The organism is bacterium (assembly GCA_036382775.1).
GTDB lineage: Bacteria > Hydrothermota > Tepidihabitantia > SM23-42 > JAOAFX01 > DASVHD01.
This window is the reverse complement of the sequence record DASVHD010000041.1, coordinates 57672-115342: the sequence shown is the minus strand read 5'-3', so window position 1 is coordinate 115342 and position 57671 is coordinate 57672. Positions and strand designations below refer to the sequence as shown.

Genomic DNA, 57671 nt, shown 5'->3' with positions numbered 1-57671 from the left:
TGCTGGCCGAGGACCTTGATGGTCATGGCAAGAGCATCGTCATTTCCCATGGCCAGGGTATCCACACGGTTTACCTGCATCTAAACAAGATCCTGGTAGAGAAAGGGGATCGCGTGCTGAAAGGGCAGATCATCGGCGAGATGGGCAGCACTGGGATTTGCACAGGATCTAATCTGCACTGGCAGATCATGCTTAACCGCGTGCCCACCGATCCGCGCTGCTGGATAAAAGACGGTATTTTGAACAAAAAGGGTAGTTATGTGCATACTGAATCGGTAAAGGATGAGTAACCAATTTTTTGTAATAAACGGGGGATCGTGTCAGCTACATGCTTTTTCGTTTCGTTGAATTTTTCATATAACACTACGTTATTTGCATAGCCCAGAACTCTCGATGCAGTTCCCAGAGCGTCAGCCACGATCGCATCACTTGCCCCCGCAGTCAACCTGTAAATATCCCTTAAACCATTTAAAAAGATGAACGCTTCTGATAGCGTCTCAAGATCACCGCGCAATACAGGTTGAATGCCCGCAATATTTTCAAACAATTTTGTGTTAACGGGTTCTTTAATACCGTAATATGCTTTAAAAATAAGCATCATCATTTCGATATCCCTCAATCCCCCCATTCCTTCTTTGATATCGCTGTCCGCAGTTGATATTTCTTTTTCGGTAACATGCCGGGCCTGGATTTCCTGGATCATCTGTGCTATATAATGTTCTTTTTTGTCAAATATTTTAGGTTTTACGATGCGCTCGACAAATTCATTTTCCAGCCGGCGTGATCCGACGATTAGCCGGGCACCAAGAATCTGCGATTTTTCAATGAAAATTTCCGGCGCCATGCGGTCCAGGAGTTTTTCCATTTCCTGGAATAACACCACGTATCTTCCAAAATAATCGGCAAAACGATGGTGCGGTATGGTGCCGCGTTGAATAATCTCGGCGTTTATCCGGCTGACAATTTTGTTGCAGTATGCGGTGATGTCCGGGTCTTCAGAATTAAGCAGTACTATGATGTCATAATCGTCGTCATAGGCTTGTTCTCTCGCATGACCACCGGCGGCAAAAATGGCTAAAACGTCTTCCGTGATGATTCGTTTATTGTATTCGGCATCAACCTCTTGCCGGCAGATATCAACCAGAGAGTGGATGTACCGGTCCGAAAATTCGATGAAATCAGCACTTGTTGTTGCGACCGACGCGCCATGAAGGGTATTTATGCCCACGCGCATCATTTCAAAATCATAATACTCACCAAGTTTTTGTTTTTTTTGCCGGAATGTTCTCATTGAACCCACATCATTATGCAGCCATTCGCCGAATTCTTTCAAACGGGGCGGCCTCCTTAATATTTGTATGCATTCAGGGTATTTGTTGATTACAATATGAAAGTAGCGCTTATAAAACTTGCTGCCATAAAAGTGGATGTTCAAAATATATTCTAAATCGCTCACAACGCTGGCGATGTCTTCTTCATAAATTTGTCCCTTCATGGTTTTTTGATATCGTTTCAACTGTTGTTCTTCATTCAGCGAAAAGTAATTGTTGATAAGATGAGGGAAACGATAAAAAACAAAAGTGAGTTTTCTCGTTAAATCAGTGATTTTATCTACTTTTTGCAGCAAATAATCGTTCATGTTTTTAAATAACGAAAATCCATATTTACTGCTCCCCAGTATGGTTAGAAACTTGATCAGGGTGTAGAAATCGTATTTAGCCCATTCGATGTACTTTCTGATTATTCGCGTTTGTTCAATCACGGATAGTGAACTAATATCGTTTACGAAACGCTTAAGGACATTCTCGGCTTTCAGACGGTCGATGATATCGTCCCAGTATGATGTTCCTCGATAAAATTTAAATTTTTCAACAAAATCTTTGGCGCTATTTCCTTTATAATCCAGGTTGAACATTGCGGCAAAATCAGAATGTTCGGCAAGATGGCTTTTTAGATCATCGAGCAAAACCGGTACGATTTTCCGAATGTTCTGGACATGTTCGTAGTAATGGACTAATAGATGTTCTTCGGCGAGGCACTGTCCAATATCCGAATAACCGAGCACTCGCGCGATTTTTCTGATGTTGGGCATCGAAGTATTGTCTAAAATCACCTCTTCGTCCTGGGTAACGAACAGCTGGTAAAGGTATCTGAATATTTCAAAAAATGTCAATGACCGGTCGAGAGCTTCGTACTCATTCAAACGCCGCTCATTTTTTATCTTCAGTTCTTTAATAATGTCCCACGCATTGACCTGGTCAATGCGATAAACTGTTTTTTGAGCCGATACAATGCTTTTGATGATACGCAAACCATCTTCCTTAAAATTAATATGCATGGAACTAATCGGCCGGGCGATCAACGAGTGGATTTCACCGAGGATGCCACGCAAGTAACCTTCATGGTACTTGTTATCGATGCCCGGTTTAAAAAAATACCGGCCTGTTATATCAGTGCGATATTGGTCGAAAAGTTGCCCGCTGCCGGTTATTACCGCAGCACTGAGCATTTCATTAATGATTACAAAGTCTCTTATTTCGTGTTTTAAAACCCGCTTATATTCGTTAATGGATGCTGAATAGTGTTGGGTGCCGACATGTTCTGACAGGTGGAAATGGAATGATGTCGCATATTTCATGAACTCATGACTTATTTGAGCAACCGCCCGGTTGAAATTATCGCGTTCGCTGCCGCCATCGTCGATTATTCCCACGTCAATATCATCCTGGTCAGACTTGGTGCCCACACCGAGTATTACAAATTCCGTTGACTGCTGCCGATCGAGAAAGACACTCAGAAGCTCATTGATGTAGGCGGTTGTCAGTGTCCGAAACCAATCGCCGACATTGCGCATGAATTTTCTGTAGACAGCCACTTTGTTCGTTTCCGCAGCGATAATGTCCATACGCAGGGTATCGATTGTCTGCCGATTTATCAGCAATAGTTGCAGAGCAAAAAATGTGCCCATGAAAGATAGTCGTTCTTCGGTGTTTTCGGCGACATTGGCCACGATTTTTAACTCCCGGCCGAAATCACCTGTTGAGTGCATCAAGTGTACCTGATCGCGTTTCTTTTGGTTTTCCAGCTGTCGAACAATGGACTCGAAATTCTTTAAGACAGCTTGCAGCTGCTTGCGGTAGTGATTTCCGAATTCGCTGGATTGCTCAGCGAGACTGGATAAGAAATCCCTCATTAACCGAGATATTTCAAAGCCAGGGGCGAAAAGGCGACATCGTTATACCCTATTTCCTGGGCGATTGAGAGAATTGCCTTCAGGCGCGATTTCAGAGCCTTCCTCTTTCTGATGGCAGATGATTTTTCCATAATGTACTCCCAAAAAACATGGTTGTCTTGCTCCTTGTTATATACGGAATAAATATGCCTGATATCAACGCTCATGTCGACCTTCAATTCCAGTTCTTTACCGGTGCGGGGCGACAGAATTTTGTCTATTACCACGTCCCAGGGATGGGCCAGACAAAGATTAATAGAACACAGTTGATTTTGAATCGTCATGGTTTCTTGATGTTGTTTCAGGACCGTGTTTTTTGTATAGTGCTGGAAAATGCTTTTCTTTAATATGTAATCGACGTTAAACCAGGTCTTGCCAAAAGACCACACGGTATGAAGACTTGATATCGTTTCATTGTTTACGAGTTCATTATCAATATTGAAAATCTTTAGCGATGGTGTTTTTGGTTTATCCATGAAATTTTTTAACTGATTAATATTTTTAAAAAGGAGGTCGATATCCCATAAAACTACATAGTGTAAATAACCCTGGATCAAAAGCGACAGGGCACCAATGATGATAAAATTGAGGTCAGGGAATTCCTGAAGCCAAGATAGTTCCTGCAGGATCTGAACCATGTTTGCTCGTCTTTTTTCATCCACAAAATCCAACCAACTTGTGGTTTTATTGTCGTTCACGTAAGCCATAATCATCGCCTATTATGCGTAGAAAACCGAGTTCTTGTTTGGTGTTTATTATTAGTGCTTAATTTGCTGAGCAGCTTTTATTCCGGCGCGGAAAGCCTTGATATTCAGATCCTCAGTGCCTTTTGGAACACGCGATAGTATCGCTGATTCCATAGATTCCGGTGAAATAACCTTGGTTAATTCAATAATTACGCCGAGGGATAGGATGTTGGCGACAAGAGATTTTCCCGTCTCCTTTTCTGCGAGTTCGGTGATGGGGAGCGATACAATCTTGTATTTTCCTTGAGGAACTTTTAATACATAGTTCGAATCAACCAGTAAAATACCACTATCTTTCAGATCTTTGGCATATTTATCGCATGCTTCCTGCGTAAAAGCAAGAAGCAAATCAATATTGACCGCTTTCGGATAATCGATTTCTTCGTCGCTTACGATAACCTCAGAACGGCTTGACCCGCCCCGTGCTTCCGGTCCATATGATTGACTCTGCGTTGCATTTTTGCCATCGTAAATCGCCGCTGCCTCAGCCATAATCTTACCAGCAAGAATCAGCCCCTGACCTCCTGAACCGCTTAAACGAAACTCATACCGTAATGCCAATTTTACCCCCTTGCCTGATCAATTAACTTCTGATATTCCGCGCAGAACTCCGGTCTTTCAATATCATGGAGGACGCCGATGGTGATCTTACCTTGTTTTTCTTCAGGCGTCATTTTCCGAGCGGTTTCGATCGGGACACTGTTTTCTTTGAAAAAAGTGAGCATGTCGACCGCGGTGCCCAGACGGTTAGGTCTGCCATAATATGTGGGGCAGGGAGTCATTATCTCGATCACTGAAAACCCTTTCTTATTGAGCGCTTTCTCAATCAGCTTATCCAGCTGGGTTGCGTGATAACAGGTGCCCCGCGCGACAAACGAAGCACCGGCAGCGATGGCTAATCCTGATATATCAAAAGCCGGTTCGGTATTACCGTAGGGAGCGGTGCTCGCTCTTTTGCCAAAGGGCGTGGTCGGAGAAACCTGGCCGCCCGTCATTCCATATATGTAATTATTATAAATAAGGACTGTCATGTCTACGTTTCGTCGCGCTGCGTGTATGAAATGGTTTCCGCCGATCGCGGTTGCATCTCCGTCACCCGAGATAACGATTACTTTAAGCTTTGGTTTAGCAAGCTTTAGTCCGGTAGCAAAAGCGATGGCTCTGCCATGATGAGTGTGCAGGGTGTTGAAATCCAAATAACCGGGTGTTCTGGATGAACAACCGATGCCGGATACGATCGCCATGTCGTCTTTTTGAATTTTAATTCTGTCAATTGCTCTAAGCATCGCCTTTACAATAATGCCGCACCCACAGCCCGTGCACCAGATGTGCGGGAATTTTTCCTTTCTCAGGTATTTCTCATACGGAAACATCTTTTATTCCTTTTAATATCTCATCCGGCGTTATAAGCGTACCATCGACCCGATTGACCAGTACCGGCTCGATCTTCGTGGCGCATGCGACTTCATGCGCCATCTGGCCAAGGTTCATCTCCGGTACGACAAAATGCTTGATCGTGGAGGCGATGCGGCCCAGAACCTCGTAAGGGAAGGGCCAGAGAACATAGAGCTGAAAGAGTCCGGCTTTGATACCCTGTTCGCGGGCGAGACGTATCGCGCGCCGCGCCGAACGCGCGCTGGAGCCGTAAGCGACCACGCAGATCTTGGCGTCATCCAGGTATTCCTGCTTGTAATCGATGATCTGATTCTTGTAACGTTCTATCTTCCGGTTGATCCTGCGATAGAGCACATCGATCTTTGCCGGGTCATTCGTCGGGAACCCGGTTTCATCATGACTCAGTCCTGTGACGTTGAAGCGGTATCCGGATCCATAATCGGCCATCGGCGGAATATCGGATTCGGTCATCCGGTATGGGATGTATTTATCCGGAGGTTCGTGCGTTTTTTCCCGTTCGATGATCTGGATCTCATCTTTTTGCGGAATGATGATCTTTTCGTTGATGTGGCCGATGATCTCGTCCATCATGAGCATTACCGGAACCCGGTATTTTTCCGAAAGGTTGAACGCTTTGATCGTCCAGTCATACGTTTCCCGTACGGTGGATGGGCACACGGCAATGACCGGATGGTCGCCGTGAGTACCCCACCGCGCCTGCATGACATCGGCTTGGGCAGGCAGGGTCGGCAAACCAGTGCTCGGCCCGCCGCGCTGGACATTGACCACGACCACGGGAACTTCAGCCATCGACGCATAGCCGATATTCTCCTGCATGAGCGAAAATCCCGGTCCGCTGGTCGCGGTCATTGATTTGACCCCAGCCAGGGAGGCGCCAATGATCGCGCCCATCGAAGCGATCTCGTCTTCCATCTGGATGAAAGTGCCGCCGACCCGCGGCAGCATGCGGGAGAGGACTTCAGCGATTTCGGACGACGGTGTGATAGGATAACCGGCGAAGAACCGCAAACCAGCTGTGAGTGCGGCTTCAGCGCAGGCTTCATTACCGGTCATTACTTTGATGTTGGCGGGTCGGTTAATGGGATTCATGTTTTTTAGATCACGTCGCCGGTTTCGGCGGTTCGCTTCTATTAACAACTATCGCAAAATCAGGACAATAGATTTCACAAAGCTGGCATCCAGTGCAGGCATCGGGGCTGATGACAAAAGCTTTATCCCTTTCCATCGCCAGCACTTTTTTAGGGCAAAAGGCGACGCAGATCTCACAACCTTTGCACCATTTAGTGTTTATAACCAGATCGAATTTTCTTGTGGTTGTCTGCATTCCAAGAGGAAGTATATACATTTATCGAAGAAAGTCAACAAGCATATATAATGATATAGTTATTATGTAATTATGTTATTGAGTAATTAAGTAATTGGGTAATCACATGTATTCGACCAGCAGTTTCTTCTTTGAATGAAGGCTGAAGTACGCTGCTGGCAGGTCGAGCATGGTGAAGGCGCCGTAATTTTTTGCCTGGTTCATGCGAAAACAAGCCCGGCTGCAAGCCGTGAGGATATTACCGGTCGCTTCGGCATTGCTTCCCCATTCGCACCGGTATTCAAGCAGCGCCCGGCTGCCGATACCTTTTTGATTGGTCGCTACAACAAAACCACCGTGAGGATATTGAGAATGTTTCTTCGCCATCTCTGATTCCGTGATAAAGACCACCCTGGTGCGGTACTCGGAAAAATAATGCGGCATGAGTTTGATCTCTTTTTCGATTTTCTTCCTGTCGGCGCCCTTATGTGCGACCACATAGACCAGGCGCGTGTGTTTGTCACACGCCCGCAGCCGCGGGTTAGCGCAATCTCGAACTTTTTGGATCGCGGCATCGACCGGTAGCGTATATTGCCTCGCATCGAGGACGCCCTGGATCGAGCGGACCGCATCAGAATGCCCCTGGCTTACGCCCGGTCCCCAAAAAGTATAATGCCTTGCCCCCGGAATAAAAGCATCGGCTAGAACACGTTCCCACGAAAAAGTACCGGGATCCCAGCCGGCCGAGATGATCGCCGTGTGCTTATTTCTCGCCGCGTAATGATCCATGGCGGTGTGGTAGGCCGGAATACGTGCGTGCGTGTCAAAGCTATCGACCGTGTTGAAGTACTGGGCGAAAAACGGTCCCTGACCATGAACATCAGGATCATCGATGCGTTTTTTCAGGGATTTTATGCCTGATGCCGCGCCAAAGATATCATCCTTCGAGCCGCTGCACAGGATCGCGACATCGGCGGTTTTTTTAAAATCGCCGATCGCGTATACCGGGATCTTTTTAACGTGCTTTTTGACCCGGTCAGGATCGCGCGTGATGATCTGGACGAGTTCCATGTCGGGATTGCGATCGACTGCGCAGTGCACGCCTCTGCCGATGTTGCCATACCCGACGATAGCCACTTTTATCTTTTTCATGATCGATGTCTTATAAGTTACTAACGAGCAAGTATATTCGGGAGCCTGTTCGAGTCAAGCGGGATCGCGCGGTCGTAAAAAAAAAGGTCCTGTGTCATGCGGACACAGGACCTCGGATTTATTGGTTGACGCCCGCGATCAACGCAGGATCACCGCCTTTTTTATCGCTACGTCATCGCCGGTCTCCAGCCTGACAAAATAGATTCCGTTGGGAAGCTCGTTGCCAGTATTGTCGCAGCCGTCCCATACCGCGCGTCCGGACTGCGCGCCTGTGGCGATTATGCCAAACTGTTTTACCAGCCGTCCCATCGCATCGTAAATGCCCAATCTCGAACCGTCGCTTTTATCGGCGATCGTATAGGCGATGTCAAGATGGTTTTTCACGATGGAGGGACTGATGCAAAGAGATGTTTTTGCATCGACTGTCCCTGGATTGTAGTCGGCAATGCCAATGTAGTTCGTAAAATTTCCGGCTTCCCAGTCAAGGAGGGCGGGATTATTGGGCGATTTTGTCCCGATTTTATACAGGAGACCTACCATTCGGATCGTCTTGTAGGTTGTCGTGTCTAATGCGCTGAGATCGATGGTGTCGGCGACAATGGTGGAGAAAAATCCCGCGGCATTGCCCGGCAGCGCGCTATTGGGAATAGCCTGCCATGAACTGCCGTTGTAATATTCGAACTTCATCCCGATCGAATCGCCGGCAGTCGCTTTCCGCCAAACCGCGCCGCCCCAATGAGGCCGGCTGTACATTGTTGAGAGATCATGATAATTAATAGTGGTGGATGTTACAGTCCCCTGGGTGCCGCTCGTAGAGAATGTGTAGCGCAGGACCACGTTGTCGCAAGCGCTGGCATAACCCCAGTGCGAGGTTGCAGTGCTGTCGCTGAAGAACCATTGGAACTGAACGGAATCGCAGGGCAAATATGCCGTGAGGTTGTGGGCCGCCGTGCCGCTGCCGCTTGCCGTGTATACGGCAAGGTCAGTCCAGGCGGTCCACGAGGCGCCGGTCTTGCGCCGCGTTTTGAAACGCAGTTTTTCGCCGGTCTCATAGACCTGAAATCCGTATCCGTACAGGACTTCAAGCGTCAGTGCGCCGACCGGCACGCGGATAGCAGGCGTGAGGATCGCTTCGTTGTTATTTATCACGCCGCTGCCGGCATCGTCATCCGAATAATATGCGTAGTATACGCCGTAAGCCGGCGGCGTGTAAGCCCCAATATCCCCGGTCGTACCGACTGACCACTGGTAAGTATCACCGTTGCCATTGACCACGGTCCAGCCGGCCGGCACAGCACCCGCTTCAAATGTTTCGAAAAAGACGGTGTCGGTGATCGAAGAACCGGCGCTTACCAGAACGATGCTATCGCCCTGGATGACTGTCTGGTCGTAAATGTTGGCAAGGAACTGCGCGTTCGTGGTTTGGTACCAGCTGCATGTATTGGCGGGCAGGCTGGTGCCAATGGAGAAGGATTGGTTTGCCGAATATCCCGACCACATGCCGCTGCCGCCGGGATCCGTGCATTTCACTTTCCACCAGTAGGTCATTCCATTGACCAGCGCATAAGGGAGCGTGAAATTGACCGTCGCGCCGCTCGCGTAAAAGCCCGTGGTTGAACTGTCCGGCGATGCGAAATTGGGATCGTCATCCCATAAAATCCGGTACCGGAGCTGGTCGCCGTTCTGGTCCGTCGAATAGAATGCCAGCGTGGGCTGCACAACGGGCAGACGCGCGCAGTGGAACGGTTTCACGATCGTGGGCGTCGCCGGTACGGCGCCAAGGTCGCCAAGATGCCTGATGCATGCTTGGTAATTTTCTTTTTGCCCGGCGGTTTGCTGTACCCAGGCATAGATATCGATCTTGTTCTCGTTCCAGCTGGCCCCGATCGAAAAAGACTGACTCTGGATCACGGAGTCGCCGGCCGCGATCGTGACTGCCTGGCCTACTTCGGTCGGCAGGTAATCGCGCGCGACGTGGTTGTGCCATACGTCGCCGTTGGGACCCGCATAATAAAGCGAATCTTCCACGACGACGAAATAGAAATTGCCGCTGATGCTGGAGCTGCCGGTGTTCTTGAATTTCGCGTAAACGGTTCCGGTGCGCGTGCTGGGGCTATACGTACCCCACATCGTGGGAACAAGGTCCGAGGGCTGATTCATGCGGTTGACAATATCCGTTTCGTAACTTGTGCTCTGCGCGCCATCGACATAGGCATCCGGAGTAAAGGAGACATTGTAAAAATTGAATGCCCGGTTGGCTGCTTCGGCGCAGTACAGGGGATAGGAACTAGCAAGATGGATCTCAACGAGAGCAACGCGTCCCGGATAGTTAAGCGCTATTTGTGCCAGTTGACCACTGACAGCGGTACAGCTGCCTCAGCCTTCCTGGTACATCTCTTCGACCAGCACGATGCGGTCGGCAGCGAATGCTGAACTGGATATGCCAAATAAAAGACTTAAACCTATCATTGAAAACTTATTCATACAACCTCCTTTTTTTAATTTTATATAGCATTATAATACAAATGTCCTTCTTGTCAAGTAGATATCTCCCGGCTATTCTTTCAGAACTATAATCAATGCCATTGACGGTTGACAAGGACTGCTTATTTGTTATAGTATTCCAATGATCTTGATTCTTTTTTTTCTGCCGGTACAGGTTAATGTTGACCTTGCTGCCGACGTGAACATGCGTTATGCGTACCCGACGTCGGATTTGTACTTCACGCACCCGGGGTTTGCCAATCCCGCTTTGTCCGAGGGGCTTATCGGTTTTATGCTGAACCCGGCAGCCTTGGCGCGCGTTGGGGGAATGGAAGCGATGATCTGTCTGGCTCCGAACATGAAAACGGTCATCAGCACGGAGTTCGTGATACCGCTGGACAGCGTTGAGACTATTCTAGACTCGATCAAAGTTCCGACCGATCTGGGCATTGAACAAACCGGCGGAATTGACTTTGCCGGTCTGGCGGTTACTTTCAAAGGTTGGCGGCTGGCTGCAGGCAGCCAGAGGGGTGACTGCATGGAACTGAGCTGCCATGCGTCGGTCCGTCCCTCGGCCGGATATGAAATGGATTATCAGGATACGCTTACTCATGATCTCCTCCCGGATCTAGGGCTTTATGATTCGATCCCGGTCCGTTTTGTATTGAGTGCAGCCGGAGACCTGATGCTGAACGCGGACGGGGATGGTAAATATTTAACGAAGTCAATGAACGTGGCGGTCAGCCGCAGATTACTGGGCATAGATATGGGCATTGGTTTGCAGGCTACGCCGGTCACCATCGACGGCAGTTTTGCGTCCGCGCTCAGCGGCGCATTGGGCAGCGGTGTGGCGCTGGCGGTGGAGCCGTACAATGATTGGACGATCGATGCTTCTTTTGATGTGGAAGTCGACGCTGATTCCGTGCTCAGATGTAATGGCAATGCGTCTTTGAATTTTTGCATGACATCTCTCACCTGGGGTATGAAGAAAGATTGGCGTTATCTGAGCCTTGGAATATGCGGCGAGATAAGTCGCCCGACGTTTATCAACGGCGACTGGGACCTTTACACGTCTCTGCCCACTGAAATACCGCGCATCAGGTTCGATGATGATAGCCTGGTGATCGACACCGTGAATAAAGTCATTTCCGGGCATGCGACCATGGTCATATACGATTTTGAAACCGAAGACACGACCCGATATGGATTGGGCGAAATCCCCTTTCTAGGCACGGCTGGGGCGACCGCCGGGTTTGAAGCCAGGGTCTGGCGTTTTCAGCTGGGTTTTTTTGGCGGTCTTAGTTCAAGCGAAGATGGAACATATACAAGGATCAGGACCGGCTTGAACCTCGGATTCAGGACTTTTATCCCATTGCGGTTTGGTTTGATCGCTCATTTCCAGTATTTCAACGTCGCCGGCATACCAATGTCGGCATTGCCGGTGATCGCCTTCGGCGGCGGCACGGATTTCCACATTATAAAGAATTTGACTTTATTCATGAATGTTTCGGGCAACACGACCCAGGGCGCAGCAGCGCTGGTCATACCCGGAATCATGGGGGGAGAGGCAAGCACGAGCGCCCTGGTGTCGCTCGGATTCGGCCTGCGGTATCGGTTTTAGAGAGAGCGGGATTTCTGGTTGTCCTGGTCCGGGAGACCATGGGTCTTTGAGGCGGCAGATGGCAAATACGGTCTTATTCCGCTGTTTGTTGGCTTTTCAATCCTTCCACTTCCTTTACTCTATTGGCTAAATCAAGTTCCCGATAGATCCTGAGCGCCTTTTCAAGATACTCATCAGCCTGGTTTATTGAATCAATGTTTTCAGCGGTTCTCATTTTCAACATCTTGGCGTATTCGAAATACGTATTGGCGAGTAGCGCTCGATCTTTTCTTTCTTCAAAGATTTCAATCGCTTTTATGAAATATCCCTCAGCCGTCTTGAGATCGTAAGCGGCGGTGAATATCTTGCCATAGGTCACATAGCATAGGGCAATGCTGTCTTTTACCCCCAGCTCATTAGCCAGTTTGATTGCTTTTCCGGCGTAGTCCAGTGCTTCTTTGTCAGGTGCTAAGCCCGGGCCGGCAACTTTATTCTTCAATTCCGCCCAGTGTGCGTAGAGAACCACTAATCCATGTTTGCTGCCAACCGCCTTCAGAATCTCTTCGGCTCTAAGCAAATATTCCTCGCCCTTGTTGAAGGCATTTATTTTAATATTTACGGTTGCCAAATGGTTCAGCGTTTCGGCAATCCCGTGCTTATAACCTATCTCCTCAAATGTCTGCAAACCCTTTTGATAGAATTCAATAGCCTTATCGTTGTCTCCCCGTGCCTCATAGATGGTTGCCAAATTACCGTAAGCTATGCCAATGCTTCGCTGGTTGCCTATCTCCTTGGAGATGTCCAGGGACTTTTGAAAAAGTTCAAAAGCCCGATCGTATTTCCCCTTTGCGTAATACACGTTGCCGAGGTTATTGAGAATCTTGCCCAATCCTGATTTGTCGCCGATTTCATCGAGTATCTGTCGGCACGTCTGGTAAAGATTCAGGGCCTGGTCAAGGTCGCCGGTCACATGGTAAACAATGCCCAGGTTCGCACTGGCTCTGGCGATGGCTTGCTTGTCGTTAATTTCTTTCAGGGCTGCCAAGCTCTTCTGATAGAACTCAATCGCCTGGCCATAGTTGCCCTGGTCAAAATAGATGGATCCAAAACGATTGTAAGCCGATGCCTTGACCATCTTGATTTTCGGCTCTTCGCCAGGCAGTTGAACAAGCACTTTCAACCCCGCCTCGGCTTCCTCGATAGCTTGATTCATTTCACCTTTGAGCCACCATATGCCACCCCTTGCGATATGGATCTTTGATTTTTCAAGCGTTTCATCTTGGGTGTTGCCTGACAACAGCTTCTCAGCTTCGTCGTAGCATGCAAGCGCGTCGTCATAGCGACCAAGATTATGGTATATCTCTGCGGTTTTTCTTTTTGCTCGGGACCGGACGGCCGCGTTACCAGCCGACGCAGATTCCATCTGCCGGTAATAGTCTGTAGCCGCCGGGTAAATACCTTTCAAGGCATAGATATCAGCGATTGCCTCGCAGGCAAGGCAAAGCTCAGCCGTCGGTTCGCGTTTTTCACCATTGATGATTGAAATCATTTTTTGATAATAGGCAATAGCCTCGTCATTTGCGTACCTGTCCCGTGCCTTTTGACCCGCTTTGCTTAGCCACTCAAGCGCCTTGATGGAGTTATCGCTATTCGCATACTGAAGGGCGAGCAGCTCGGCAAAATCATCGAGTCGGTTCTTGTAGAGTCGCTCTATCACTTCACCGGCTTTGCCATGGACCTCCCGCCGTTTTTTCTTGAGCAGCCCATTATAAGTTACCTCCTGCAAGAGAGGGTGACGGAACATGTATTCCAGATCAGGGAACCTTTTTAATTCCTTGATATACTCATATTCCTCAAGGGTTGCCAGGTGGAGAGTCAGTATCAGGCTGTCGAGCCCGCAAAGTTGTTCAAGAATCGGCCCATAGAAATTGCGGCCGACAACCGAAGCGGTCTGCAAAACGCCCCTCGACTCCGGGTCAAGCCTATCCAGCCGCGATTTAATGACGGTGTGGATCGTATCCGGTATTTGCAGGGAAGAAACATCGGCCGTAAGACGCCAAACGCCCGACGAGAAGATCAACACATTGGAGTCTATCAAGGACCGGATGATCTCTTCAAGATAAAAAGGATTGCCTTCAACTCGGGCAAGGATTCGCGCCATGAATTCCTTGGTGAAACCAGGTATTTTCAAAAGATTGCGCACCAACTCGGCACTTTCATCGGCATCCAGCGGTCTCAATATGATCTCCTGAAAGTCGTCGCGTAATATCTCTTTCAGTTTTTCTTTGGTCTTATAACATGTTCGGTCCTTTTCAATTCGTGAAAGACCAAGGAATAATACCGGCGGCAACTTACTTGAGCCGAATATGAATTCCAGCAACTCCAGAGACCCGGTATCAATCCAGTGATAGTCTTCAATCACAAAAAGAATGGGCTGCCGATGAGCAAGGGCGGCGAATAGCTTATTGATACCGATCATTATCTGGAGCTTCACCGCCTTGGCGTCAAGATATTTCACTTTCTCATCAAGGTTATCCGTAAAACGAATCGAGAACAGATATCCTATATAGGGAACAACATCGGCCCATTCATTTGAAAGAACCTCTTTCGTCTTCTTCAAGAGTTTTTCCCGTATGACATCCTTTGAATCTTGATCAGTAAGCCCGAACACGGTTCCCAGGACCTGCAAGAAAGGCCAGTAAGGGATGGTCTCACTATTGAATAGACATCTACCCTCAATAATTGTAATCGGTAAAGAGCGATCAACCATGCCATTCTTAAGTTCTTCCCATAACCGTGATTTACCCAGACCCGCGTCACCGAGCACAAATGCTGCACCTCCCTTGCCGCTTGTCAGTTTTTCTAATGACTGCTTAAGCGACTGGAGTTCTCCGTCCCTTCCCACCAGCGGTGAGTACAGTCCCTTTATGCCCCGTTTAGGTTCAGGTTTGTCTTTCATTTTTATTGGTCTAAAAATCTTTACCGGTTCGTCAATTCCTTTGACCGCAACCGGCGGCAGAACCTCATACTCAAATAGATATCGAGAGGACTTGAAGACCGATTCAGAGACCAGTATTTCGCCTCGTTTTGCCATATCCTTGAGTCGCGAGGCGATATTAACGGCGTCGCCCATGATCGTATTATCCCTTTTTTCCGCCGACCCCACTTCACCGACAACCACGATCCCGCTGTTCACACCGACATGTAATCCAATGTCGGTTTTTATTTTCAATCGGGTTGAAACCATATCGCTTATTTTCGGCATAAGCTTCAACATGTCAAACGCTGCTCTTATCGCGCTTTCAGGAGCATCTTCCTGCGCGGTCGGAAACCCAAACAGGGCAACAACAAGGTCTCCTTCGTATTTGTGAACCGTTCCATCCTGACTGGTGATCGTGCCGTTTAAGTGTTCAAAACAGATGTTAGCAAAGTCGCGGACTTCTTCCGGGTCAAGTTTTGATGAAAGTGCCGTGAACCCCGAGAGGTCGGCAAAAAGTATCGTTATCAATCTGCGTTCTTCAGTTGCCGGGTTCATTTATTTTATCAATTATAGCAAAGAATATTGCATAGTCAACGAGCATCTAAAATGGTCCGGTTGACTTTCTCATGGATATGTATATGCTCAATACAATAATAGAAATGGAGGTTCTGTGTTCATCTTACTCTGGGCACTGTTAGGGCAAAGTGATAAAATTATTGAAACCAGATACTCAGATATCGCGCCCAAAATCGACGGTTTCATCGAGGAGATCTGGCAGCAGGCGGATTCGGCGAATGATTTCATTCAGTTCAAACCTTATGAAAAAGGCATACCTACGGATACGACAGTGGTTTATTTGCTTCAGGATAAAAATAACCTGTACGTGGCATACCGCTGTCACTGCCGTCAGAATAAACCGACGGTATACCCCGGATTATATGAAGATTATGTGGTGTTATATTTAGATCCTATGGCGAGCAAGAACACGGCCTATTTTTTCCAAACGACAATAAGCGGCGTGATCGAGGACGGCATGATGCTCGATAATGGGCTTAATACCGATGCTTCGTGGGATGGAGTCTGGTACCGCGGCGTAAAAATTTACGACGACCGCTATGAAGTCGAAATAAAAATTCCTTTCAAATCGATCCGTTATAAGAAAGAATTATCCGAATGGGGTGTGAATTTCGCGCGCTATACCGCTGCGATAAGGGAAACCGATTACTGGACTGAAGTATTGCTGACCGAACAGTTCCTCATATCAAAATTCGGTGCGCTGAAATGCGTTGAACCTCGCTCGACGGGCTATTATTTCGAACTATATCCTGAAGCTTATGTCCGGTACAATACGATCAGTGACGACGAAGAAATAAAACCAAGCGGCAGTCTGAACTTCAAATGGGATGCCACGCCGCAGACCACGGTCAACGCCACCGTATTGCCTGATTTTGCGCAGATCGAGTCTGATCCCTATGCCTTGAACCTGTCTCAGTATCCGGTCTACTTGAGCGAACGAAGGCCGTTCTTTATCGAGGGATTTGATATTTTCAGGATGCCGAGCCTTGGTCTCTTTAGTATCGTTTCATTGCTGAAAGTTTTTTACTCACGCCGGATCGGCAAATCAATGGGTGATGAAAGCGTGCCGATACTGGGTGGCATTAAATTAACGACAAAATCCGAGAAATTCAATGCGGGAGTATTCGGTGCCTACACCGACGAATACCGTGATACCAGCAACACCATTATTGAACCGGCAAGGACATTCGGTGTATTCAGGGCAAAACAGAGAATGCCGGGCAACATTGATCTCGGCACCTTGTTCAACGGTATGTATGCCAACCAAGATGATTACAATTATGTGGTCGATGTCGATGGTGTTTTGAATAATCCCGTTGGTAAAATGATCTTTCAGGCCGCCGTTAGTGACCGCAACCGAAAACGCGATTGGGCGGCATCCATGGGTTATTCCGCGATGTACAAGAGACTGCTCATGACCTCACACTGTGAACTGGTCGGTGACTCATTCGATGTGAGCGAGATCGGCTATGTCCCGTGGTCTGGCAGGAAGCGGATCGACACATATAATCCGTTCTGGTGGACATATTCAGAAGGGTTTGTCAGGGATTGGACGATCGGTCCAGGCGGCTATATCGTTCAGGAACCCGGCAGTAATGATTGGTCGAAGGTCATTTATCTCGCGACATGGCCCAGTTTCAGAAACGGACAGGAACTGCTTTGCCGAATTGCGGGTGGTCCTTATTATGAGGCGGATACGAATTATTTATTGCGGTATATGTACTTTGAGACCTGGCAGAGCGGCAGCAAAAATTGGTGGGGAACGTACCTATCGTGCAGCTATCGCTACAATTATTCGCGAAATATATTGGCTTATCAAAGCATGAACGAATTTTGGGGCGGCTATCGGGTGATACCGAGTTTATCCCCGGAGATCGAATCTTATTTATGGGTCGAGTGGGATACGACCAATTCGATCCTGGCCATGACGCTGGTCATGACACCGGAAATAACTTATTCGGTCAGCAGGGACATCGAGCTCAGAATTTTCGACGAAATTGTTGCCTTGATCCCCGAAACTCACGTTGCTGACATCGCCCTTAGTTCGAACCGGCTTGGCTTTCTTTTTTCCTGGAATTTTCTGCCCAAGAGCTGGTTCTATATCGCGGTCAATGACTACAGAGAACGAGTTGATGAACGCCTACAGTCTAAATATTTCATCAGTGCGATAAAAGTGAAATACCTCTTTTATTTTTAATATTAGGACCCGCTGAATGTTCCCGTTGCTTTTGAAAGTCATGACCATCAGCGCGTCAGGTGCCTTTGCGCCCGGACCTTTGACCACGGCGATCGCCGCGGCCGGTCTGAAAAAAGGCTGGCGCGCCGGTATTGAAGCAAGCCTCGGGCACACCGTCGTGGAATTCCCGCTGGTGCTGATTCTGTCCGCGGGCGTCGCCGCGATATTCAAGAACCGCGCGGCGATGATAAGTATCGGATTTGTCGGCGCGTTTTTCCTCTTGCTGTTCGGGTTTTTAACGATCCGGGATACGATCCGCACGAAGATCGATTTGACCGGATCGGGGACTGCAGGAGCAGATACTGGCAAATACGCATTGTCGCCATTTGTCACGGGCGTAGCCCTTTCTGCCTTTAATCCTTATTTCATTGCCTGGTGGGTCGGTATCGGGACGCCATTGATCTCTGAAGCCATGGAACGGGCTGGCTTGCTGGGTGTCGGTGTGATCTATGTCGCGCACGTATGGCTGGATTACGCGTGGCTGACGTTCATCGCGAGCATCGCCTCGCTGGGCAAGGGAAGGGCTGTTTTAATAAGGATCATACCGCTGATACTTGGCCTGCTGGTCATATATTTCGGCATCATGATGTTTCGCAGTACGCTGCGACTCCTAACACAGTAACTTTAGTGGTTATGATAATAATCAACAATACGCTTCGCAACTGCGCTCTTGGCATAATATCTGTAGTGGCAGAGCTTGCTCTGCAAAATTACGGCCGAGTCCCCTTCGAGGATTTTCAATAAACTCGACTACCACGATAATAGAAGATCCATATAAACAAATGCAAAGGCATAATTGTCATATATATAACATCTAACACAGGAGGAATTAATGGGCAAAAGGATCGGCGCGCTCGCGTTCATTTTCGCGTGCACGAGCGTGGCATGGGTAATACTCGGAGGGATCACTACCTCCAGGACCGCGGAACAGGATCTCAAGCTGAAGAATGCGGTCGGTCAGTTATGGGGAACCGTGCAAAAACAATACGCGCCCTACGTGTTCTACCAGACCAGGGAAGAAAAACAGATCACGACATATACCGGAAATGAGAAGATCGTCGAGAACAGAGTGGAAACGACCGATCATCCGATCAATCTGACAAGCAGCGATATTTCGGTAGACCTGAAACTGGAACACCGCAGGAAAGGCCTGCTCTGGTATTCCACGTATAAAGTCGGTTTCAGATCGTCGTACAAGGTCGTAAATACCACTGACCAGACGCGTGATATCCTTTTTGAGTACTATTTCCCGACGACCGAAGGCGTGTACGATAATTTTTCGTTCGAGATCGACAATGTAAAGACCAAGGGTATAAAACCCGAGAACGGAAAGATCCAGTACGTGAATTCGATGAAACCGGGCGAGTCCCGTGAAGTGGCGATCGCCTACGAATCACAAGGCATGGATGAATGGTGGTACATTTTTGGCAGCAGCGTGTCGCATATCGAGAATTTCAACCTGGCGATGACGACCGATTTTAAAAAGATCGATTTCCCCGAGAACAGCATCTCGCCGACCGAAAAAGTGGCGTCGGACCAGGGTTGGAAGCTGAACTGGAATTATCGTGACCTCATATCCGGGATCCAGATCGGCATGAAAATGCCTCAAAAGGTCAACCCGGGACCATTCGTCAGCCGCGTGACCTTTTTCGCGCCGGTGTCGCTCTTCCTTTTTCTGTTCCTGATGTTCATCATCGTTACCCTGGGGCAGATCAAGGTCCACCCCATGAATTTTTTCTTTATCTGCGCCGCTTTTTTCACATTTCATCTTCTGCTCGCCTACCTGGCGGATCACGCGGATATAAATCTCGCGCTGATAATATCATCGGTGGTCTCGATCTTCCTGGTTATATCCTACATGCGGCTCGTGACCGGTGCGCGCTTCGCGTTCCTCCAGACCGGAATTGCCCAAGCCGTGTACCTGGTGCTTTTTTCGTACACTTTCTTCCTGGAGGGATACACCGGGCTTGCCATCACGATCCTCTGTATAGTCACGCTTTTCATCGTGATGCAGATGACCGGCAAGATAGACTGGGAAAAGCAATTCGGGAAAAAATAGAAGGGATGTAAGGAAAGGAGTTAACTCGAAAGAGTTTTATAAATGATAAAAGCCTTACGGCTTAAATCCGGGTAACTCGTAAGAGTAAGTAGTACATAGTCTGTAGTGGCAGAGCTTGTTGGAGCGAAGCGGAAATTCCGCCTTGCGGGACTCTGTTCGTAGCGTCCGGATTCATCCGGACGAAAATATCTCAGAAAACTCAGAAACCGTCCATCTAAAGATGGACGCTACGGTAACGGAGGGTTGACATCCGTACTCATGCATATATAATCAAAACCAGAAAAGGAGAAAAGAAAAAATGAAGATAATCCTGCAAACCATATTAAATATGTGCATTATTGTGACCTTCGCACTGACTTCCTGCAAAGAAGATGACCAGGGTACGCCGCCTGAATCTTTCGGCGTTGATCACACTTGTTCAGTTCTGTCCGACATCCCGGCGCAGTGGATCGATTCGGCAATGACCCTGAGCGCGCATTATGCCCACACGTCGCACGGCGGGCAGATCACGATCGGTCTTGAGCGGATAGAGAGTACGGATGCAACATACAATGTTGAGATCGGATACAGTTCCCTGCCCGTTGTTGCCGGCGCGCTGTGCATATTCGATGGCCAGGAGACAGACACCTACATAACCCCTGAACTATACTGGCAATCACAAGAGGGTATGAACCTTACCCGGGATGTTTTGAATAGTAATCCGAGTATCACGATTTCCATGTGGATGTGGTGCACGCAGCTGGACGGCTATACTCAGGAAGAAGTCCAGGCTTACCTGGATTCGATGGCCGTGCTTGAGGATGAGTTCCCGGACGTGATTTTCGTATATGCGACCGGGAATGCCCAGGCTACCGGCGACGAAGGTTATAACCGCCATCTTCGGAACCAACAGATCCGGGATTACTGCGAGCAGAATGATAAGATACTTTTTGACTTCGGCGATCTTGACTGCTGGTGGTTTAACACGGGGACGAACGAGTGGGAGTACGAAACCTACGATTACAATGGTACATCCGTGCCCGCGGAACATCAGCAATTTCACGGTGACGAGGCCGCGCATACGACCTACGAAAGCTGCGACCAGAAAGGCAAAGCTTTTTGGTGGCTGATGGCCCGGATCATTGGATGGAATGGGACGTAATAAACACCCCCACCCTTCCCTCCCTCCCGCAGGGACACCAGTTATTACCAGAGAATTTTTTCCACGTTGCCCTCGAGGGGGAGGATTAAGGAGGGGGGCAGACTAAAAAGAGCAAGCAGATTCTACGGTTTTTCCAGACTGACCGGTTTTTTCACCAGCCGCACGCTGTTTGACCCGCATTTCGGGCAGGTGTGTTCCTCGATCACATTTTTGACGTAATGCAGTTTGAATTCAGCGCCGCACCTTAAACATTTGAAATCAGCTTCGTCAGGCATAAAACCTCCTGCTTTGGTCCAATAGTCCTATTGTCCGATGGTCTGATAGTCGGATAGTCAAGACCAGAAGACCATAAGACTATAAGACGATTAGACTATCAGACTATAAGACGATTAGACTATCAGACCACACGACCATACGACTATTTTTACTTATTCTCTTCATCGCTGAGGACTCTCATCGTGTACGCGATCTCCTCTTTGGTAACTTTTTGCCTGAGCCGTTCGATATCCTGCATGGTCCGGGCGAACCGTTGGCCTTCGGCCGCGCTGATCCATTCGAGCAGGAGTCGTTCCGGCCGGATTTTCAGCTTTTCGAGTTTGTCCCAGAGTTTTTCCACTCGTTTCTGCGTCCACCGGTTGGCGTCAATATAGTGGCAGTCGACAAAGTGGCAGCCTGATACGACGACCATGGGCGCGCCTTTCCTGAAGGCATGAATAACCCATTTCTCATCAACCCGGCCGCTGCACATGGTGCGTATGAGCCGCGGGCTTACCGGATACTGCAGCCTCGCGCCCCCGCATGTATCAGCTCCCGCATACGAGCACCAATTGCACGCAAAGACGATCACTTTTTCATCAGGATCGTTTTCAAGGTAGGCATCGATCTGTCCGATAATCTGATCGTCGGTGAAATGCTTCATCTTGATCGCACCGAAACGGCATTCGGCACCGCATGTTCCGCATCCCTTGCACATCGCTTCAACAAACGAGATGTTTTTCTTTTTTGCGTCGACCGTTATCGCCTTATAGGGACATGCCTGAGCGCAAATAGTACAAAAATGGCATGCATCAGAATTGATATCTGAAGAAATTGCTTCGACTTTTACTTTACCGGCGGCAAGTATCGTCCCGGCTCTTGCGGCGGCGGCGCTTGCTTGAGTAACTGAATCCTTAACATCCTTCGGTGCTTCGGCGCAGCCGGCAAAGAATACTCCGCTGGTCGGTGCGTCAACTGGTTTGAGTTTGGGATGCGCCTCCATGAAGAAACCGTCCGATGTTTTGGAAAGCGTAAGCAGTTTCTGAACCGACGGCATGTCCAGCCTGGGCGTGACGCCGACCGAGAGGACAATCATATCGAGTTCATGTTCTTCAATCCGGTTCGAGGTGGTGTCTTCCACCAGTATTTTCAAATCGCGGCTGGCCGGGTCCTCGGTTATTTCGCCGGGGATGCCCCGTATATAGCGGACTCCCATTTCCCTGCTTCGTTTGTACAGATCTTCAAACCCTTTGCCGAATGCCCGGATGTCGATGTAGAATACTTTTGCCTCGATATCAGGATAGTGGTCTTTCAGAAGCAGTGTATCTTTTACCGTGTTCATACAGCAGATATTGCTGCAGTACGGCTTGCCTCGTTTTTCCGAACGGGAGCCGACGCACTGAATAAAACCGACGCGCCTCGGTCTCTTTCTGTCGCTGGGCCTTATGAAATGTCCGTCTGAAGGTCCGCCCGCCGAGATGAGGCGTTCGAATTCCATGCTCGTGACAACATTGTCATACTGCGTATAGTGATATTCGTCAAGCTCGGTAGGATCATAAACATCCATGCCCGTGGCGACCACCACCACGCCGCTGTCGAATTCGATGATTTCTTCACGCATGTCATAATCAATACATTTTTTGTCGCATTTATCCGCGCATTTACCGCACGCGATGGGATTTATGCCAAGACAGTTTTTCATGTCGATTAAATAAGCGGAAGGAACTGCCTGGGGGAATGGGATATGGATGGCTTTGCGGGATGAAAGACCCGCCTGGTATTCATCCGGCACTACCACCGGGCAGATTTTTGCGCAATCACCGCAGGCAGTGCAGTCTTTTTCCCTTACGTACCTCGCCTTTTTTCTGACTCGCACATGGAAGTTGCCGACATAACCTGTTATTGACTCGACTTCGCTGTAGGTCAGTAGTTTTATCTTGGGATGTCGCCCGACATCCATCATCTTTGGACCGAGTATTCATATCGCACAGTCCATCGTCGGGTAGGTCTTTGCCAGTTGAGCCATAAGACCGCCCAGCGACGGCTCTTTTTCCACAAGATAGACCGGATATCCGGCATCTGCGAGATCAAGCGCTGCTTGCATCCCCGCAACACCACCGCCGATAACCAGCGCTGTTTTTGTCACGGGCAATTCTTTTTCTTCTTGCGGTTCAAGATGTGCGGCACGGGCAACGTATGCTTTAATTATGTCCCGGGCTTTTTTCGTCGCGCCCGCAACATCACCCATATGCACCCACGAGCACTGTTCTCTGATGTTGGCCATGTCAACGAGATAAGGATTTAAACCCGCTTCCGAGACACAGGTGCGGAATGTCGGTTCATGCATGCGCGGCGAGCATGAGGCGATAACGACACGGTTCAGTTTGTGCTCTTTTATTGCCTTTTTTATATCCTGTTGGCCCGGTTCCGAGCACAGATAGCGGTTTTTAATGCCGAAAACCACGTGCGGCATTCCGGCCGAATCTTTTACTAGCGCGTCACAGTCAACCGATCCGGCAATGTTGGTTCCGCATTCACAGACAAAGACACCCACTCTTATTTCTTCATCCTGCGGCATTTGAATCACCCCCTTCATTTTAGTCGTATTGTCATATAGTCCTATAGCCGGATAGTCTGATAGTCGGGATTGTCCGACGATAAGGCGATACGGCCATACGACCATAAGACCATGAGACCATCAGACGATTTTTTCTAATACCCTATCCGCCTTCACCCGGTGCGTGTGCAAGCCGATTTCTTCGGCCGATAATCCCTGCGCCAGTCCCAGCAGCTGGAACAGGTATATGACCGGTATATTATATTCCTTGCCCTTTTTCCGGCTGATAATCAGCTGACCCAGGTCAAAAGACGAAAAACAGGTCGGACATATCAGGCCCATGCAATCGGCGCCCGATTCCTCGATCGCCGCGAAAATTTCATTGGTCATTTCTAACGGCAGTTCATCATCCATACAGCCTTTGCCACAGCAGAGCATGCGTTCTTTCTGTTCCACCGGGACAGCCCCCAGCGCCCTGACAAAATCATCGAGGATCGCGGGATAATCGGCATCGTCAACGTGCATTATTTGACTCGGTTTCAGCAGATGACAGCCATAGTGGATTCCGACCGTGATGTTCTTGAGCGGTATCCTCACGGATTTTTTTACCGCATCCAAACCGAGATCGTCCCGGATGAACACGGTTGCATGTTTCACGCTGACCTTGCCTTCGTACCGGCGGTTTACTTTCTTGAGGCGGCGGTTTACATCTTCGAACAACTCTTTTTCCTCGGCAAGGATATGCTGCGCTTCTCTCAAGGTCGACACGCACCCGGAACACATCGTTATCAGAGGCAAACCGGTTTCTTCTGCGACCGCGAGATTCCTCGCGGCAATGGTCAGCCAGTTCATTTTGTTCCTTGCTTTAAAATATATGGGATCCGGACAGCACGTAAACCCTTCGATGTCAACGAGCTCGATGCCGATATTCGGCATGGTTTTTCTGATCGCCAGTTCCATCTGCGGGTACTTCAACGGCATCATGCAACCCCAGAAAGGAACTACCTTCATGCGGCTCTCATTCCAGGATCCCCTTTAACTCGTCCAGCGGGATCTTTTTGAGTTCCGGCAGACCAAGTTCATGACGGATCCTGTTGACCGCGGAAGTGACGGTCACGCTCAATCCATTCTTGAGTATATTTTCCGAAAGTTTTGCCAGGGCATCGGGTGCCGTTCCTTTTTGAACGGCCATATTTTTCAACGCGATTATGACCTCGATGGGTCTCGTATCCTGAGGACATCTTTCATAGCAGGAGTAACAGTTGGTGCAAAGCCATATCGGCGACTCTTTGCCGAGCAGTTCTTCTTCCATCCCAAGGAGGGCTTGTAAAAGGATTACTCTCGGATTGAAATTTTTTGAAAACCGTGCAGCCGGACACGAGGCCACGCAAGCGCTGCACTGGTAACAGTAATTATGGTACTTGCCGCCAGGAACCGTGTTCAGTTTTTCGCGAAATCGGAAGTTAACCGTTATTCTTTTCTTTTCCATAATTTCTAATAGTAGCGTCCATCTTTAGATGGACGTGGACACTCAATTTTGTTTTTCGTCCGGATAAATCCGGACGCTTCAGATTTTTTTTCTGTGAGTCCATCCTCAGATTTTTCTTCTACTACAGCAGTAACGTCCATCTTTAGATGGACGCGATCCTGAGAATCTTTAGGAAAATACTTCGACCATGAATGCGGATAATCCTGCCAATCTTTCACGATATGCTTTCTCACAGGATTATTCAATATATAATAAGTCACTTCCTTTATTTCCTCTTCCTTTCTTAATATATGGTCATAAAAGCTCTCCTGCCAGAGTGTTATTTTATCTTGATGGTGGCGGTTGACCTTGAAAGCAGTTCTACCTTTGATAAGCTTAATCATTCTTAGTATATTGTTACCTTTCTCAGATTGATCGAATAATATGTGTAAATGATCTGGCATTATGCACCAAGCACAAATCGATTCATTGTCTATCCTTATCTTGGTAATTTCACCTTCTAAAATTTCAGCATATTCGTTTTCATTAAAGACTGGCATTCGTTTGAACGTTCCGATGATTATGTGGGCAGGATATTTCATTTTTGTATAGTCCATTTCTTTCAGTCTTGGTGCGTGGCTTTTTCCGAAGGTTTTAAATGTTTTTTTCATTAGTTTAACCTGCTTAATTGTTTTACCAGTCATCGTCCGGATAAATCCGGACGCTACGGGAGGTTTGTAGCGTCCATCTTTAGATGGACGTAAATGTTCGATTTTCATCGGCGCTTTCTTCGTCCGGATAAATCCGGACGCTACGGGAGGTTTGTAGCGTCCATCTTTAGATGGACGTAAATGTTCGGTTTTCATCAGAGTCCTTGTCATAATCACTCCCAAATCAATTCGGCGATCAGGGAAACGAAGTTCCTGACGGCGATCCTGATATTATTATCACTGCGCTCTACGGCAGGCGATTCTTTCATCGCGCAGGTGAAATGTATTTCGCACTTCGGACACGCGACGACGAGCTCATCAGCACCCGTGTTTTTTGCCTGTTTAATGCGCTCCAGCTGCAATTGTTTTGAAAAAGCGGAGCAGTTCATCCAGGCGCTCACCCCGCAGCAGACCGCGCGGCTTCTGTTTTTTTTCATTTCTTTCAATTCGATGCCGGGGATAGCTGAAAGAACCCGGCGCGGAGCTTCGTAAATGCCCAGATGTCTTCCCAAACGGCAAGGGTCCTGGTAGGTCACTGATCGCTGGAGCGTTTTAAATTTCAATTTGCCGCTGCTCACTGCTTTATCAAGTATTTCAGATATGTGATAAGTTTCAAAATTGACATCAAAATATTTCGGATAATCAAGTTTAAATGTCCTGAGACACTCGGGACAAGAAAATACGATTTTTTTAGCCCCCGACTGCTTTACTAATGCGATATTATATGCTGCCAATTTTTTGAAATTCAATAAATCGCCCTGCCAGAGAAGATCATGCCCGCAGCAGCGCTCCTGGGGCAGGACCACCGGAACGGTGCCGAGCTTGTTGAGCAGTTGCACCGTGGCTTTTGCTTGAGCAGTTGCGGAAACGCCGATGTCGCCGAACAAAACGTCGAAATAAGGCAGGCATCCGGCGAAATACATGATTTCGCCCGAGTCGGCGGTATTCAGGGAATTATCGAGCCATTCAAGCCGCCGGAGATTCAAATCCGGTGATGCCATTATGCGCATCATGGATTGTGCTGCACCGCCGTGTGAACAGATCGCTTCTTCGCCGATACTCCGAGCTTCGAGCCTTATCGATTGGATCAGATCGACAAATTTTACGCCTGCCGGGCACTGCTCGTCGCAGAGCTGACATGTAAGGCAAGTCCAGATATTTTTGTCTTTCAATAGGTCGGCGCTGACGCCGCGCAATGACCTGTTGATAAGAAGCCGGGGTGAATACCCCCGATTGAATCTTGATACGGGGCAGATGCCCGTGCATTTTCCACACTCAAGACAGAGGTTGGCATGGGATGATCTTATGGCGTCAGAAATATTCATATAGTCTTATTGTCTGATAGTCTCATAGTCTGATGGTCCCATGGTCGTATAGTCTGATGGTCGCATGGTCTGATAGTCTGATGGTTTCATGGTTCGATCGTCTTTTTTGCCGGGCTCGGGCCCAATTTTCGCACGGTCTCGGTAAATTCCGTCGCGACCTTCGCGAACTTTGTCGTCTCGGCCGACGAAATCCAGTCGAGTCTTAACCTCACCGGCTCGATCCCCAGCATGCCGACCAGCCGCTCGGATATCTTGTGCGTATCGGCCGCCTTCCGAGCACCGAAAATATAATGACAGTCCTCGAAATGGCAGGTCGCAACAAGCACGCCGTCGGCGCCGAGTTCGAATGCCTTCAGAACCATTGCCGGCGTCACCCTGCCGCCGCACATTACCCTGATGATCTTTATATTGGCCGGATACTGCAGACGCGAGACGCCGGCGCCGTCCGCCGCCGGATATGAGCACCAGTTGCAGCAGTATGCGACGATCACCGGTTCGAACTCAGTTCTATTGTCTGATAGTCTGATTGTCTCATTGTCCGCTGGTTTCGTAGTCTCACTGTCTGTTCGTCGTATGGTCTGATTACCTGATGATTCCATTGTCCTATTCTTTGTCTCTTTTTGATGATCCTCTGAGATAAGAGATGAAGCCCGATATCAACTTTCCTGTATTTACTGATTGATGATAGATCTCATCGAACTCACTTTTGTCAACATAGTTATCATCGAGTGTTGCATATAATTGACTTCTAACTTCACCACAAGAACGTCTTGCATAATTAAGAAAATTCATAAACTCTTTATCAGTATTTGATTCAAATCCCTCTGCAATATTGGACATTATTGACAATGCCGCTCTTCTTATTTGGTCACAAAATACATAATCTCTTCTAATTAATGGTTTCTTTGTTGTTTCACTCACCATTTTCCTTAGCCTACGTGCTTCTTGCCAGTATTTTAGATCTTCAAATCTTTGTATTTTCATTTTTTCTCCTTTCAATTAGACCACTGGACCATCCGACTATACGACCATGGGACTATCCGACTATCCAAGCAGCGCCGCAAGTTGCGCCTTTATCTGCTTGTCCAGGAAGTGCTTGAGATCGATCGCGCCGGTAGGGCAGACGGGTACACAGGTACCGCACCCTTTGCATAATGCCTCGTTGACCCGGGCGACGAAAATACCGATTTCTTTCTCAACCACGGAGATGGCGTGGAAATCGCATACTTCCGCGCATTTACCGCAACCGCGGCAGTACTGTTCATCGACCACCGAAGTTATGGGTGATAGCACCATGACATCGCGGCTCAGCAGGGAGGCCGCTTTTGATGCAGCCGCTGATCCCTGCGAGATAGAATCTCCTATGTCCTGGGGAAACTGGCAGCAGCCGGCAAGGAATACGCCTTCCACCGTTGTTTCCACGGGTCCGAATTTTGAATGACGTTCAAGGAAAAATGAATCTGGCCCTTTGGGTATCTTCAGGATGTCCGAAAGCCGGTCGGTTTCCCGGGCATTGGGCACCATGCCAACTGAGAGTATGACCGCGTCAACCGGTACAATTATCCTTGAATTAAGCGCTTTATAATCCATTTCGACATGCAAACCCTGATCCTGGTTAATAACTTCAGGTACCTCACCCCTGGCAAGTTCAGAATAAGGGATAAAAAGCACCCCAAGTTCGCGTGCTCTGCGATACATAACCTCAGCGCCTTTCGAGTAAATCCTGATACCTCGGTGGAAGATCGTTACATCGATTCCTTTATTACGCAGCAGTATCGCCTGCTTTATAGCGGATTGGCAGCAGTATCTCGAACACCAGGTATTACCTTTTTCTTCTCTTGAACCGACACACTGTATGATAGCAACGCTCTTCATATTCTTTAGTTTATCACTGTCCTGCGCCAGCATGTCTTCCAGCTGCATGCTCGTGAAAACACCGGGGTATTCGCCAAAACCGAATTTCTTCATCGGATCAAATAGCTCGGCCCCGATGGCAAGGATGATTGAACCGACACCTAAAGTTCTGAGTTCATCGGCTAAATCATTATCCTGGGCGCCGATCCCGCCGCTACGAACCAGTTCCACTTCAAAATTGCCCACGTAACCCCGGACGTCCTTTATTTCGACGCCCGTCAGCACAGTTACTGCCTTATTATATAATTCCCGGATCTTTTTTTCCATGAGTTCTTTGCCAGGCCGGTTGCTTGGGTAAACATTGGCGAGGTTTCCAGCCCGACCGCCGAGTCCTTGCTGTTTTTCGACCAAAAAAACCTTGAAACCACGGTTTGCCAGGTCGATCGCGGCCTGGATGCCGGTTATGCCGCCGCCCACCACAAGGACCTCCCGCCGGACACTAAGGATCTTCGGCGCCAGCGGAAGCAGGTGTCTGACCCTGGCTGCCGACATCTTGATGATCTCCTTTGATTTTACGGTGGCGGCCGCGGGCTCTTTTTGGTGCACCCAGGAGCATTGATTCCTTATGTTCGCCATGTCGAAAAGGTACGGATTGAAGCCGATCTTTGCCAGGGTTTCCTGGAACACCGGTTCATGCGTTTTGGGCGTACAGGCGGCGACGACAACGCGGTTCAGCTTATGCTCGATAACCGCATCCTGGATCTTCTTCTGCATGCTCTCGGCACAAGCGAAAAGGTAATCGTCAACTATAACGACATCCGGTAGCCTGGATGCGTATTCGCGCAGTTCATTGATCGAGACCACGGCGCTGATGTTTAATCCGCAGTGACATAGGAAAACGCCGATTCGCGGGGATCCCGACAGATCGAGCTCTGTGATCTCAGTTTTTTTCTCCTCAACCGCCGCATCGCTCATATGAACGCCCGCTTTCGCCGCAGCGCCGCATGATTCAGCAATGGAATCGGTAATGTCTTTCGGGGTTGTGGAGCATCCGCACAGATAGATCCCTTCTTTTGTTGACTCGAGAGGATCGACGCACGGATCTTTTTCCTTGAAAAATCCATCCCGGTCCAGTTCGATCCCGAGGATCATGCTCAGCGCTCTCGCGCTCTGGTTAGGGATCATCGCCGAAGAAAGCACGGCCATGTCGACCACTTCATGTTTGATCTCACCGTTCAGCTGGTCTTCGTAAGATAGTATGATCTCCTTGGTCTTCTTATTTTCGGTGATCTTGGACGGTTTACCTTTAATGTAAATGACGCCGGCCGCAAGCGAGCGGCGATAAAATTCTTCAAATCCCTTGCCGAACGCCCTGATGTCAATATAAAACACCATAATTTCGGCGTCGGGATAGTGTTCCCTGATGACCAGCGTGTCTTTTATCGAATTCATACAGCAGATACGGGAGCAATAATTGATGTCAGCCTTCATATTGCGCGATCCCACGCATTGGATCATCGCGATGCGCTCGGGCGGTTTTTTCGTGCTGAAGGTTAGCAGTTCACCGTGCGTGGGACTGGAAGCGTCCAGCAGTCTTTCCAGTTCAAAGCTGGTCACGACATTCTCAAAACGCGTGTATCCATATTCGCTTGCCTCTCTCGGGTCATAGTATTCGACGCCCGTGCTTACGACGATCGCGCCCACGTTCAAGCTGAGCATCTGCTCCGGTTCGTCAAAATCGATGCATTTGCTCTTACAGGCATCGATGCACTTGCCACAGGCTATGGGTACGTCGCCAAGGCAGTCTTCTTTTGCCCTTACGTATGCGGATGGAACTGCCTGGTTATAAGGCGTGAAGATCGCTTTACGTGACGCCAGTCCAAGATCGAACTCGTTGGGTTTAACGATAGGGCAGACCTTGGAACAATCTCCGCAAGCGGTGCACTGCGAGATATTAACATAACGGGCATGCGTCTGCACCTCAACGAAAAAATCGCCCGCTTTACCTTCAACCTTCACCACTTCCGAATTTGTCAGGAGGGTTATATTGGGATGTCGCCCGACATCCATCATCTTAGGACCGAGTATTCAAGCCGTGCAGTCCATCGATGTGAAGATCTTATGGAGCTGCGCCATGCGGCCGCCGATATTTGGCGATGATTCAACCAGATAGACATGGAATCGGGAATTAGCCAGATCCAGGGCGGCCTGGATACCGGCAATGCCCGCACCGATGACTAGGACGCCTTTCATGAATGCTTCTTATCCTTTCTTGCTTATTTCTTTCCCATACGCGTATCCCTTTTCCAGCGCCTTCATGTTGAGCGGTACCGCCTTATCCGGCACCGAACCGGGGATCGCGCTCTTCATCGCTTCAAAGGATACGACGTCGGTAACCGCCGTGAAGAACCCGAGCATGACAATGTTGGCGACGATCTTGTTGCCGAGTTCCTCGGAAAATCTCGTGGCGGGTATGGAAAAGAGTTTGATGCTGTCGCGGGGCGGTTTTGGCTTTACCAGGTCTTCATCGATGATCAGGATGCCTTTTCCGTCAAGTTCCGGTTCGAATTTTTCGTAAGCCTCACGTGACATCGCAACCAAGATCTGAGGCTTGGTTAGGTATGGATAAAGGATCCTGTCCTGCGAAACGACCAGTTGTGCGCTGCACGCGCTGCCCCGTGCTTCCGGTCCAAAACTCTGCGTCATGGTCGCGAATTTGTTATCGTAGAGGGAAGAGGCCTTACCCACAATATAACCGCATTTAATGATACCCTGTCCGCCGTAACCGCTGAACTTGATCTCGACCATTGCTAGCCTCCTTCCGAACATGCTTCCGGCAGCTCGTCGTCGACCATTCCGTAAAGCTCGTATTTATCGCCTAGTGCGGTCTTGAACCGCTGGTTCATGTTGTCGATGAACGTTGGTCTTTCGCGATCGATGAATTTGCCGACAATGATCTCTTTCTGGAAGCCGATACTCAACTCGCGCGTATCGGCACCGTGTTTGATGATACTTTTGTCGTGATAAAATTTGAGCAGATCAAGACCAGTTCCCAAACGATTAAGGCGCGCGTATAGCGTGGAGCAGGGCGCGATCACTTCCACCAGGGAAAACCCTCTCTTCTTCATTGCTTCTTCGATCGAATTGGTGAGCCGGCGTATGTGCAGCGCTGTCCAGCGGGCGACATAGCAGGCGCCGCATGTATCCATGAGATAAGGCAGATTAAAGGGCTGGTCGAAATTGCCGTAAGGAGACGTCGAACAAATCGCTGTTTCCGGTGTGGTTGCTGCGACCTGACCGCCGGTCATGCCATAAATGAAGTTATTGACGCAGATGACGGTGATATCCATGTTTCTCCGTGCGGCGTGGATCAGGTGGTTTCCGCCGATCGCGACCAGGTCACCGTCGCCTGAAATAACAACCACTTTGAGCTCGGGGTTGGCAAGTTTCAAACCGGTGGCAAAGGGAATCGGTCGCCCATGGGTGGTGTGAAACGAATCGAGCTTGATATAACCCGCGACCCTGCCCGTACACCCGATGCCGGAAACGATGGCGATCTTGTCCGGGTTAATGCCGGATCTGCCGATCGCAGCAATGACCGCGGTCAGTACGGTACCGATCCCGCAGCTTGGACACCAAATATGGGGGATACGATCCATCCGCAGCAGTTTCTCCATGGGATGTTCGAAAAATTCCTGCTCTGGCAGTTGTGGGACTTCGATCTCACTCATTTCAAGCCCTCCTTGATCGCCGCATAGATGTCTGATGGCTCGTGAACCCATCCGCCCCCATGGGGAACGAGCAAGGTGCGGCATTTTCCCCGCGCACAGCGGTCGACCTCAAGGGCGATCTGGCCATAGTTTATTTCGACGGTTATTAAAGCTTTGACTTTTCCGGCAAGCTCATTGATGTGTTTTTCCGGAAAGGGCCAGATCGTAATCAGCCTTAAGAAGCCGGCCTTGATGCCGTTCTTTCTGGCTTCCTCGATGGCTTTGTAAGCAACCCGGCTGCTTATGCCGTAAGAGATAATAACGACATCGGCACCATCCACGCCGTCCTCTTCATAGCGGATGATCTTATGCGCATTTTTCTCGATTTTTTCGATCAGTCTCCTGACCAATTTTTCCTGAGATTGCCAGTTCATCGCCGGGTATCCGCGTTCGTCGTGAGTTAGTCCGGTTATGTGAAAATGGTAGCCGTCACCCGCTTTAACCATAAACGGTACAAGATTTTCACCGGGTTTGAATGGTAAATATTTTTCTTTTTCACCTTTGTACCACAGTCTCTCGACAATGTCGATACCTTCTGGTTTCGGGATAACAACTTTTTCCGTCATGTGACCGACGCATTCATCCATCATCAAGAAGACGGGCACGCGGTACAATTCAGCCAGGTTGAAACAGTCGATGGTGAAATCGAAGCATTCCTGGGGCGAATTGGGCGCGAGCGCGATGATCCGGTAGTCGCCGTGCGAACCCCACCGGACCTGCATCATGTCCCCCTGCCCGGTGAGGGTCGGCAGACCGGTAGAAGGTCCGCCTCTCTGGACGTCGACGAAAACGCACGGTGTTTCCAGCATGGCGCTGAGGCCGATATGCTCCTGCATCAGTGAAAACCCCGGTCCCGATGTCACGGTCATCGTTTTTTTACCCCCCCACGCGGCACCAAGAATGGCGATCGACGAAGCGATTTCATCCTCCATCTGAATGAATACGCCTCCTACTTCCGGAAACCGGGCAGCGATACGCTCAGCCACTTCCGTAGACGGAGTTATCGGATAACCTGCCAAAAAACGGCAACCTGCCGCCAATGCGCCTTCGGCGCACGCATAATCACCATCCAGGTAATGGGCACCGGTTAATACTCCTTTTGGGTCAGCTTTCATTATCACCTCGCATAAAGAAATGAAATATTCATGCCGAAACCTTAGCGTTCAAGGAAACAGACATTAAAAGCCAGACCGGTAATGTCATCAATTTTTTTACTTAAATATCCGAATGAAACAATCTTTTGTTATCAGAATTTGGGTTCTGGCTCTTTCTTTTCATTATTAATATCAGCAGCCTGGTCATTGTTTTTTTCCAGGGTAATATAGATCGCGAACTCGGGGCAGAGCATCTCGCACAGATGACACTCAAGGCACATATCGTCAGTTTTAATGCGGGGCGGATGGTACCCTTTTACGTTAAACTCCACTGACATCTCCAGCCCGTGCCTTGGACAAAATTCAACGCAGAACCCGCAGCCTTTGCACCGGTCATTGATAATATGGACTTGACCATGCGGGACTTTTATTTTGTCAGCATCAAGCGGTCTTCTCCAGTATTTCATGTTGATATTATAAACACCCCCCTGGCGTTGTCAATACATACTGATATCCGGAATTGCCGCGGCGTTTAAAAAATATACACAGTCAAAAAGCGTCCGGATTCATCCGGACGAAAATGGACGAAAATATCTCGGACACATCCAACGTCCATCTAAAGATGGACGCTACAAACTTCAAACGATCCAAACAAATTTGACGATCTAAACGGTCTTGATTATTTCCTCCGTTTTTATCAGTATGCCTTTCGCGTAATAATTGACCAGTCCGCCTTTCCTCGTTACTTCATGCGCGCCCAATTCCAGGGCGCGCAGTCTTATTCTTGAAACAACGAACAGGTTATCGACTGCTTCCGGATATTGCCCAAAGCGATCGACGATCTCATCCCGGATCGAATTGAGTTCGAACTCGGACTCGGCATCCATAAACCTTTTGTACAGCGCCGTGCGTTCGTAGGCGCTGCCGATATATTCGGAAGGGAGGTATGCTTCGATCGCCAGCGACAGCACAGGCTCGACCGAAACCTGACGGCCCCGCGCTTCGCTGATAGCCGCCGCGAGCATTTTCACGTAATGATGATAACCGATGGAACTGATATATCCGCTCTGTTCTTTGCCCACAAGGTTGCCCGTGCCGCGGATCTCCATATCGCGAACCGCCAGCCTAAACCCCGATCCCAGCGATGCATAAGAGACCAGCGCGCTCAGTCGTTTATGTGCATCTTCGGAAAGGGTTCGGGATGGCACGATGAAATAGGCGAAAGCCTGAATATCGCTGCGGCCGACCCGGCCCCGAAGCTGGTGAAGATCGGCAAGTCCGAACATGTGCGCGTCATTGACGATTATCGTATTTACGCGCGGCATGTCCAACCCCGATTCTATGATCGCGGTGCTGAGCAGGATATCATAATTGCCTTTTAGAAAATCGATCATTTTCTTCTCGGTCACGTCTTCTTTGACTTTGCCGTGCAGGACGCAGATCCTGGCGTCCGGAACGATCCGCTGGATCCGGTCCCTCATGGTCTCGATCGTCTGGATACGGTTGTGCACGACAAAGACCTGACCGCCCCGGATGATCTCGAGTTTTATTATCTTTCTTAGTTCGTCCTCATCAAAATAGATGATCTTGGTGACGATATCCATCCGTCCCGCAGGCGGCGTGCGGATGTTGGATATATCTTTTAACCCGGTGAGCGCCATGTAAAGCGTCCGGGGGATCGGTGTCGCTGAAAGGTGGAGGATATCGATGCCGGGTCTGAAGCGTTTTATCTTTTCTTTCTGGGCGACGCCAAAGCGCTGTTCCTCATCGATGATGAGCAATCCCAGGTCCTTGAACTGCACATCCGGTTGAAGCAAGCGGTGCGTGCCGATGGCGATATCGACTTTGCCACTTCTGACCTGGTCCAGGACCACTTTGATCTCTGCTGCTTTTTTTAGCCGCGAGATCATTTCAGCTTTCACCGGAAAATCCTTAAGCCGGTCGCGGAACGTGTTGTAATGCTGGAACGCCAGCAGGGTCGTGGGGCAAAGCAGCATGGCCTGCTTGCCGTCCAGCGCTGATTTGAACGCCGCGCGCAGGGCGACTTCGGTTTTGCCATAACCAACGTCGCCGCAGATAAGGCGATCCGCTGGACGGGATGATTCCATGTCATTTTTAACGTCCCTTATGGCCGTGGTCTGGTCTGCTGTTTCTTCAAACGGAAACGAGGATTCCAGTTCCGCCATTTCGAGGGTGTCTTTGGAGAAAGTAAAACCGCAAGCGCTGTGCCTTCTCACATAGAGTTGCAGCAGGTCAAAGGCCAGCTTTTCGGTCGCTTTCCTGACCTTGTTCTTGGTTTTGGCCCAGAGATCACTGCCCAGTTTCGATAATCCGGGAGGTATTCCGGAACCGGCAATATACCGTTCCAGCTGGTTCATTTTCTCGACCGGCACGAAGACCTTCGCGTTGTTCGCGTAATCAACGCGCAGACATTCGACCTTTTCCCCGTCGATGTCGAGAAAACAAAGACCTTTATACTGTCCAATGCCGAAGTCGGAGTGGACGACAAAATCGTTTTCCTTCAAACCTTTGAGGTCGTCGATGAATAGACCCTTGAATTTTTCTTTTTTCCTTTTTATCCGGCCGAAGATCTCGGTATCGGTCAGGTACACTGTTTTTGTCTGTTCATTGACAAAACCTTCGCCCGGCGACAGATACACTGCGGTGATGTCGCCCACGAGCTCGCGCAGCCTTTGTTCGAGGTCGGGATTATCGATCAGAAAGATATAACGGTAATCACCCCGCGTCAGATCATCATGCAGCAACTTGAAATTGCCGAAGTAATTGAACGCCGGTCTGATTTCGAACCTGATCCCACCCTCTGAAGATAAGGTGATGCCCGGCCGATCAGGTAATGCGTCATCGTAGCTGATCACCAGATGGTCCATAATCAGTTCGGAAAGGAGACCGGAAGATGAAGGCTTTACCAGGCTCAAGTTCACATTCTGTATGACCATGGTTGACCGCTGCGTCTGGGTATTGAAGAACCTGAGGGAATGCACGGTGTTGCCGTCAAGCTCGATCCGTACCGCTTCCTGGTCAGGGGGCCGGATATCGATGATACCGCCCCGGGAAGCATATTCTCCTTCTTCTTCGACTATCTCCTCGTGCGTGAAACCCGACGCATCCAGCCGGAAAAGGAGATCATCGGTATCGATACGGCCGCCGCTTCTAATGGATACTGTTTCCCGTATGGAAACGCACCTTTCCAGGTTTTCCCTGGTGGTCACGACCACGGCCGCCGGTTCGAAGAACGCCCTGTTTTCATCGACCAGGATAACCGATGACACAAGGCGCACGAGCTCGGCAAAATAGGAGTCCTTTTTATCGGGGGGGACGACCAGGGCGATCTTTTTCCCCAGTCGTGTCAGTTCGTAAATGAAGAGGGATAAGGATGAATCATGCAGGCCAGAAACGGTGACCTTTTTCCGGGCATTCAGTTCATCAAGAACCGGCTGGAGGTTAAAAAAACGTTGTCCGTCGTTCTGGTTCAATGCGAATTTCGGATTTCGAAATTTTTTAACTGACCGCCACGCCCAGGGCGATGGAATTCAGTTTGGCTTCAGCGTCATCGGCCCGGGACAGCATGACTACCGGCTTGGCTGCGCCCGCGACGATACCGGCGCCCTTGGTTTTGGCGAAGTACATCAATCCTTTGGCCCAGATATTGGCGGCCGAGATATTGGGCATCAGAATGAAGTCCGCATCGCCCGCGATCTCGCTCTTCATTTTTTTATGCCGGGCTGCTTCTTTCGACACCGCGACATCAAAGCCGAATGGACCTTCGATCACCGCGTCTGCGATCTCGCCCTTTTTGCTCATCTCGACGATGGTCACCGCATCGCCGGTCTCGGGCATGTCCGGGTTCACGGTCTCGCTCGCGGCGACCAGCGCAATTTTCGGCCTGGTAATGCCGAGCGCTTTCAGGACAAAGACCGCGTTGTTGATGATATCGATCCTGATATTGAGGTCGATCTTCGGGTTCATCCCGCCGTCGGACATGAAGAGCAGTTTATGATAGGATGGGATCTCGAACACGGCGATATGCGAAAGGATCTTACCGGCGCGCAGCCCATGCTCCTTGTCGAGCACGCCTTTTAAAAAAGCGGAGGTGGACAGCATTCCTTTCATCAAAAAACCGTTTTTTTGTTTGACCGCGGCCGCGCCGGCCTTTACGGCTTCTTTTTCGTCGGCGAGATCATTGACCGCAATGCCAGTAATATCAAGACCGGCTTTTTTCGAGCATTCAGTGATGGCATTTTTACTACCGATCAGCAGAGGGGTTATAAGGCCGAGTTCGTAAGCCATTTTTACGCCTTCCAAAACAGTTTCGTCTTCGGCTTTGACCACGACGCACTCTTTTTTACCTTTACGCTTCGCGATCTCAATGAGTTCTTTAAAATTTTTCATGGCACCTCACCTTGCAGAAAAAACATCCCCTCCCGTGTGGAAGCGGGAGGGGACGGCACAATATATTACTATTGTAGCCGCACCCTTCAGGGTGCGCTGTTAACATACCCGGCTCTCAGGCCCCTCAAATATCTCCGTGATCCTTTATGTACGCGTCGCAGAATTTCTTTGCCCAGTCCTCAAGGATGGTCAGTTTCCCGACGAAGAACCTGAGCACCGGCGGTTCTTTGACGAACTTGAGCCCTTTGATCAGATCGCCGTGCTTCTGCAGCCACTGGAGCCGTTCGATGATGTATTCGATATGCGATAACGAGTAAACCCTTCGCGGTAAGGCGATGCGGGTCAGTTCCAGGTCGGCGTACACGTCATTGCCGTTCTTGTCGCGGTCGTTGGAGATCGTGCCCCGTTCCATCGAGCGCACGCCGGATGCGATATAGAGGGCCGCGCACAGCGAGCCCGCGATATAGCCTTCTTTTTTCAAGTTGGGCAAAAATTTACGCGCGTCGATATGGCAGGCCAGGCCGCCCGGCGGCGTAACCACCGGAATCCCCATGCCGTCAAGTTTTTCCACCATGTATTTGATCTGCTCGATCGCCGCGCCCGCCAGGTGCGGGTCGGTCATCTCTCTCATGCCCACAGCCATCGCGCCGACTTCTCTCATCGACATGCCGCCGTAAGTGAAGAATCCCTCGTACACCGGAAGCCATGGCTCCAGGATGTCGTAGATCTCTTTTTTGTTGGTCGCGATCGCGCCGCCGCGCACGCACGTGTTCTTGCGCCCGCTCATATAATAAACATCAGCCAGGCTGCACATTTCCTTTATGATCTGGGCGACCGTCTTGTTTTCATAACCCTTTTCCCGTTGCATGATCAAATAGGCGTTTTCCATGATCAGACTGCCGTCCAGGACCAGTATCAAACCGTGTTTGTCGCAGACCTTCCTGACTTCCCTGAAATTCTCCATTGAAAAGGGCTGTCCGCCGAGCAGGTTCGTGGTCGCTTCCATGCGCACATAACCGATCATGTTCGCGCCGTATTTCTTGATCGCGGCGTTGACCCTGTCAAGGTCCATGTTGCCTTTGAACAGACAGGTGCTCTTGGTATTAAGGGCTTCCTTCGTGTAGAGCTCCAGGCACTCCATCTGGCCCGTGACCTCGATATGCGCCTTAGTCGTGGTGAAGTGGTAATTGGTGATCGTCGCGCCGCCCGGCTTGGAAAATACTTTCGACAGCAGGTGTTCGGCCGCGCGCCCCTGGTGGACGTTCATGACATAGTCATATCCAAGCACATCCTTCACTGCGTCAGCGAACTCATAGAACGTCATGCTGCCGGCGTACGCGTCATCGGCTCTCATAAAAGCGGCAAACTGGTTGTCGCTCATCGCGTTGACGCCGCTGTCGGTCAACATGTCAAGGAATATGTCTTTGGTTTTCAATTGGAACGTGTTGTACCCGGCTTCATCAATGGCTTTGAGCCTTTCCCGCGCCGGGATCAGGTTGACCTTCTGAACCATTCTTGTCTTATGCATCTCTACCGGGACATACTGCCCGTTAGATAATTTGATGATCATTATGCCTCCTTAATAAAGATGGTAATTGGTAATTGGTGAATGGTCAAATAGCTAACCATTTAACCTCTTAACCATTTATAGTATTTTTTTCAGCGTGCTGATCAGCCGGCGGTTCTGTTTTTCGGTGCCGATCGTGATCCGCAACGCGTTTGGAAAACCATATTCCTTTATGGTCCGGGTTATTACACCCTGTTTTTGCAGCTCTTCGAACACGATCTTGCTGTCCCGGGCAAAATCGACAAAGATAAAATTCCCATATGTTGGGACAAAGAATACGCCCAGTTTCTTATATTCATCGTATAGGTACTGTTTTCCGGCATCGTTCGCGGTCCGGCTTTTACTGATGTGTTCTACGTCATCAAATGCCGCGATCGCGGCACTTTGTACGATTCTGTTAACGTTAAAAGATATCCTCAATTTCATGACGTTTGATACGATGTCCTGGTCAGCCAGCATAAAGCCAAGGCGCATGCCTGCCAGTCCGTACATCTTTGACATAGTGCGCAGGATGACCAGGTTCTTTTTCTTACCGAAGTATTTTGCTGAGTTCGGATAGACCGGATCGCTGATGTATTCTTTGTAAGCTTCGTCAAGAACGACGATGACGTGGTCGGGAACTTCCTCAAGGAAGACATCAAATTCTTCTTTCGTTACGATCGTACCCGTTGGATTATTGGGGTTGGCAATGAACAGCAACTTCGTATTGGATTTAATGGCTTTGAGCATGGCTTTCAGGTCGTGGGTGTGATCTTTCATCGGCGCTTCGATCAATTCGCCACCGGCAATATTAACCGCAATCTTATACCAGATAAAAGCGCTCTGGCTTACAACCGCGCTATCCTTAGCGCTCAGGTAGGTGAGCGTAAGATATGGCATGATCTCGACTGAACCATTGCCAATGAACAGTTGACTGATATCAACGTTAAATTTTTTAGCAATGATTTCCTTTACGTAAAAACAGTTATCATCGGGATACAGCGCGGATTCTTCCATGGTTCGTTTCATCGCTTCAAGTGCAAGGGGAGATGTGCCGAGAGGATTTTCATTGGAAGCAAGTTTTATTACTTCGCCTTTCAGGTTCAGTTCCCTGATGACCTCTTCAATGGGTCTTCCGGGTTTGTATGTTTGGATTCTTTGTAAATGAGGGTTCGGCTCTATTCTCATGGCTTAAATTATACACAATAATAGGATAAAATCAAGAGAAAAATAATCGCTGATATATCGGTAGTCCGTAAACCGCAAGCCCCGGAAAAAGCGTATCAGGACATCAGCAGATCAGCATGAAGCGGATCAGGGCATCAGGGTATCAAGAAGAGGGTATCAGGATATCAGGGGATCAGGAAGTGGATATCCCACAGGGATGCCATTTATTAGTAGGGCAAGGTCATGATCCCGCATAGCGGGGCTTTAGACTTGCTAATGAAGTCAGGAGACCAGGGGAACAGGACATGCCTGATAACCTGATATTCTGATAGGCTTGATGATGCTTTAAATGATTATAACGATCTTAACGATCCAAACGATTATACGCTTATAACGCTTATAACGATAGAAACCAGTTGACATATATTATAATATCTATATAATAATATTGTAAAAATATATCCATTTTTCATCATATACGGTCAGTTAGTGTAACTGACAATAGCGGTAGCTTAACCGCCAATAGCGGATACGTTCAAGCAATAGAAAACAGAGATTGGCTTGTGAGGAAATATACTTGACCATTTACATTTAACCAATGATCACCGGAGGTAATTTATGAAAGCAAAGATATTGATCGCCAGTCAGGATCTTGAAATAGTCAAACAGTTAAGCGATATATTACAGGACGAAGGGCACAAGATAAGCTCGGTGAACAGTGCTGAAGCGTGTCTTGATAATGGTAAGTCAGGACAATATAATCTGATCTTCATTGATGCACATGCCGCCGCCCTGCCTTATACCAACGTTATACCAGAGATCAAAAAACAGTGCCCTGATACCGAGATCATCGTGATCACCGGTTACGCGTTCCCCGAAGCCATGGCAAAAGCCGAGGTTCAGGATATCATCAGTTTTCTGATCCTTCCGATCACCGGAACCAAGGTGAAGGGTATAGTGAGCCGTGTGCTGCACCAGAATCAATTAGTTAAAGAAAACCGAAGGCTGCTGCTGACCGTCACGGCGGCGAAAAAAGAGTGGGAAGCGACCGTGGACGCGATCGAAGACCCGATATTCGTTACGGATTTCGATTATACCATCTTAAGGGGTAACCTGGCGACATTCCGCAAACTGGGCAAGGGTGTAAGTGAAGTCATCGGCCACAAGTGTTACAAGATCCTGCATTGTTCCGATACCCCGCCCGATGACTGCCCCGGCAAAAAAGCGCGAGACAGCGGCGAACCCGATACTGGTACGATGTTCTTCAAGGGCCTGAAACAAAGACTGACCTGCAGCGTGTACCCGCAGGTGTTCGCCGGCGGCGGGGGATTGGTACATTACCTGCGCGAACCCGCGGGAACTTCTGAACAACAGGCCGAGGCAATGGCAAAATACGAGCGGCTTTTCGATGACGCCAGCATTCCTATTCTGGTCGTCGACCTGGAGGATTACAAGGTCATGGACGCCAACCAGAGAGCGATCGAGCTCTTCGGCCGGGACCCCGAGCATATCGTGAACGTGGATCTGGAGAATATCTTTACGGCGGATGTCCGCGAGGCAACCATGAGCGGCATAATCAAAATGCTGACCGAAGGCCATGGCAACGGATCATTAAAAACCATTGTGCGCGGGAAAAACGACAGCCAGGTCCAGGTCCAGGCCATGGTCAACCGGATCGAAGTCGGCGCGCAGCGGTTTATTGAAATATTCTTGATACCTCAAGAGTCGGCGTAGAAATAGCAGCAACGCCAGTGGCAATATGAACCTTGCTTACGGTGACCTCAGAGCCAGGGCGGATCGGGGTATCTTTAATTTTTTTTGGAGACGTATGCGAAACAAATGGCCGTTCATTATTAGTATCATAGTGCCCATCCTGGCGTTTGTGTTCATCATATTCCTGCCCACGCAGCCGAATATTTTGACCATATTGCCACTCTACATTATAATGATCGCGTTGATACTCAGTCGCCCTTTGATAGCCCTGGTCCTTTTGATCGTATCTACTTCGACCGTGTTCAGTCTTGATACCTTTCCCCAGGTGATCGCGACCGGCGACGTCGGCCTTTATCTGCCCGAGGCGTTGTGCATTTTTCTGACAGTTCGGATGTTGTTTATTGGGGCAATAAGAAAAGACCTCCATAAAGAGGCCTCGCCGATAACATTGCCCATGATCGCGCTCTTTTTGTGGCTGGCATTCTCTGTTCTAAACGCCTTATTGCTGCAGCGGGCTACGTTGATCAACGCCGTGCTGACCGGACGAAGCTACATATATTATCTGAACTTTTTCCTGGCGCTTTATTATATTGATTCTGATGAAAAGATGCGGTTTGTCATGAAAAGCCTGACCGTGATAGCCTTTATCTGCGCGCTGCTGTCATTTATCCAATACATCGCTGGTCCGGAAAACAGGATCCTCCCGTGGGCGGCGTGGACAATTAGCCGGGTAGTACCCGAAGGCGAAGATCTGACACTGGCAAGGGTCATGCCGGCTTCGATCTCTTTGATCTACATGTTTTTCTTCCCGGTGCTTGCGGGTGTCACCAATGGGGGTTTAAAAAATAACTGGGGGTACCGGCTTTTCATTATCCTGGCAATAATATCAATGTTCGTTTCTTTTACGCGCAATGTCTACTATTCGGTGATCCTGGGTCTGTTCCTGATCTGGATGACCTTCAGAGGAAAGATCAGGAGGGCTATCACCCGCAATGTGATCACTGTTGCGTTCTTCGTGCTGCTGGTAACATATCTGCCGGTTTATTTCGGCGTGATCAAAGTCCCGAATTGGTGGGAACAGGTTGTGAGCCGGCAAAGCGAAACGGTAAGATCCCCTAATGATATTGAGACGATGGTGTGGCGTACGGTGGAGACCAAAACGATTATGGGCGCAATAACAAAATCGCCGATCCTTGGCAACGGGATTGGTGCTACATATTACCACCCCATGTACCAGGCGAATGTCAGCATTGCCCACAACGGGTACATGGCGATCGTTTTTCAGCTCGGATTGATCGGTCTGGCGATCTTTGCCATGATCTTTATCTGTTATGTGGTCCAATCAATAAAGGTTTATCAGGCGATCGAAGACAAGTATTACCGCAGTATAATCCTGGGTTTTCTGGTGGTCTTCGTGGCATTGCTTCCGGCGGTATGGGTGAAACCGGTACTGGTGCTGGAACACCACTGGATATCATTGATCGCTTTCATATGGGCATTTCCTGCCATTATTTCGAGGATAAACACTCAGCAACGAAACGGCACCGAAGGCGTGGATGATTTTGAAAAAGCGGAAAAGGGAGGATGAACGTGATTCCGGTATTCAGACCTTCAATGGGCAACGATGAGATCAACGCCGTGGCAGAGGTCATTAAGTCCGGATGGATCGGTCTGGGACCCAGGACTGCCGAGTTCGAGGAGAAATTCGCAAAATATATCGGCGTTAAGTACGCGGTCGGTCTTAATTCCGCCACCGCGGCGTTACATCTGGCGCTAATGGTCATGGAAGTAAAAGGGGGAGAGGTCATTACCACTCCCATGACCTTCGTGTCGACCAATCATGCCATTTTGTACAATAACGCGGAACCGGTTTTTTGCGACATCGAGCCCGATACGCTTAATATCAATGCCGGGAAGATAGAGCCGCTGATCACGAATGGAACAAAAGCGATCATCGTCGTTCATTACGGCGGCTATGCCTGTGATATGGATCCGATCAACGCGGTCGCCCGTAAGCATGATCTCAAAGTCATCGAAGACACTGCCCATGGTTGCGGTGGTGAATATAATGGTCAAAAACTCGGTTCGATCGGCGATCTCGGCGTATTCAGCTTCCATGCCGTGAAGAACCTCGCGACGGGTGATGGAGGTATGATAACAACCAATAACGCCCAGGTATATGAAAGGCTGAAAAAACTGCGCTGGTTGGGCATTAGCAAGGACACCTTTTCGCGCGAGGAAAAGGACAGCCAGGCGTATTCATGGTACTACAATGTTGAAGAGATCGGCTACAAATACCACATGAACGATATCCAGGCCGCCCTGGGTCTTGTTCAGCTGGCTAAGCTTGAACGGACGAACAAACGCCGCGAGGAGATCGTCGCTCTTTACAACGGAGGCTTGAAGGACTGCGATTGGATCGAACGTCCGGTCAGGAAGGATTACATGACGAAGCCCGCCAATCATAATTATGTCATCAAAGGTGAGAGGCGGGACGAACTCAACGATTATCTCAAGAAGCTGGGTATATCTACCGGCGTTCACTATGTGCCCAGCAATCACTATGAAATGTACCATGATTGCCGGGGGGATACCCCGGTATCGGACGCTGTCTGGAAAAAGCTTTTAACGCTGCCCTTGTTCCCGGACCTTACCGATGATGAAGCAAAATCCGTGATCGAAGCAATCCGCAAATTCCCCGGAATTTAATCAATCGTGCTGATGGATAATGATATTGGACAGAATATTGCGGTTTGGAATGATTCCTGGAAAGATAGTGATCCCCTTTCGGAAATCCGAATGTGGGATTTTTATGGTCTGAGACAATGGATCCTGAAGTACGCGCCCAGGTACGGCAAGATCGTCGAGGCGGGATGCGGATATGGTCGCTATGTTTTTTACTTGGGGCGGTTAGCCCTGGATATCGATGGCGTCGATTTCTGCGAACCGCTCATCGGTCTGGTGAAAAAATGGAAAAGCGATAATGGTTTTAAAGAAAATTTCCTTGCTGGTAACATAACGGATCTTCCTTATCCAAATGAAACCCTGAGCGGATATATCTCGCTGGGCGTGATTGAACATTTTATCAATGGCCCTGGTCCAGCCCTGGCAGAAGCGTACCGGATACTCAGACCCGGCGGCATAGCGATAATTTCTACGCCATCGGTTTCGTTCAATGTTTTGATGAGACATCAAAAAGAAACCCTCAAGAATATCGTGAAGCGGATCATCGGTCATAAAATAGAACCGGCGCCTTTTTTTCAGTATTGGTATCGTCCGCGCCGATTGCGAAACATGGTAAAAGCTGCCGGGATGAAAATCGTCAACTCAGGCAGCGCCGATATCATGTACGCTTTTTGCGAGATGAGGAATTTTACCGGCGAAAACCTCAGGAAGGGGTCATTTGCCATCTGGTGTTCAAATACTTTTGAGAACACGCCGGTAAATGCGATTGGCGCTCAGGCGGTTACGATCTCAGTAAAAGCGGCGGAAGTCATGCATTGTTTTCTCTGCGGTCGGAAGAGCGCCCGATATTTTTCTTTATCGAAGTATGACCTGCCGATCTGCGATGCCTGCGAAAAAAACGGTCTCGCCGAACATTATTTGAAGAAACGCAAGCCGAAGTTAAAATTACCCTATCTCATGGATCCGCCCCTTAAACCGCCGTCGCGGGAAACTTGTGAATTCTGCGGCAAAGCATACATGACCGATGTTATTTTTGAAGATTTCGGATTTTCAAAAAAAGCCTGCCCGGGCTGTCTTAGAATTCCGGGGATAAACATCCTGCTTTCGAACGAATACGTAAAACCGGTCTGGCGGAAAAGGAACAAATAACGTGGCCCATCCAAAAGTTGTCGTATTGATCCTGACCTATAACGGCCGGTATTTGCTGGATGAAGCGGTTTTTTCTTACCTCGAAAATGATTATCCCAATTTCAAGGTCGCGGTCATAGATAACGGCTCTCACGACGGCACGTGTGCGTACGTCGAAAAAAGGTTCCCTGGCGTCAAAACCATAAGGCTGGATAGGAATTACGGCTATTCTCGAGGGTTTAACGTCGGTCTTGAGTATGCGTTCGAAAGCGAGCACGCCCGATATGCACTGATCTCCAACAATGATGTGAAGGTCGATAAAAACGTTATCTCGGAACTGATTAAAGTCGCCGAGACCAACGGGAAGATAGGCTTCGTCAGCGGAAAGGTCTATTATTATGACCACGCTGATACTTTTCAGACCGTCGGGAAGAAAGAAGATCCGGTAAGATGGAACGGGGAGCATATCGGCAACCGCGAGAAGGACCAGGGACAGTATGAAGAGATCAGCGAAAGAGTCTTCATGGACGATATCTTTACTTTGGTGAATAAAAACGTGTATGATGCGGTCGGCGGCTATGATCCGGTTTTTCATCTCCAGTCCGAGGAGTTTGATTGGCAGGCGAGGGCGAAAAAAGCAGGTTTCAGGATCATGTACGCGCCCCGGGCAAAGCTCTGGCATAAAGACAGCATGACCATCGGCCGGGACTCTTCTCGGAAGGCGTTCTATGATGCCAGGAACCCGACGCTCGTGATCCTGCTCCATAGATCGCGGACTTTTTTCCGACGGTATTTCTGGCATCACTTCATCCAGGGTATACTAAAAAGCTCGCTGATCGCGCTGAAAAAAGGAAAAATATCCATTATTCTGGCAAAATGGCAGGGTTTCTTCTCCAGTATCGCCTGGGGCTCTAAGAACCGGAAACTGTCTTTCGGACATTTCGTTTAAAATACCATGCTGGCTCAAAAACTCATTTTAGGATATTCGTCGCGGATCGTGGCCCAGATGATCGCCATGATCGCCGGCATCGTCGTGGCAAGGGTCGCCGGTCCAACCGTGGTCGGGACGGTCGCTTTCGGCATGTCGCTGGTTTCGATGTTCACATTTTTCGCGGACCTGGGGATCGGCAATGCCCATATAAAGATCGTTTCCGAAGGCCGGAACCTGGGCGATTGCATAAAAACCTTTTCCGTTCTGAAAAGCATTTTGATCATCCTGTTCATTGTCCTGGTGATACTCTATCTCGTTGTCAAGGAATATGTATTTCATATCCAATACGAAAGCAGGACACATTTCTATGTCATCATCATCTGGCTGGTTGCCATTACGATCTCCCAGTTCTTGTACATTCCTATTATCACCTTCATGGCTCTGACCCAGCAGGCGCGGCAGGATGTACCGAATCTGCTCCAGATCGTTTTGACGCAGGTCCTGAAGATCGTGGCCGTGTTGATCGCAGCCAGCGCGATCGCGCTGAGTTTCGCCAATTTGCTTGGTGTCATTTTAGTCTTACCCCTGTATCTGTATCTCTTTAAAGATTTCAAGATCGGTCATTTCGACAAAAACCTTGCCCGGGATTATGTCAAGATCGCGGCGCCGATGATCATCATGGTCCTTCATGGGACGTTCATTGGCTATTTTGATAAATTTTTACTGCAGTATTTTTCCAATTCCGAGCAGGTGGGATATTACGCGGTGGCGTTCAGCATCGGCAGTCTTATTCAGATCGTGGGTTTGGCGGTCGGGCAGATCTTTTTTCCGACATTTTCGTCTTCAGTGGTAAAGAAGGATTACGATTACATCAACCGTACGATCGATAAATACGAGCGGTTTATTTATGTTTTTCTTATGCCCATCGTGATTTTTTTGATACTTTATTCTCAGGTTCTGATAAAAATACTTCTCGGGAAGGATTTTATATCATCAGGCCCCGTTCTTGTAGTGATATTCCTTGGTGCATTCGTCTTCGTGGCTAACCAGCACTATGGTAATTTGCTTCTGGGAGCCGGTTATATAAATAAAAGCGCTCGTTTGTCATTGTACTCTTTGATATTTTTCGTACTTTTGAACTTATTTTTCGTGGCTCCGCAAATGCTCCACCTGAAGGCAATCGGATCCGCACTTGCCTGGTCGATCAACTACCTGTTCCTTGGCGTGTTTTTCCGAATATATGTCTGGCAATTGATAAAAGAAGTGACCATCCTGCGAAACATAAAATACTGGCTTTTTGGAATTCTCAACGTGGCGCTATTTTTCTTGTTCTTAAAATATATTGCAGTAAGGGTGAATTATCTCGAGTTCATATTCCCAGTCGTTTATTTTGGTATTACTTACCTGGCGTACTACCTCCTGAAAATGGCAAATAAGGAAGATATCAACTTCGCACTCCGGATCTTCGATGTTCGGTCCATGAAAGAGTATATAAAAAATGAATTCAAACGATGAAAAGTGAAATCTGGGAAGAGATCTGGGCGAAAGACACGGCGAGTTTCCATGATTTGCTGTTCGATCCATACACCGGGATTGAAAATTGCGATTACCTGCCTCATGTAAAGAGGATCTTGAGTACAACCCCGGGACTGATATTGGAGGCAGGATGCGGTCAGGGCGGGTGGCTCGAATGGCTTGGCAACAATCATGAACGTCCGGCGGTCGGGTTGGATTATGCCGAGCAGGCATTATCCCGACTTCGTCGGTTGCGACCGTCTTTCCTTCTGGTCGGTGGCGATGTCCTGAGCATGCCTTTCGCCGATCGGTCTTTTTCCGTTGTTTTATCTTGGGGTGTGATCGAGCATTTTTATGATCTGACTTTAACGCAGTCGGCTATCCGCGAAGCGTACCGGGTACTCAAGCCGTCAGGCTGGCTATGCGTGACGGTTCCGGTCCAGAATTGGATTCGGTCCATCAAAAGACCATATCGGATGCTGAAGGATCTCGCCCGCGTCTCCCTTGGTAGGGTGGATCTAAAAAAAGAATTTTTCGAGCATAAATTCGACCGGGCGTTTTTTATAAAAATGCTTAGATCAAACGGTTTTCTGCCTGAGGTCGTTGGCTATAATTCGCCCGGATTTGGTCTTACGAACGAATTCCCGTTCGATAAACTTCGCAAGGTGAGCAAGAATGGCGCATATGCCGGAGTAACGAGATTGGGCGGGTTTATCCTGCATTTAACGAAGCGATATCCGCAGATTTTTGCTCATATGCTTTTTGTCGCCGCCCGCAAACCGTGAAATGAAACGACCGCTGAAGCAAATAGAGAGTTTTCAGCCTTGATGAAATCATCGATAGCTCACGTGATACTCCATTCGTCTGAATTTGCTTATCCTTATTTTTTCCAGAACGGCGGATCGCTTGAAGATTTTAACCGCGTGGTGGTTGCTCAGCACGAAGGATTCACTGCCCAACTCGCCAGGGCGACCGTGGTGTCGGGTTTTAATGCGATCGTCTATTTTTTCTCGCAGTACGCTAAAAGGCCTGCTATGTTCACGCATAAATATGGTTATGTCATGAAGTGCCTGCCCGTGACATTTATCAAAGGAAAGATCGGTTGGGAATACAGCCTGGCGCTCTGTGCAATGATAAAAAAGGATAAGCCCGATCTGGTGCATATCCACGGCTATAACTTCAACGATCGGATCCCCGATATGTATGATTTATTGGCTTTTTATCTCAAAAGCCTGCATATTCCCTTTGTCGCCCATTTCCATGGTTCAAAGCTTGACCGCCAGCACGCCGGTCGTCATTTGATAAAAAAAATCGCCATACAGAGCGCCGCTTGGATTGTAAGTTGCAATCAGGATGAAGTTGAGCGGTTGACCAACCCGGCGCATCCCGGTTATTATAGGTTCATCAAAGTCGATCCACGCCGGGTGGAGAAAGTGGAGAATCCTTTAGATCTAAAAATTTTCCGACCCATGCCCAAACAAGAATGCGCCACACGCCTTGGCTATGATGCAACCAAACGTTTCATGCTTACGATCTGCCGGATTGAAGAGTTTAAAGGTATCCAGGATATCATATCTGTTCTGCCCGATCTCGCTGAAGATATCGCACTGGTAGTCGTCGGTGAAGGAGGGTTCATGAATACCCTGCAGGAACAGGCTTCAAGGCTCGGTCTGTCCGACCGCGTGATCTTTACCGGTTTTATACCTCATGACCGGCTCCCGTTGTATTTTGGTGTTTCCGAGCTGTTCGTTCTGCCATCCCGCTACGAGGGTTTGCCTGCAGTCATCCAGGAAGCTCTGAGCTGTAAAAAAGTCGTGATCGCTTCAAACGTGGGAGGGATTCATGAACTACTTTCGGACGGTGTCGGCATAATGGTGCCGCCGTCGGATCCCGCCGTGCTGCACAGGGCTCTGCTTCAAGCGTTAAATCATGAATTCCGGGCAAACTGGGCGCTCGCTGAAAAGCGCATGCAGGTGTGTGAGCTTGCAGCCGTGGCCGGTAAATTGAAAAAAGTCTATTCAAAGGTACTCTTCGATAGCAACTGATATCTCCGGTGATGAAGAACCTCAAGAACTATTCCATTATCCTGGCTGCGGCCATGGGCATGATTGTGGGTGTCATATATGTCGCTCCCAATCTTGTCTACCGGATTGAAATGGGTAAAGAGTACCGGGGTATCGCGCTTACAAATGCACAGGATGAGTGGAGCTACCTCGGAATGATCCGCGAGGTAATGGATGGCAACTTTTCGCTAAAAAACTGGTATTTTTGGGAACAAAAACAGCCGGGTGAGCCTGCATCCTACATGAGTTCCCAGTTCTTGCCCTACTGGCTCGTCGGCATACCGGCTGAGATTCTGTCAATACCCATGGATATTCTGGTTATAATCATTAAATTTCTGTTCCCGGCGCTGCTTTTTATTTTCATATACATTCTGGTATTAAATCTGGTAAGGGATCGTGCGACAGCCGTTCTCGGCGCCCTCGCCGCCCTTCTTATGCCGGTGATCTGGACCAGGGATTTTGTGATCTTCAATTGGTCCGTTTATTGGGATTTCCATCTGGTCTTCTTACGGCCCGGGATACAGGTGGCGGCGCTTTTCTGGGCGCTTTCCCTGGTTTTTTGGGTCATTTCAATCAAGAACAACAAAGCATGGGCCGCGATTCTGGGAGCATTTAGTCTCAGCGCGACCGTATACAGTTATTTGTTCTACTGGACTTATCTTTATGCTGCTCTGACCGTTTTTGCCTTGGTCGCGGTGGTATTTAAAAATCGCGTCTGGTTAAGGCATACTCTGATCATGCTTCTCGGTTCGGCGGTGCTATCGGCATATGCTTGGGTCCGGTTGATCCAGACAGCCGGCCAGTCCAACATCTGGACGAGCCATACTTTCGGGGTGGCTTTGCCTCATGCTCCGGCGATCACGTTGTTCCAGGTTCTTGTTGTTATAGTGATATTCGCCTGTTTCTGGTTTTACCGGAAAGGGTGGTTTGGTAAAACGGAATTCGCCGTTCTGACCGCACTGGCAACAGCCCACATTATCTGCATGAATCAACAAGTGATCACCGGTATCAGCCTCGAGTTGCACCATTTCGAGATTTTCGTTGCCCCCGTGATTTTCACCATAATCATCGCGGTCGTTTTCTCCCGTCTGAATAACGACGATTTCAAAGCCTATGTGAAGGAAAGGTGCAAACGTTTGTCGTCGGCGGGTAATAAGAGATATTATATCTATCTCGCCGCGATAGTGCTGATCGCCTTGACTGCCGGCGCAATCCTTGTCCTGCGCTTTCCAGCGCCGGGAACCGGTGGCATTCTCGGCAAAGCCGGTCGTCTTGCATGGATGATCGACAAAAAATTAATAACCTGGGTGATCGGTTTAGCAGTGCTCGGTTTGGGGATTTCTAAAGGCCGAAGGAGGCAGTTACGTTATTCTCTAGGCCTGTCGGCGGTATTGATTATAGGATTGCTGACCCAGATCTCAAGCTATGCGGGTACAAGAAAAGGATTTGCCACGGTCATGCAGGATTATGGTCCGGCGTTTGCCTGGTTGAACGGTTATGCGGCAGGAGAAAGCGTCGTGCTCTGTAATCCCCTGACCGCTGATTTTACCGTTGTTTATACGCATAACAACGTGTATTTTGCGGACTACGCAATGTTTACACGACCGGAGATCTTCCATGACCGGGCACTGCGGCTCTTCGGTTTTATCGGATTGAGCCCTGACCGCTTGCGGTCGGCGCTGAAAGCAAACTCGGCAGACTACAGCGAAGAGGTAAAATCGATCTTGTTCTATTGGCGGCCGTACGGTGAGAAGAACAGGGTTATGATGGACCGCGATAGGTTTCTTAAATGCTATACGGACGATGATATCGACTCGGTGCTGACCCGGTACCGGGAACTGCAATGCGAGGACGTGCGTTCCATGTTAAAAAAATACCGCGTGGATTACCTGGTCTACGGCCCCATTGAAGGTAGCGGCGACAGTGCTCTCGGTTTTTGGAAATTCCAGCGGAAGATCAGCGAACTCGCTTTTTTCAGGAATGTGTTCAATGACGGGCAGGTCATGATCTACGCGGTCGAATGACCCATCGAGGTGGCAATGAAAACAGCTGGATTTTCAGGCAAAGATGTGCTAGTAACCGGTGGTCTTGGTTTTATCGGCAGCAATCTTTCGATCAGGCTTGTTGAACTCGGCGCACGGGTCACGATCATCGATAACATGCTGCCGGAACACGGCGGCAATCTGTTCAACATCGAGCCGATAAAGGATAAGGTGAACATCAATTTTGGCGATATCTTGAGCGAGAGCGTCATGAATTACCTCGTTCAGGGGAAGGACCTGGTCTTTCACCTGGCGGGCCAGGTTTCGCACGTATTAAGCCTGTCCAATCCCTATCCCGATATTGACATCAACATCAAGGGCACCGCTATCCTTATGGAAGCGCTGAAAAAACATAACCAGCACGCAACCGTGGTTTATACCGGGACAAGAGGGGTTTATGGTTCATCCGTGCGGTTGCCGGTCGATGAGAACGCGCCGACCTACCCCAAGGGCATCCATGAAATCGCCAATCTGACCGCGGAAAAGATTGTGAAAGTGTACAATGATATTCACGGCATCAAGTCAGTGCTTTTGCGGTTGACCAACATATACGGACCGAGGGCGCAGATGAAACATTCACATTACGGCGTTGTCAACTGGTTCATCCGCCAGGCGATCGATGGCGAGGCACTGAAGGTTTTTGGCGACGGCAAGATCGTGAGAGATTTCCTGTACGTGGACGATTGCGTGGATGCGATCCTGGCGTGCGCTGCAAGCGAGAAGGGATTTGGCGAAGTGCTGAATGTCGGCATTGACAAGCCGACAAGTTTTCTGGAGTTGATCAAAACTATCGTTGAGATCGCCGGCAAAGGCAGCTGGGAATTCGCTCCCTATTCGCCGGAAAGAAAAGCGCAGGAACCGGGAGATTTTTATTCGGACATTGAAAAAATAAGGAAGATCGCGGGCTGGAAACCCAGCACATCGCTAAGGGATGGAATAACAAGAACGCTCGCGTATTATCGGCAGTATAAAGAATTCTACTGGTAAACCATGATCCATCCAACCGTTATGATTCATAAAAAAGCCCTTGTGGAGAACGAGTCGATCGGCGAGGGCACGAGGATCTGGGCGTTCGCTCACATTCTTAAAGGCGCGGTCATCGGCAGCAACTGCAATGTATGCGATCATACTTTCATCGAGTCCGACGTGATCATCGGCAATAATGCTACCATTAAAAGCGGCGTGTATCTCTGGAACGGCGTCAGGATCGAAGACAACGTTTTTGTCGGACCGTGCGTCGCATTCACGAACGATCTTCGTCCCCGGAGCAAAGCCTATCCCGAAAAATTCGTTCCCACGCTGATCAAACAGGGCGCCAGCATCGGCGCCAACTGCACGGTCTTATGCGGGATAACGATCGGCAAGTACGCGTTGATCGGCGCCGGCGCGGTCATCACCCGCGATATCCCCGACTATGCCCTGGCTTACGGTAATCCGGCAAAGGTGCATGGTTATGTCTGTATGTGCTCGAAAAAGATCACCTTCGAAAAACCGATGGCAAAATGCGTGTGCGGAATGGTGTATATCAAGAAGAACGGCATTGTCCAGGGCGTCTCATGAAAAAAATCTTGTTTAATGATCTGCAGAAGCAGTACCGGGCGATAAAACCGGAGATCGACCGAGCCGTTGCGAAGGTGCTGACCAGCGGCCGGTTCATTTTAGGTAAAGAGGTTGCTGGTTTTGAAAAAGGATTCGCCCGGTATATCGGGACCGAATACGCCGTTGGTGTCGCATCCGGAACAGAAGCTTTGGCTCTCGCGCTCATGGCATGCGGCGTCGGTCGGGGAGATGAGGTCATTACGGTGCCTAATACCGCCATGCCTACGGTTTCTGCGATCTCCATGGTCGATGCAAGGCCCGTTTTTGTCGACATCGATGAGAGAACGTACCTGATGGATGCGGATAAGATAGCAAAAGCGGCAACTTCGAGAACCAGGGCCATTATTCCGGTGCATTTATATGGTCAGACGACCCGGATGGATGTGATCAACAGAATTGCCCGCGCGCGCGGTCTTTTTGTGATCGAAGACGCCTGTCAAGCGCATGGCAGCGAATTCCTGGGTAGAAAGGCTGGTGCCTGGGGTGATATGGGCTGTTTTAGCTTCTATCCAACAAAAAACTTGGGATGTTACGGCGATGGCGGCATGATAACTACCAATGACCGCGGATTGTATAAGAGACTGATGATGCTGAGGAACTACGGGCAGCGCGATCGGTACCGGCATGAGATTCAAGGCATTAACAGCCGGCTCGATGAGCTGCAGGCGGCCGTCCTGCGCGTGAAGCTCAAACGCCTTGATGCCTGGAACGAGAGGCGGAGAAAGAACGCCGACGTTTACGACCGTATGCTCTCCGATGACCGCTGCATCAAACCTTTTGAAAGCCCCGATGGCAGACATGGGTATCATCTATATGTAGTTCGCGTGAAAAAGAGGGAATGGCTGCAGGTCGCATTGCGCCAGCACGGCGTTGATACGTTGATCCATTATCCGATCCCGGTGCACCTGCAAAAAGCATATCAATGGCTGGGTTATAAGCGTCAGGATTTTCCGGTAACTGAAAGATGCGCACAAGAGATCCTTTCACTGCCCATGTCTCCCGAGCTGACGGCTCGGGAGATCGAGTACATCGCGGAGAATATAAATTCACTGCAAAGGACCAGATTTGAAAAAAGACAATAGGCCTTTTATATCCGTGATCGTCCCCGTGTTTTACAATGCGGGCACTTTGCGGACGCTGCTGTCGCGTTTGGATAAGGTTGCAGACGGATTTCCCAAAGCCATATTCGAATTCATTTTCGTTGAGGACGGTTCGGGTGACGACTCGTATAAAGTTCTGTCCGAGATGGCGGAGAAGGACAAACGTGTCAGGATCGTGAAACTATCGAGGAATTTCGGTTCGTTCTCCGCGATCCTGGCGGGGTTATGCTGCGCGCGCGGGGAGTGTGCAGTTACGATTTCCGCCGATCTTCAGGATCCGCCGGAATTGATCCCCGAATTGGTGGAAAAATGGCTGACCGGCAGCAAGGTAGTCCTCGCAATAAGAAGAAAACGCGAAGAGCCATGGTTCATAAAGCTTCCGGCCCGACTGTATTATACCTTAATAAGGGCTTTCGCTATTGCCGACATGCCCATCGGCGGATTTGACTTTGTGTTGTTGGACCGCGCGGTGATTGAGGTCATAAAAAAGATGGACGAGAAGAACACATCGTTGATGGGGTTGATCCTCTGGACCGGTTTCAACCGGAGCGTGATCCATTATGACCGTCAGAAAAGACCGGCCGATAGATCGCGCTGGACGTTTACAAAAAAGATGAAGTATTTCATCGATTCTTTTGTCGCTTTTTCCTATTTCCCGATCCGTTTCTGTTCCGCGCTCGGGTTGATAATAGCGTTATTCGGGCTCGCTGGCATCTGCTTTGTCGTCATAAGAAAGATGCTCTATGGTTATGCGATCGTCGGATGGGCGTCGTTGATGACCATCGTCCTGCTTCTGGGCGGGGTTCAACTGGTCATTTTGGGGGTGATCGGCGAATATATCTGGCGGACCCTGGATGCTTCCCGCAATCGTCCCCAGTTCATCATCGATGAGATCATCGAACGCGATAATGGGCCGAGGTCGTGAAATAATTCCGGATCGAAAAGCGTGAAGATCATAAAAAGAAATATCGTCGACCGGTCGTCCGAAATCGGCGAAATAAAGTCGTTTTTGAACGCGAATTTCAGCACGATCTTTCATGAACCTGAATTCAACCAAATTGTCGAAAAGAATTTCAGGACTCGATGTTATTACCTTTGTGCATATAATGATAACGGCAAGCTGGTAGCCTTGTGCCCGTGCCATTCAAAAAAAAACGGCTTCACTATTTTCACGCAGTCCAATCCAACGAAGTTTGAAATACCTTATGGTGGATGGGTGTATGACCGGGAGGAGACGAGAATCAAAGAACTCATGTCTGCCATGCAACCGGCTGCAAACGAAGGGATAGTATATTGGTCTATGCCCCAAATCGAACATGATGATTATTCGGAAATGGAGAAAAAGAACAGGTTCCAGACCGCGGTCATCGATCTCGATCAAAGCGAAGATGATATCTGGAATAATTCCATCAATTCAAAGAGAAGGAATATGATCAGGAAAGCAGAGAAAAACAAGGTTACGGTAGAGATGATAGACCATGCACGGTTCGGGGAATATTATAACATGATGATCGAAACCTACGGCGCGGCCGAGTTGATGCTCAAACCCATTGAATATTATGTCAATGTACTGAAGACCTATATCGGGGCGAATAAGGCATCCGTGTTCCTGGCCAAGGTCGGAGCCAATTTCGTCTCTGGATTGGTCGCCTTGAGGAATAAATTCGCCTGTCATTACTGGCTTGGGGCAAGCAGAAAAAACGTTGATAATCTGGGCCAGGGTGAGCTTCTGCAATGGGCAGCGATAAAATGGGCGAAAGAAAACCGTTCACGTTTCTACGATCTATGCGTGCTGGAGCCGGAGCGGCTTCCCA

The 57671-nt window shown here is 49.1% G+C and carries 47 protein-coding genes (2 of these 47 cut by a window edge); 20 read left to right on the top strand and 27 right to left on the bottom strand.

Annotated features, from left to right (window positions below; genetic code table 11):
- Positions 1 to 290: the 3' portion of a M23 family metallopeptidase gene (locus VF399_10895; GenBank protein ID HEX7320848.1), read on the top strand. Its footprint begins 892 nt before the window's first position; only the last 290 of its 1182 coding nucleotides appear in the window; its start codon lies beyond the left edge, outside the window; it ends in the stop codon at positions 288 to 290.
- Here the strand turns inward: VF399_10895 and VF399_10890 are convergent.
- From VF399_10890 to VF399_10855, 8 genes are all read right to left on the bottom strand, one after another.
- Positions 257 to 3049, bottom strand: coding sequence for a hypothetical protein (locus tag VF399_10890; GenBank protein HEX7320847.1), 2793 nt, complete (start codon positions 3047 to 3049; stop codon positions 257 to 259). The genes VF399_10895 and VF399_10890 overlap by 34 nt on opposite strands.
- A 143-nt stretch (positions 3050 to 3192) precedes the next feature.
- Complete coding sequence (locus tag VF399_10885) at positions 3193 to 3870, bottom strand: hypothetical protein (protein HEX7320846.1); 678 nt, start codon at positions 3868 to 3870, stop codon at positions 3193 to 3195.
- A 120-nt stretch (positions 3871 to 3990) separates the two neighbouring features.
- Positions 3991 to 4539, bottom strand: a complete 549-nt coding sequence (locus VF399_10880) for a 2-oxoacid:acceptor oxidoreductase family protein (protein ID HEX7320845.1) — start codon at positions 4537 to 4539, stop codon at positions 3991 to 3993.
- A 2-nt stretch (positions 4540 to 4541) separates the two neighbouring features.
- Positions 4542 to 5351 carry a 2-oxoacid:ferredoxin oxidoreductase subunit beta gene (locus tag VF399_10875; GenBank protein HEX7320844.1) on the bottom strand — a complete coding sequence of 270 codons (810 nt, stop codon included), beginning with the start codon at positions 5349 to 5351 and terminating at the stop codon, positions 4542 to 4544.
- A complete protein-coding gene (locus tag VF399_10870; GenBank protein ID HEX7320843.1) occupies positions 5338 to 6483 on the bottom strand; it encodes a 2-oxoacid:acceptor oxidoreductase subunit alpha in 1146 nt (381 codons plus the stop codon). The genes VF399_10875 and VF399_10870 overlap by 14 nt, the downstream gene beginning before the upstream one ends.
- Positions 6484 to 6493: 10 nt before the next feature.
- Entirely contained in the window at positions 6494 to 6718 is a 225-nt protein-coding gene (locus VF399_10865) for a 4Fe-4S binding protein (protein HEX7320842.1), read from the bottom strand.
- 102 nt (positions 6719 to 6820) lie between these two features.
- On the bottom strand, positions 6821 to 7849 hold the full coding sequence (locus tag VF399_10860; protein HEX7320841.1) for a diaminopimelate dehydrogenase: 1029 nt from the start codon (positions 7847 to 7849) through the stop codon (positions 6821 to 6823).
- Between the two features lie 138 nt (positions 7850 to 7987).
- The gene (locus VF399_10855; GenBank protein HEX7320840.1) at positions 7988 to 10009 is read right to left on the bottom strand and encodes a FlgD immunoglobulin-like domain containing protein; all 2022 of its coding nucleotides are present in this window, start codon (positions 10007 to 10009) and stop codon (positions 7988 to 7990) included.
- Between the two features lie 466 nt (positions 10010 to 10475).
- Here VF399_10855 and VF399_10850 point away from each other — a divergent pair, with 466 nt between their 5' ends.
- A complete protein-coding gene (locus VF399_10850) occupies positions 10476 to 11954 on the top strand; it encodes a hypothetical protein (protein ID HEX7320839.1) in 1479 nt (492 codons plus the stop codon).
- A 73-nt stretch (positions 11955 to 12027) separates the two neighbouring features.
- On the opposite strand, the gene VF399_10845 is transcribed toward VF399_10850, so the two are convergent.
- On the bottom strand, positions 12028 to 15468 hold the full coding sequence (locus VF399_10845) for a tetratricopeptide repeat protein (protein ID HEX7320838.1): 3441 nt from the start codon (positions 15466 to 15468) through the stop codon (positions 12028 to 12030).
- 115 nt (positions 15469 to 15583) lie between these two features.
- Between VF399_10845 and VF399_10840 the strand changes: the two genes are divergently transcribed.
- The 4 genes from VF399_10840 to VF399_10825 all read left to right on the top strand — a co-directional run bounded on the left by VF399_10840 (position 15584) and on the right by VF399_10825 (position 20925).
- Positions 15584 to 17686, top strand: coding sequence for a DUF5916 domain-containing protein (locus VF399_10840; GenBank protein ID HEX7320837.1), 2103 nt, complete (start codon positions 15584 to 15586; stop codon positions 17684 to 17686).
- Positions 17687 to 17702: 16 nt separating this feature from the next.
- A complete protein-coding gene (locus VF399_10835) occupies positions 17703 to 18347 on the top strand; it encodes a LysE family transporter (GenBank protein ID HEX7320836.1) in 645 nt (214 codons plus the stop codon).
- A 210-nt stretch (positions 18348 to 18557) separates the two neighbouring features.
- Complete coding sequence (locus VF399_10830) at positions 18558 to 19784, top strand: inner membrane CreD family protein (protein ID HEX7320835.1); 1227 nt, start codon at positions 18558 to 18560, stop codon at positions 19782 to 19784.
- 298 nt (positions 19785 to 20082) lie between these two features.
- A complete protein-coding gene (locus VF399_10825; GenBank protein HEX7320834.1) occupies positions 20083 to 20925 on the top strand; it encodes a hypothetical protein in 843 nt (280 codons plus the stop codon).
- Between the two features lie 122 nt (positions 20926 to 21047).
- On the opposite strand, the gene VF399_10820 is transcribed toward VF399_10825, so the two are convergent.
- The 18 genes from VF399_10820 to hisC form a co-directional block, all read right to left on the bottom strand.
- A complete protein-coding gene (locus VF399_10820; protein HEX7320833.1) occupies positions 21048 to 21200 on the bottom strand; it encodes a hypothetical protein in 153 nt (50 codons plus the stop codon).
- Positions 21201 to 21349: 149 nt separating this feature from the next.
- Complete coding sequence (hdrA2, locus tag VF399_10815) at positions 21350 to 23776, bottom strand: CoB-CoM heterodisulfide reductase HdrA2 (GenBank protein HEX7320832.1); 2427 nt, start codon at positions 23774 to 23776, stop codon at positions 21350 to 21352.
- 102 nt (positions 23777 to 23878) lie between these two features.
- Positions 23879 to 24748 (bottom strand): CoB--CoM heterodisulfide reductase iron-sulfur subunit B family protein, encoded by an 870-nt coding sequence (locus tag VF399_10810; protein ID HEX7320831.1) that lies wholly within the window; start codon positions 24746 to 24748, stop codon positions 23879 to 23881.
- A gap of 7 nt (positions 24749 to 24755) precedes the next feature.
- Entirely contained in the window at positions 24756 to 25226 is a 471-nt protein-coding gene (locus tag VF399_10805; GenBank protein HEX7320830.1) for a 4Fe-4S dicluster domain-containing protein, read from the bottom strand.
- Positions 25227 to 25231: 5 nt separating this feature from the next.
- Positions 25232 to 26071 (bottom strand): transposase, encoded by an 840-nt coding sequence (locus VF399_10800; protein ID HEX7320829.1) that lies wholly within the window; start codon positions 26069 to 26071, stop codon positions 25232 to 25234.
- A 17-nt stretch (positions 26072 to 26088) separates the two neighbouring features.
- On the bottom strand, positions 26089 to 27240 hold the full coding sequence (locus VF399_10795; GenBank protein ID HEX7320828.1) for a (Fe-S)-binding protein: 1152 nt from the start codon (positions 27238 to 27240) through the stop codon (positions 26089 to 26091).
- Positions 27241 to 27326: 86 nt separating this feature from the next.
- Complete coding sequence (locus VF399_10790; GenBank protein ID HEX7320827.1) at positions 27327 to 27839, bottom strand: hydrogenase iron-sulfur subunit; 513 nt, start codon at positions 27837 to 27839, stop codon at positions 27327 to 27329.
- Between the two features lie 4 nt (positions 27840 to 27843).
- Positions 27844 to 28224 carry a four helix bundle protein gene (locus tag VF399_10785; GenBank protein ID HEX7320826.1) on the bottom strand — a complete coding sequence of 127 codons (381 nt, stop codon included), beginning with the start codon at positions 28222 to 28224 and terminating at the stop codon, positions 27844 to 27846.
- Positions 28225 to 28284: 60 nt separating this feature from the next.
- Positions 28285 to 31113 carry an FAD-dependent oxidoreductase gene (locus VF399_10780; GenBank protein HEX7320825.1) on the bottom strand — a complete coding sequence of 943 codons (2829 nt, stop codon included), beginning with the start codon at positions 31111 to 31113 and terminating at the stop codon, positions 28285 to 28287.
- A gap of 69 nt (positions 31114 to 31182) precedes the next feature.
- On the bottom strand, positions 31183 to 31347 hold the full coding sequence (locus tag VF399_10775) for an NAD(P)-binding protein (GenBank protein HEX7320824.1): 165 nt from the start codon (positions 31345 to 31347) through the stop codon (positions 31183 to 31185).
- Between the two features lie 9 nt (positions 31348 to 31356).
- Positions 31357 to 31902 (bottom strand): 2-oxoacid:acceptor oxidoreductase family protein, encoded by a 546-nt coding sequence (locus VF399_10770; GenBank protein ID HEX7320823.1) that lies wholly within the window; start codon positions 31900 to 31902, stop codon positions 31357 to 31359.
- A 2-nt stretch (positions 31903 to 31904) separates the two neighbouring features.
- Complete coding sequence (locus VF399_10765) at positions 31905 to 32825, bottom strand: 2-oxoacid:ferredoxin oxidoreductase subunit beta (GenBank protein ID HEX7320822.1); 921 nt, start codon at positions 32823 to 32825, stop codon at positions 31905 to 31907.
- On the bottom strand, positions 32822 to 33979 hold the full coding sequence (locus VF399_10760; protein ID HEX7320821.1) for a 2-oxoacid:acceptor oxidoreductase subunit alpha: 1158 nt from the start codon (positions 33977 to 33979) through the stop codon (positions 32822 to 32824). Before VF399_10760 ends, VF399_10765 begins: the two co-directional genes overlap by 4 nt.
- A 131-nt stretch (positions 33980 to 34110) precedes the next feature.
- A complete protein-coding gene (locus VF399_10755; protein HEX7320820.1) occupies positions 34111 to 34425 on the bottom strand; it encodes a 4Fe-4S dicluster domain-containing protein in 315 nt (104 codons plus the stop codon).
- A 198-nt stretch (positions 34426 to 34623) separates the two neighbouring features.
- Positions 34624 to 37452 carry a transcription-repair coupling factor gene (gene mfd, locus VF399_10750; protein ID HEX7320819.1) on the bottom strand — a complete coding sequence of 943 codons (2829 nt, stop codon included), beginning with the start codon at positions 37450 to 37452 and terminating at the stop codon, positions 34624 to 34626.
- Between the two features lie 25 nt (positions 37453 to 37477).
- A complete protein-coding gene (locus VF399_10745) occupies positions 37478 to 38368 on the bottom strand; it encodes a phosphate acyltransferase (protein ID HEX7320818.1) in 891 nt (296 codons plus the stop codon).
- A gap of 124 nt (positions 38369 to 38492) precedes the next feature.
- Positions 38493 to 39938, bottom strand: coding sequence for a tryptophanase (locus tag VF399_10740; GenBank protein ID HEX7320817.1), 1446 nt, complete (start codon positions 39936 to 39938; stop codon positions 38493 to 38495).
- A gap of 75 nt (positions 39939 to 40013) precedes the next feature.
- Positions 40014 to 41102 (bottom strand): histidinol-phosphate transaminase, encoded by a 1089-nt coding sequence (gene hisC, locus VF399_10735; protein HEX7320816.1) that lies wholly within the window; start codon positions 41100 to 41102, stop codon positions 40014 to 40016.
- A 597-nt stretch (positions 41103 to 41699) separates the two neighbouring features.
- On the opposite strand from hisC, the gene VF399_10730 reads away from it, so the two are divergent.
- From VF399_10730 to VF399_10665, 14 genes are all read left to right on the top strand, one after another.
- Positions 41700 to 42815, top strand: a complete 1116-nt coding sequence (locus VF399_10730) for a PAS domain-containing protein (GenBank protein HEX7320815.1) — start codon at positions 41700 to 41702, stop codon at positions 42813 to 42815.
- Between the two features lie 94 nt (positions 42816 to 42909).
- The gene (locus VF399_10725) at positions 42910 to 44382 is read left to right on the top strand and encodes an O-antigen ligase family protein (GenBank protein ID HEX7320814.1); all 1473 of its coding nucleotides are present in this window, start codon (positions 42910 to 42912) and stop codon (positions 44380 to 44382) included.
- Complete coding sequence (locus VF399_10720; GenBank protein HEX7320813.1) at positions 44379 to 45503, top strand: DegT/DnrJ/EryC1/StrS family aminotransferase; 1125 nt, start codon at positions 44379 to 44381, stop codon at positions 45501 to 45503. The genes VF399_10725 and VF399_10720 overlap by 4 nt, the downstream gene beginning before the upstream one ends.
- A 12-nt stretch (positions 45504 to 45515) precedes the next feature.
- Positions 45516 to 46628, top strand: coding sequence for a class I SAM-dependent methyltransferase (locus VF399_10715; protein ID HEX7320812.1), 1113 nt, complete (start codon positions 45516 to 45518; stop codon positions 46626 to 46628).
- A gap of 1 nt (position 46629) precedes the next feature.
- Complete coding sequence (locus VF399_10710; GenBank protein ID HEX7320811.1) at positions 46630 to 47556, top strand: glycosyltransferase family 2 protein; 927 nt, start codon at positions 46630 to 46632, stop codon at positions 47554 to 47556.
- 6 nt (positions 47557 to 47562) lie between these two features.
- Positions 47563 to 49053 (top strand): oligosaccharide flippase family protein, encoded by a 1491-nt coding sequence (locus tag VF399_10705; GenBank protein ID HEX7320810.1) that lies wholly within the window; start codon positions 47563 to 47565, stop codon positions 49051 to 49053.
- A complete protein-coding gene (locus tag VF399_10700; protein HEX7320809.1) occupies positions 49050 to 49838 on the top strand; it encodes a class I SAM-dependent methyltransferase in 789 nt (262 codons plus the stop codon). Before VF399_10705 ends, VF399_10700 begins: the two co-directional genes overlap by 4 nt.
- Positions 49839 to 49880: 42 nt before the next feature.
- On the top strand, positions 49881 to 51098 hold the full coding sequence (locus VF399_10695; protein ID HEX7320808.1) for a glycosyltransferase: 1218 nt from the start codon (positions 49881 to 49883) through the stop codon (positions 51096 to 51098).
- Positions 51099 to 51109: 11 nt separating this feature from the next.
- Positions 51110 to 53140 (top strand): hypothetical protein, encoded by a 2031-nt coding sequence (locus VF399_10690; protein HEX7320807.1) that lies wholly within the window; start codon positions 51110 to 51112, stop codon positions 53138 to 53140.
- Positions 53141 to 53155: 15 nt separating this feature from the next.
- On the top strand, positions 53156 to 54145 hold the full coding sequence (locus tag VF399_10685) for an NAD-dependent epimerase/dehydratase family protein (GenBank protein ID HEX7320806.1): 990 nt from the start codon (positions 53156 to 53158) through the stop codon (positions 54143 to 54145).
- Positions 54146 to 54166: 21 nt separating this feature from the next.
- The gene (locus VF399_10680) at positions 54167 to 54718 is read left to right on the top strand and encodes an acyltransferase (protein HEX7320805.1); all 552 of its coding nucleotides are present in this window, start codon (positions 54167 to 54169) and stop codon (positions 54716 to 54718) included.
- Positions 54715 to 55839, top strand: a complete 1125-nt coding sequence (locus VF399_10675) for a DegT/DnrJ/EryC1/StrS family aminotransferase (GenBank protein HEX7320804.1) — start codon at positions 54715 to 54717, stop codon at positions 55837 to 55839. The genes VF399_10680 and VF399_10675 overlap by 4 nt, the downstream gene beginning before the upstream one ends.
- On the top strand, positions 55823 to 56782 hold the full coding sequence (locus VF399_10670) for a glycosyltransferase family 2 protein (GenBank protein ID HEX7320803.1): 960 nt from the start codon (positions 55823 to 55825) through the stop codon (positions 56780 to 56782). Before VF399_10675 ends, VF399_10670 begins: the two co-directional genes overlap by 17 nt.
- Positions 56783 to 56803: 21 nt before the next feature.
- On the top strand, positions 56804 to 57671 hold the 5' portion of the coding sequence (locus tag VF399_10665) for a GNAT family N-acetyltransferase (GenBank protein ID HEX7320802.1). 110 nt of this gene lie beyond the right edge of the window; only the first 868 of its 978 coding nucleotides appear in the window; its start codon is at positions 56804 to 56806; the stop codon falls past the right edge of the window.

Bases quoted from the DNA above. Each gene is read 5' to 3' on its own strand.
- VF399_10730 (HEX7320815.1), top strand. From the start codon at position 41,700: ATGAAAGCAAAGATATTGATCGCCAGTCAGGATCTTGAAATAGTCAAA.
- VF399_10865 (HEX7320842.1), bottom strand. From the start codon at position 6,718: ATGCAGACAACCACAAGAAAATTCGATCTGGTTATAAACACTAAATGG.
- VF399_10885 (HEX7320846.1), bottom strand. From the start codon at position 3,870: ATGGTTCAGATCCTGCAGGAACTATCTTGGCTTCAGGAATTCCCTGAC.
- VF399_10800 (HEX7320829.1), bottom strand. From the start codon at position 26,071: ATGAAAACCGAACATTTACGTCCATCTAAAGATGGACGCTACAAACCT.
- VF399_10695 (HEX7320808.1), top strand. From the start codon at position 49,881: ATGAAATCATCGATAGCTCACGTGATACTCCATTCGTCTGAATTTGCT.
- VF399_10690 (HEX7320807.1), top strand. From the start codon at position 51,110: ATGAAGAACCTCAAGAACTATTCCATTATCCTGGCTGCGGCCATGGGC.
- VF399_10675 (HEX7320804.1), top strand. From the start codon at position 54,715: ATGAAAAAAATCTTGTTTAATGATCTGCAGAAGCAGTACCGGGCGATA.
- VF399_10715 (HEX7320812.1), top strand. From the start codon at position 45,516: ATGGATAATGATATTGGACAGAATATTGCGGTTTGGAATGATTCCTGG.
- VF399_10770 (HEX7320823.1), bottom strand. From the start codon at position 31,902: ATGGTCGAGATCAAGTTCAGCGGTTACGGCGGACAGGGTATCATTAAA.
- VF399_10765 (HEX7320822.1), bottom strand. From the start codon at position 32,825: ATGAGTGAGATCGAAGTCCCACAACTGCCAGAGCAGGAATTTTTCGAA.
- VF399_10860 (HEX7320841.1), bottom strand. From the start codon at position 7,849: ATGAAAAAGATAAAAGTGGCTATCGTCGGGTATGGCAACATCGGCAGA.
- VF399_10875 (HEX7320844.1), bottom strand. From the start codon at position 5,351: ATGTTTCCGTATGAGAAATACCTGAGAAAGGAAAAATTCCCGCACATC.
- VF399_10775 (HEX7320824.1), bottom strand. From the start codon at position 31,347: ATGAAAGGCGTCCTAGTCATCGGTGCGGGCATTGCCGGTATCCAGGCC.
- VF399_10850 (HEX7320839.1), top strand. From the start codon at position 10,476: ATGATCTTGATTCTTTTTTTTCTGCCGGTACAGGTTAATGTTGACCTT.
- VF399_10835 (HEX7320836.1), top strand. From the start codon at position 17,703: ATGTTCCCGTTGCTTTTGAAAGTCATGACCATCAGCGCGTCAGGTGCC.
- VF399_10845 (HEX7320838.1), bottom strand. From the start codon at position 15,468: ATGAACCCGGCAACTGAAGAACGCAGATTGATAACGATACTTTTTGCC.
- VF399_10685 (HEX7320806.1), top strand. From the start codon at position 53,156: ATGAAAACAGCTGGATTTTCAGGCAAAGATGTGCTAGTAACCGGTGGT.
- VF399_10825 (HEX7320834.1), top strand. From the start codon at position 20,083: ATGAAGATAATCCTGCAAACCATATTAAATATGTGCATTATTGTGACC.
- VF399_10700 (HEX7320809.1), top strand. From the start codon at position 49,050: ATGAAAAGTGAAATCTGGGAAGAGATCTGGGCGAAAGACACGGCGAGT.
- VF399_10680 (HEX7320805.1), top strand. From the start codon at position 54,167: ATGATTCATAAAAAAGCCCTTGTGGAGAACGAGTCGATCGGCGAGGGC.
- VF399_10820 (HEX7320833.1), bottom strand. From the start codon at position 21,200: ATGCCTGACGAAGCTGATTTCAAATGTTTAAGGTGCGGCGCTGAATTC.
- VF399_10890 (HEX7320847.1), bottom strand. From the start codon at position 3,049: ATGCACTCAACAGGTGATTTCGGCCGGGAGTTAAAAATCGTGGCCAAT.
- VF399_10855 (HEX7320840.1), bottom strand. From the start codon at position 10,009: ATGAATCAGCCCTCGGACCTTGTTCCCACGATGTGGGGTACGTATAGC.
- VF399_10795 (HEX7320828.1), bottom strand. From the start codon at position 27,240: ATGAATATTTCTGACGCCATAAGATCATCCCATGCCAACCTCTGTCTT.
- VF399_10720 (HEX7320813.1), top strand. From the start codon at position 44,379: ATGAACGTGATTCCGGTATTCAGACCTTCAATGGGCAACGATGAGATC.
- VF399_10740 (HEX7320817.1), bottom strand. From the start codon at position 39,938: ATGATCATCAAATTATCTAACGGGCAGTATGTCCCGGTAGAGATGCAT.
- VF399_10810 (HEX7320831.1), bottom strand. From the start codon at position 24,748: ATGAAGGTAGTTCCTTTCTGGGGTTGCATGATGCCGTTGAAGTACCCG.
- VF399_10705 (HEX7320810.1), top strand. From the start codon at position 47,563: ATGCTGGCTCAAAAACTCATTTTAGGATATTCGTCGCGGATCGTGGCC.
- VF399_10755 (HEX7320820.1), bottom strand. From the start codon at position 34,425: ATGAAATACTGGAGAAGACCGCTTGATGCTGACAAAATAAAAGTCCCG.
- VF399_10785 (HEX7320826.1), bottom strand. From the start codon at position 28,224: ATGAAAATACAAAGATTTGAAGATCTAAAATACTGGCAAGAAGCACGT.
- VF399_10805 (HEX7320830.1), bottom strand. From the start codon at position 25,226: ATGGAAAAGAAAAGAATAACGGTTAACTTCCGATTTCGCGAAAAACTG.
- VF399_10725 (HEX7320814.1), top strand. From the start codon at position 42,910: ATGCGAAACAAATGGCCGTTCATTATTAGTATCATAGTGCCCATCCTG.
- VF399_10790 (HEX7320827.1), bottom strand. From the start codon at position 27,839: ATGGAATCATCAGGTAATCAGACCATACGACGAACAGACAGTGAGACT.
- hisC (HEX7320816.1), bottom strand. From the start codon at position 41,102: ATGAGAATAGAGCCGAACCCTCATTTACAAAGAATCCAAACATACAAA.
- VF399_10870 (HEX7320843.1), bottom strand. From the start codon at position 6,483: ATGAATCCCATTAACCGACCCGCCAACATCAAAGTAATGACCGGTAAT.
- VF399_10745 (HEX7320818.1), bottom strand. From the start codon at position 38,368: ATGAAAAATTTTAAAGAACTCATTGAGATCGCGAAGCGTAAAGGTAAA.
- VF399_10760 (HEX7320821.1), bottom strand. From the start codon at position 33,979: ATGAAAGCTGACCCAAAAGGAGTATTAACCGGTGCCCATTACCTGGAT.
- VF399_10830 (HEX7320835.1), top strand. From the start codon at position 18,558: ATGGGCAAAAGGATCGGCGCGCTCGCGTTCATTTTCGCGTGCACGAGC.